Origin of the sequence: Sphingobacterium sp. UBA5996 (assembly GCF_002429765.1) — a bacterium.
Lineage (GTDB): Bacteria > Bacteroidota > Bacteroidia > Sphingobacteriales > Sphingobacteriaceae > Sphingobacterium.
This window is the reverse complement of the sequence record NZ_DJAS01000019.1, coordinates 1-42,247: the sequence shown is the minus strand read 5'-3', so window position 1 is coordinate 42,247 and position 42,247 is coordinate 1. Positions and strand designations below refer to the sequence as shown.

34 protein-coding genes and 1 other RNA gene are annotated in these 42,247 nt (G+C 38.3%); 15 read left to right on the top strand and 20 right to left on the bottom strand.

The window, feature by feature from the left end; genetic code table 11:
* Positions 1-64: 64 nt before the first annotated feature.
* The 6 genes from B3E00_RS14820 to B3E00_RS14795 all read right to left on the bottom strand — a co-directional run bounded on the left by B3E00_RS14820 (position 65) and on the right by B3E00_RS14795 (position 6,938).
* Positions 65-634, bottom strand: coding sequence for an OmpH family outer membrane protein (locus tag B3E00_RS14820; protein ID WP_209576020.1), 570 nt, complete (start codon positions 632-634; stop codon positions 65-67).
* A gap of 103 nt (positions 635-737) precedes the next feature.
* The gene (locus B3E00_RS14815) at positions 738-1,271 is read right to left on the bottom strand and encodes an OmpH family outer membrane protein (protein ID WP_209576018.1); all 534 of its coding nucleotides are present in this window, start codon (positions 1,269-1,271) and stop codon (positions 738-740) included.
* A 347-nt stretch (positions 1,272-1,618) separates the two neighbouring features.
* Positions 1,619-4,183 (bottom strand): outer membrane protein assembly factor BamA, encoded by a 2,565-nt coding sequence (bamA, locus tag B3E00_RS14810; protein ID WP_209576016.1) that lies wholly within the window; start codon positions 4,181-4,183, stop codon positions 1,619-1,621.
* A 113-nt stretch (positions 4,184-4,296) separates the two neighbouring features.
* On the bottom strand, positions 4,297-5,034 hold the full coding sequence (locus B3E00_RS14805) for an isoprenyl transferase (RefSeq protein WP_293881749.1): 738 nt from the start codon (positions 5,032-5,034) through the stop codon (positions 4,297-4,299).
* Between the two features lie 307 nt (positions 5,035-5,341).
* On the bottom strand, positions 5,342-6,226 hold the full coding sequence (locus B3E00_RS14800) for an NAD kinase (RefSeq protein WP_209576012.1): 885 nt from the start codon (positions 6,224-6,226) through the stop codon (positions 5,342-5,344).
* Between the two features lie 49 nt (positions 6,227-6,275).
* Positions 6,276-6,938, bottom strand: coding sequence for a CBS domain-containing protein (locus B3E00_RS14795; RefSeq protein WP_293881751.1), 663 nt, complete (start codon positions 6,936-6,938; stop codon positions 6,276-6,278).
* Positions 6,939-7,189: 251 nt separating this feature from the next.
* Between B3E00_RS14795 and B3E00_RS14790 the strand changes: the two genes are divergently transcribed.
* Together B3E00_RS14790 and B3E00_RS14785 are read left to right on the top strand one after the other, a co-directional pair.
* Positions 7,190-8,023 (top strand): 1-acyl-sn-glycerol-3-phosphate acyltransferase, encoded by an 834-nt coding sequence (locus B3E00_RS14790; RefSeq protein WP_293939048.1) that lies wholly within the window; start codon positions 7,190-7,192, stop codon positions 8,021-8,023.
* A 5-nt stretch (positions 8,024-8,028) separates the two neighbouring features.
* The gene (locus tag B3E00_RS14785) at positions 8,029-8,988 is read left to right on the top strand and encodes a GNAT family N-acetyltransferase (protein ID WP_209576006.1); all 960 of its coding nucleotides are present in this window, start codon (positions 8,029-8,031) and stop codon (positions 8,986-8,988) included.
* Between the two features lie 57 nt (positions 8,989-9,045).
* Here the strand turns inward: B3E00_RS14785 and B3E00_RS14780 are convergent, their stop codons facing one another.
* Genes B3E00_RS14780 through B3E00_RS14770 form a run of 3 tightly spaced genes read right to left on the bottom strand, consistent with a single transcriptional unit; the run spans position 9,046 to position 12,899 of the window.
* Entirely contained in the window at positions 9,046-9,786 is a 741-nt protein-coding gene (locus B3E00_RS14780; protein ID WP_293881757.1) for an MIP/aquaporin family protein, read from the bottom strand.
* Between the two features lie 9 nt (positions 9,787-9,795).
* Entirely contained in the window at positions 9,796-11,295 is a 1,500-nt protein-coding gene (gene glpK / locus B3E00_RS14775; protein WP_293881759.1) for a glycerol kinase GlpK, read from the bottom strand.
* A 26-nt stretch (positions 11,296-11,321) separates the two neighbouring features.
* A complete protein-coding gene (locus tag B3E00_RS14770) occupies positions 11,322-12,899 on the bottom strand; it encodes a glycerol-3-phosphate dehydrogenase/oxidase (protein WP_293939046.1) in 1,578 nt (525 codons plus the stop codon).
* A 455-nt stretch (positions 12,900-13,354) separates the two neighbouring features.
* On the opposite strand from B3E00_RS14770, the gene B3E00_RS14765 reads away from it, so the two are divergent.
* Entirely contained in the window at positions 13,355-13,858 is a 504-nt protein-coding gene (locus B3E00_RS14765; protein ID WP_293881763.1) for a thioredoxin family protein, read from the top strand.
* A gap of 501 nt (positions 13,859-14,359) precedes the next feature.
* Here B3E00_RS14765 and B3E00_RS14760 read toward each other — a convergent pair.
* On the bottom strand, positions 14,360-15,751 hold the full coding sequence (locus tag B3E00_RS14760) for an arginine decarboxylase (protein ID WP_121123983.1): 1,392 nt from the start codon (positions 15,749-15,751) through the stop codon (positions 14,360-14,362).
* Between the two features lie 108 nt (positions 15,752-15,859).
* Between B3E00_RS14760 and argS the strand changes: the two genes are divergently transcribed.
* The 3 genes from argS to B3E00_RS14745 are packed head-to-tail and all read left to right on the top strand — an operon-like array spanning position 15,860 to position 19,932.
* The gene (argS, locus tag B3E00_RS14755) at positions 15,860-17,644 is read left to right on the top strand and encodes an arginine--tRNA ligase (RefSeq protein ID WP_293939044.1); all 1,785 of its coding nucleotides are present in this window, start codon (positions 15,860-15,862) and stop codon (positions 17,642-17,644) included.
* A gap of 1 nt (position 17,645) precedes the next feature.
* Positions 17,646-18,725, top strand: a complete 1,080-nt coding sequence (locus B3E00_RS14750; RefSeq protein ID WP_293881771.1) for an oxidoreductase — start codon at positions 17,646-17,648, stop codon at positions 18,723-18,725.
* 16 nt (positions 18,726-18,741) lie between these two features.
* Positions 18,742-19,932: an NAD(P)/FAD-dependent oxidoreductase gene (locus B3E00_RS14745; protein WP_293939050.1), complete on the top strand. Its 1,191-nt coding sequence runs from the start codon at positions 18,742-18,744 to the stop codon at positions 19,930-19,932.
* Positions 19,933-20,038: 106 nt separating this feature from the next.
* Here B3E00_RS14745 and B3E00_RS14740 read toward each other — a convergent pair whose 3' ends face one another.
* The gene (locus tag B3E00_RS14740; RefSeq protein WP_293939042.1) at positions 20,039-21,055 is read right to left on the bottom strand and encodes a helix-turn-helix transcriptional regulator; all 1,017 of its coding nucleotides are present in this window, start codon (positions 21,053-21,055) and stop codon (positions 20,039-20,041) included.
* A gap of 157 nt (positions 21,056-21,212) precedes the next feature.
* Between B3E00_RS14740 and rnpB the strand changes: the two genes are divergently transcribed.
* Positions 21,213-21,591, top strand: an RNA gene (rnpB, locus tag B3E00_RS14735) — RNase P RNA component class A.
* A 67-nt stretch (positions 21,592-21,658) separates the two neighbouring features.
* A complete protein-coding gene (locus B3E00_RS14730) occupies positions 21,659-23,050 on the top strand; it encodes a sigma-54-dependent transcriptional regulator (protein ID WP_293881775.1) in 1,392 nt (463 codons plus the stop codon).
* Between the two features lie 146 nt (positions 23,051-23,196).
* Here the strand turns inward: B3E00_RS14730 and B3E00_RS14725 are convergent, their stop codons facing one another.
* The 4 genes from B3E00_RS14725 to B3E00_RS14710 form a co-directional block, all read right to left on the bottom strand.
* Positions 23,197-23,862 carry an HAD family hydrolase gene (locus B3E00_RS14725; protein ID WP_293881777.1) on the bottom strand — a complete coding sequence of 222 codons (666 nt, stop codon included), beginning with the start codon at positions 23,860-23,862 and terminating at the stop codon, positions 23,197-23,199.
* A gap of 74 nt (positions 23,863-23,936) precedes the next feature.
* A complete protein-coding gene (locus B3E00_RS14720) occupies positions 23,937-25,838 on the bottom strand; it encodes a DUF3857 domain-containing transglutaminase family protein (protein ID WP_293881779.1) in 1,902 nt (633 codons plus the stop codon).
* Entirely contained in the window at positions 25,835-27,808 is a 1,974-nt protein-coding gene (locus tag B3E00_RS14715; RefSeq protein WP_293939041.1) for a transglutaminase domain-containing protein, read from the bottom strand. The genes B3E00_RS14720 and B3E00_RS14715 overlap by 4 nt, the downstream gene beginning before the upstream one ends.
* A 65-nt stretch (positions 27,809-27,873) precedes the next feature.
* Positions 27,874-28,248, bottom strand: a complete 375-nt coding sequence (locus tag B3E00_RS14710) for a hypothetical protein (protein WP_209575985.1) — start codon at positions 28,246-28,248, stop codon at positions 27,874-27,876.
* Between the two features lie 324 nt (positions 28,249-28,572).
* On the opposite strand from B3E00_RS14710, the gene B3E00_RS14705 reads away from it, so the two are divergent.
* Together B3E00_RS14705 and B3E00_RS14700 are read left to right on the top strand one after the other, a co-directional pair.
* The gene (locus tag B3E00_RS14705) at positions 28,573-29,097 is read left to right on the top strand and encodes a hypothetical protein (RefSeq protein WP_293881783.1); all 525 of its coding nucleotides are present in this window, start codon (positions 28,573-28,575) and stop codon (positions 29,095-29,097) included.
* A 100-nt stretch (positions 29,098-29,197) separates the two neighbouring features.
* Positions 29,198-30,097, top strand: a complete 900-nt coding sequence (locus tag B3E00_RS14700; RefSeq protein WP_293881785.1) for an OmpA family protein — start codon at positions 29,198-29,200, stop codon at positions 30,095-30,097.
* Positions 30,098-30,151: 54 nt separating this feature from the next.
* Here B3E00_RS14700 and B3E00_RS14695 read toward each other — a convergent pair whose 3' ends face one another.
* The 3 genes from B3E00_RS14695 to B3E00_RS14685 form a co-directional block, all read right to left on the bottom strand.
* Complete coding sequence (locus B3E00_RS14695; RefSeq protein WP_293881787.1) at positions 30,152-30,784, bottom strand: gluconate 2-dehydrogenase subunit 3 family protein; 633 nt, start codon at positions 30,782-30,784, stop codon at positions 30,152-30,154.
* Between the two features lie 4 nt (positions 30,785-30,788).
* A complete protein-coding gene (locus B3E00_RS14690; RefSeq protein ID WP_293939039.1) occupies positions 30,789-32,525 on the bottom strand; it encodes a GMC oxidoreductase in 1,737 nt (578 codons plus the stop codon).
* A gap of 286 nt (positions 32,526-32,811) precedes the next feature.
* Entirely contained in the window at positions 32,812-34,407 is a 1,596-nt protein-coding gene (locus B3E00_RS14685; RefSeq protein WP_293939037.1) for an ABC-F family ATP-binding cassette domain-containing protein, read from the bottom strand.
* A gap of 230 nt (positions 34,408-34,637) precedes the next feature.
* Here B3E00_RS14685 and B3E00_RS14680 point away from each other — a divergent pair, with 230 nt between their 5' ends.
* Positions 34,638-35,975, top strand: coding sequence for a sigma-54-dependent transcriptional regulator (locus B3E00_RS14680; RefSeq protein ID WP_293939035.1), 1,338 nt, complete (start codon positions 34,638-34,640; stop codon positions 35,973-35,975).
* Entirely contained in the window at positions 35,972-37,717 is a 1,746-nt protein-coding gene (locus B3E00_RS14675) for an ATP-binding protein (RefSeq protein WP_293939034.1), read from the top strand. The genes B3E00_RS14680 and B3E00_RS14675 overlap by 4 nt, the downstream gene beginning before the upstream one ends.
* 84 nt (positions 37,718-37,801) lie before the next feature.
* On the opposite strand, the gene yiaA is transcribed toward B3E00_RS14675, so the two are convergent.
* Entirely contained in the window at positions 37,802-38,269 is a 468-nt protein-coding gene (gene yiaA, locus B3E00_RS14670) for an inner membrane protein YiaA (protein ID WP_293881796.1), read from the bottom strand.
* A 142-nt stretch (positions 38,270-38,411) separates the two neighbouring features.
* Here yiaA and B3E00_RS14665 point away from each other — a divergent pair, with 142 nt between their 5' ends.
* On the top strand, positions 38,412-39,923 hold the full coding sequence (locus B3E00_RS14665; protein WP_293939032.1) for a hypothetical protein: 1,512 nt from the start codon (positions 38,412-38,414) through the stop codon (positions 39,921-39,923).
* Here the strand turns inward: B3E00_RS14665 and B3E00_RS14660 are convergent.
* Positions 39,905-41,008, bottom strand: a complete 1,104-nt coding sequence (locus B3E00_RS14660) for a DUF695 domain-containing protein (protein ID WP_293939031.1) — start codon at positions 41,006-41,008, stop codon at positions 39,905-39,907. The two genes, B3E00_RS14665 and B3E00_RS14660, sit on opposite strands and share 19 nt — an antisense overlap.
* Positions 41,009-41,241: 233 nt before the next feature.
* Between B3E00_RS14660 and B3E00_RS14655 the strand changes: the two genes are divergently transcribed.
* Together B3E00_RS14655 and B3E00_RS14650 are read left to right on the top strand one after the other, a co-directional pair.
* Positions 41,242-41,748 (top strand): BON domain-containing protein, encoded by a 507-nt coding sequence (locus B3E00_RS14655; RefSeq protein ID WP_293939029.1) that lies wholly within the window; start codon positions 41,242-41,244, stop codon positions 41,746-41,748.
* A gap of 11 nt (positions 41,749-41,759) precedes the next feature.
* Positions 41,760-42,179, top strand: coding sequence for an SH3 domain-containing protein (locus B3E00_RS14650; protein WP_209575965.1), 420 nt, complete (start codon positions 41,760-41,762; stop codon positions 42,177-42,179).
* The last annotated feature ends 68 nt before the right edge of the window (positions 42,180-42,247 follow it).

Sequence of the window (42,247 nt, the reverse complement as noted above, 5' to 3'; positions counted from 1 at the left end):
GGGACTTTTTCAGTGCCCTCCCATACAGATGATCCTTTTTTTATGTATCAAGTTATATACTAACTTATTTTCTTGCTGGAGCAGCAGCAGGAGCTGCCGTTGCTGAAATACCTAATTTAGTCTTTACAGCAGCAGTTAAATCTTCTCCACCTTGGAAGTAAGGTATATTTGTACTTGAAATATCAAATACATAAGCCATACCTTTTTCTTTAGAAACAGCATTTACAGCTTCGCCAACTTTTCTATGGATTGGAGCAATTAATTCTTCTTCTTTTTTATTTAGGTCTTCTTGAGCAGCTTGTTGAGCTGTCTGAATACGAGCTTGAATATCTTGCAATTCTTGACCTATTTTGTTGATTTCTGGATCAACTGTTTCTTTATTTGCTTCACTTCTGTTACGCAATTTATCGTTTGCATCTTTTTGTTTTGTTTGATAGATGGTAACCATATCTTGAATTTCTTTGGTTTTACCATCACTCAATGTTTTCAATTGCCCTTCAGCCGCTTTAAATTCAGATGTAGATTGAATAATTTCTGCAAAGTTGATATGACCAATCTTTTGTTGCGCATTTGCAAATTGAGTTGAGAAAAATACTGCCACTAAAGCAACCGCACCCTTTAATAAATTTTTCATGCTTTTCATTTTAATCTAATGAGCCATCACTATGGCAATCTTTTAGTTTTTTAATTAATTACTATTAATATTATTTGTGTTCACAATGATAATAAACTCCAGCTTAGTTTGCAAGACTAGGATTAGGTTTATACCCTAATTTTGTAATGACATCATTACTTTTATTCAATTTTGGATTAGCATAAAGAAAAGTTGACTCATTACCTTTATCCATAATAAAATCTACACCCTGTGCAGTAGCGACTTCTTGGATAGCTTTTGCTACACGATCTTGAATAGGCTTCATTAATTGTGCCCTTCTTTTAAAGAGGTCGCCTTCAAATCCAAACTTTTGTTTTTGATAGTCTTTTACTTCTTTTTCTCTTGTTACGATTTCATCCTCACGGCGGCGGCGCATGTCTTCATTAAGTAAAACTTGATCTTTTTGATACGCCTGATAGAGCTTTTCGATTTCCGCATACTTCTGATCAACTTCTTCTTGCCATTGTTTAGACAGATCATCCAGCTGCTTTTGCGCGGTTGTATATTCAGGAATATGTTTTAAGATATATTCTGAATCAGCATATGCAATTTGTTGGGCAAATGTCGCTGTAGCACTAACGACTACAAAAGCTATAACTAACAATAATTTTTTCATATTTCCTGTAAGTTTTTATAGACTATACGTTTAATTGTTTAACACTAATTTACCTTATGACTTTTGATAATTCCAAAAGTTTAATTCGATAAAATCGTTCTACGTAAATTTAACGCTCAAAAATAAGAAAAAAGAAGCAATCTAATAGATATTTGTCAGGTTTAACACTATTTAACTTGTTGGCCAATCGACCGATCATTGTTCTCCCAATGTTGGCATGGTTTTCTTTTTAGTGCTAACGCAAGGCATGATTTTGAGGAAAACGTTTTAAAGCAAAAAAGCTATCTACAATTTCTTGCGATAGCTTTTTTAAACTTTATGTCCCAATAGCTTGGAATCAACAAGGACTAGAAACCGCCCATATTTTGCATGATACTAAATGTAAAGTTTTGTTTCCATGTACTGCTCGGCAAACCAGGAATAGGATCGAATGCATGTCCATAGTCTATTCCCAACATACCAAAGATAGGTAAGAAGATTCGAGCACCTACACCCGCAGAGCGGCGTACTTTAAATGGATTATATTCGGTGAACTTGTTCCACGTATTTGCGGCTTCAGCAAATGCCAAGACGTAGACAGTCGCTTGGTCATTTAACATAACTGGATGACGTAACTCCATTTGATATTTTGTATAAATTGGACTACCTGAATTTCGTGCTACATTCACATTTTGTGTCCCTTCAGGAATGATTACGCCATTTGCATAACCACGTAATGCAACAATTTCCGACCCTTGTAAGTAATCAAACCCTTGCATACCGTCGCCACCCACTTTGAAACGCTCGAAAGTTGATATTTCAGTTTTGCTCGAATATTTACCCAAGAAACCAAATTGCGCTTGTGCTTTGAAAACAAGTTTACCAACAATTTTTGCATACCACTGCGAATCAAATTTCCATTTGTGATATTCAGTCCAACGGTAGCGTTCTTGTGCGGAACCATTTTTATAGTCAATGTTATTGAACAATGAATATGGAGGGGTCAATTGCACCGAAAATTTGATGTTCGAGCCCGAAGTAGGATAGATAGGAGCATCGATTGAGTTGCGGCTGAATTCTTGTGTCAAGTTGATATTATAGGCTGTACCATTATCAAACAGGAAGTAATTTCCATAGTTTTGTAGCTTATAGCGCTGGAATGACAAAGAAGTATTTGCCTGGAACCAGTTGTCTGGCCATTGCAAGCGTTTACCTAAAGTAGCCGTAACACCTGTCATCCAGATGCGGTTTAACTCTGAATCTTTTACAATTTGTTCGCCAGTATAGTAGTTAAACCCTCCATACGATGAGCTTGACGTATAGGCACTCAAACCAAAATAAATTGGTTTTTTGCCACCTAGCCAAGGTTCTGAGAACGAGAAGCTATACGATTGATAGCGTTTGCCCGAAGTTTGGCCACGTACACTCAATTTCTGCCCATCCCCACGTGGCAACGGTTTCCATGAACTTTTGTCAAAGAAATTGCTGGTAGAGAAGTTATTGAAGGTTAAACCTAAGGTTCCGATAATCTGACCTGCACCATAACCACCAGAAAGTTCTACCTGATCCGAAGGTTTTTCTGTTACGTTATATACAATGTCCACCGTACCCTCTGCATAGTTTAAATTGGTGGGTACCGGATTGGTTTTTTGTTCATCAAAATTTCCCAGCTGCGCAATTTCGCGCACACTCCGCATAATTTGTTCTTTTGAGAACTTTTGACCTGGTTTTGTGTAAATTGAACGTAATACAACACGGTCATTGGTAACATCATTACCTTTGACAATAACATTGTTGATCGTATATTGAGCCCCCTCATAGACGCGCAAATTCAAATCGATCGTGTCGTTGTAAATACGGGTTTGTTCCGGGTCTACCGAAAAAGTAAGATAACCATCGTTCATATAGATGGAAGAGATGTCATCACTATTTTTTGTGGGGCCCATCAATTTTGCGGTTAATTTTTCTTCTGAAAATACATCGCCACGTTTGATCCCTAAAATTTTGTTAAGTAAGGTATCAGAATATTTAGCGTTACCTGTCCAGACAATATTACCTACATAATATTTAGGACCTTCGTAAATGTCAAAATTCACCAACACATTTTTCTCACCCTCACGAATAACAGTATCTTTTAGGATAGTCGCATCACGATATCCTTTGTCAGCCATTTTTTTGATCAGGTTTTCTTTACCTTCTTTGTATTTTTCTTCCTTGAATTTTCCTGGGCCAAAAATACGGTACCACATTTTTTGTTTGATAGGTTTGGCCATTTTTCTCAACTCTTTCTGAGAGAAATGCTCATTTCCCGTAAAAGTCATTTTTTTGACTCTAACCTTATGTTTTTTATCTACATCGGCAATAAGTATTTCATTATTAGCCTGTGCCGAGTCTTTTACCGTCTTCAACGTAATCTCTGGATATAAATAGGCTTTTTCTTTCAGAAAACGCTGAATGGTAGCACGCGTAGTATTCATCAAATTTTCATTGACAATTTTGCCTGTGTTGCTATTTAAACGTTTGCGGACTTCTTCGGTTTGACTTTTACTTAAGCCATTGATGTCAATTCGAGTTAAACGGGGACGTTCTACTACACGAATGGTTAAAAATATATTTTCACCTTCAATTTTATCTGCCCATAATTCGACATCATCAAAGAGGCCTTGAGCCATCATATCCTTCACTACTTTTGCAGTTGCCTCACTTGGAACTTCCAAATATTGACCTACCGACAATTTAGATATGGTAATTAATACATTTTTATCTAAAAATTGTGTTCCAGTTATATCAATTGCACTAATTACATAGTTTTTAGGATTGAGATAGCTGATTTTTTCTGGGTCATTTAAATTGAACGCACCTTTGTCCTGTCCGTAGACGAGTTGCATTGATGAGAGACCAAAAAATAGTATTACGGGTAGTATACGCTTCATTTATCTATAATTATTGGCGCTAAAGTACACCAATCGTTTGTTAATTTTTGTTAATTAAGAAAATTTAACCAGCTTGTTTTCTTCAAATCAGTGGACAAATTTAATAAAATCATTTATAACTGCTCACTTGTTTTTCCAAACCTTCTTTCGCGTTGTTGGTAGTCTACAATCGATTTGTATAAATCCTCTTTAGTAAACTCAGGCCACATCTTATCTAAGAAGCACAGTTCTGAGTAAGCAATTTGCCAAAGTAAAAAGTTGCTAATTCTCAATTCTCCACTTGTGCGTATGAGCAGATCAGGGTCTGGAAGGTTTTGCGTATAGAGGTTTGAAGTAAATAAGTCATCGTCAATTTCATCTATAGTGAGTAGTCCATCTTTTACTTGTTGTGCTAGATTTCGAGTAGCATCCACGATCTCTTGGCGGGAACTGTAGCTCAATGCTAGCGTCAACGTACAGTGTTTATTTTCTTTTGTCGCTGCTATGGTCTCTTGAAGCTTTTTTTGTGCATGTGAAGGTAGTTTGCTAATGTCGCCAATGACATTCAAGCGAACCCCATTTTCCTGAAAAGTTTTGATTTCTTTTTTGAGTGAAGAAACCAATAGCTCCATAAGAGCCATTACTTCAAGTTTAGGTCTATTCCAGTTTTCTGCAGAAAATGCATAAAGTGTCAGAAATTTAATATTGGCTTGTACACATCCCTCTAAAGCTTCTCTCACTGCTTTTACGCCATTTTGGTGCCCAAAAACACGAAGTTTTCCTTTCTGTTTTGCCCAGCGGCCATTTCCATCCATGATGATGGCGATATGCTGTGGCAACTTAATATTATCTATCTGATCTAAAAAACTCATTTTTGCTGTTTTCAATAAAATTAACACCTTAGCCGGTCATGCTGTTTCGGCGTCTTAAAACCTATTCTCGGTTTTCTGTATTCCTATCAATGATTAGTGTTTATTAAACTTTTCATCGAATGAATGATTTCATGCGGATTTCTCATCGGAATTTGATCATTCTACCGTCCTTTATTTCTTCCAAATATCGATTTTTAATTGGAAATTCAGAAGTACAATATATATAAAGATTAATTGAAATATCTTGGGCAATCAGTTTTGGTGCTTTTTTTCAACTAGCGCAAGCTAGTTTGAACCTAGCAATAGCTTAGTAGTTCCTGACATCAATCCCCCAAAGTAATTTTTCTCGCAATGTGCTGAAAAAGCTTTCATGGGGAAGTCTAATAAGATTAATCGTAAATGGAGCCTGCTTAATCGTTAATTTTACGGATGTATCAATAGACTCATTTTTCGAATCACAGCTCAGAATATATTGATTGCTACGGCTTTCTATTTCTAACTCTAGGGTAAACTGATTGGAAATGACAATCGGTCTAACATTGAGATTGTGAGGTGAAATAGGGGTAATCACGAAATTACCGCTTTCGGGCATAATAATAGGCCCGCCACAACTCAGAGAATACGCCGTGGAGCCGGTAGGTGTAGCGATAATCAGTCCATCCGCCCAATATGAATTAAGCCATTCACCGTTAATGCGGGCATTTACGGTAATCATAGCCGAGCTATCGTAACGAAATACCGTAATATCGTTCAGTGCGTAGTGATTACCTTGGAACAAATTTGTCTGCTCGGATTCGACAGAAAGCAATACGCGCTTTTGTACACTATAACGCTGGTTAAGAATGTCATCCAAAGAGTCTTCAAAATCGTTTTTATTGATTGAAGCTAAGAAACCAAGTCGACCAAAATTCATTCCAGCGATTGGAATTCCAGAATCTTTTATTAGTGAAACGGCAGACAACATTGTTCCATCACCACCCAAACTCAGCATAATGTCGATACAGCCTTTAATTTCTTGGTACGTAGTGTATGTGGAGAAGTTAAAATCACATTCAAACTGTGTGATGAGAAATTTATGAAATGGTTCATACACCCAAATTTCAATATTTTTATCAACAAGATATTCAAATAAGTGTTTCACATGTGTTATAACAGAGGGTTGAAACTCTCTTCCATATATTGCGATTCTCATATTGTTTTCAATTTTAATGGGAGCAAAGATGAGAAAAAAATAATTCTAATTATATGTTGATGTAATTCATGAGCTGCTGATAGCGGTCGGCAGTGTCATCGAAGGCTGCAATCGTATTGTGAGTTTCCAAAATTAAGTAGTTATGCCGCAGAAATGAATTGAGCAAGGTGCCAATATTTGATTTGTCTATTTTTAGCGTAACTTCAATATTATCGTTGTCCAAATTTATTTTGGTAGCACAATTGAGAATTCTGCAATTATCACTTTCCACGAGATGCGCAATTTGAGACAATGAAAAATCATGTAGTCCGATTGCTAAGACAATAATTGCGCCCGATTCATTTTGTGATTGAATCAAACTGATTGCTTTTAAAATATCTAACTGCGTACAAACTCCAATATATTTGTTGTCCTGGTCCAAAATAGGAATAATTGTGCTATTGTACACAGTCATCATCACCAGGGCATCATAAGGATGTTGATTAAACTTTAACTGTATTGGAACTGTATTTATGGGGATGGAAGAAAGCAATGCCTCCTCGTCTTCGGCTTCCAATAAAATGGTTTCATTGACTAAGCCAATATATTCGTCTCCATTTAAAACAATTAATTCTTTACAAAGCATATCCTGGAGCTTTTCGAGCGCCTGTTGTATTGAATCAGCATTTTGAATACTGAAATCTGCGTTTGAAAGAAATTGACCTATTAGCATATCCAAACTTAATAAAAAAACTAGGTCAAAAGAAATTTTCAGGATGAGATTTCTGCTTAATTCTTTGAGTCGCTCTAGCACTTCAAAAACTCAGGCAAAAGGACAGATTGCATAATTGCAAATAAGTACATTTTTAAAGTTTAAAATTGTACTTTTATTACCGTTCTGTTATTATTTTTGTCAGCGAATTGAGAAAGGCTTGGTTAGAAGCCTTTCTAAGGATGTAATTTCTAATCAGAAAAATAGGATTGATGACCACAAGCGAGAATAAAAAATTTATTGATATACGTGAAGTTATTCACAAAAAGAACGCGGGGCTTGCTAAATGGATTCCGTCTTTTTTAATGAATTATTTAAAAAGGACAATTCATGAAGATGAGATAAATGATATTATGACGCGCTTTGCAGATCTTCAGGGATTGGATTTTGTTGATGCTCTGATCAATGATCTGGATGTAAAGGTCAATTTATACGGTGCGGAAAATATTCCAGCATCGGATCCTGTAATTTTTGCATCCAATCATCCTTTGGGAGGATTGGACGGTATCGCATTTATGCATGCTATTGGTAAGCAGCGGCGTGACGTCAAATTTTTAGTGAATGATATTCTGCTAAATATAGGCAATTTGAGACCTCTTTTTGTGGGTGTAAACAAGCTCGGAGGACAGGGAAAACAGGCTATTACAGCGATTGAAGAGGCATATGGTGCAGATGACGCGCTACTGGTATTTCCGGCTGGTTTAGTTTCCAGAAAACAAAAAGATGGGCATATTGAGGATCTTGAATGGAAGAAAAGTTTCATCAGTAAAGCAAAAAAATATAAAAAAGATGTCATTCCAGTGTTAATAGACGGTAAAAACTCTAAGTTTTTTTATAATTTTGCAAGGCTTAGACAGAAAATAGGTCTTAAGGTAAACATTGAAATGTTATATTTACCTGATGAAATGTTTGCTCAACGTGGACATACCGTCAATATTATAGTAGGAGAAAGAATCCCTTATACAGCGTTTGATCAATCAAAAAACGAAAAAACTTGGGCTGAGGAAGTGAAAAGAAGGGTTTATGGATTGGCTCAAGAAAAATAGAATTTATGCAAGAAATTATACCTCCAGTTGATAAAGCATTATTGAAGACCGAATTGAATAAAGACGTTTTCTTACGATATACCAACAATGGAAATAACGAGATATATTTAATCAACTATCATAATTCGCCAAATGTCATGCGGGAAATTGGGCGTCTACGGGAGTTGACTTTTCGTGGGGCAGGCGGAGGTACAGGACTTTCAATTGACATTGATGAAAATGATACCTGCGAAGATTGCTACGATCAGTTGATCGCGTGGAATCCCGAAGATGAGGAAGTAGTTGCTGGTTATCGTGTCATCAAATGTGCTGACGCAGGAGAGGTAGATGGTGTGCCCAATTTGTCAACAGCGCATTATTTTCAGTTTTCTGATTTGTTCGCACGTGAGTATTTGCCCTACACCATAGAATTGGGGCGCTCTTTTGTTCAACCTAAATATCAACCCGCCATAGATAATCGAAAAGGAATTTTTTCATTAGATAACTTGTGGGACGGCTTAGGAGCCTTGGTTATGCTTAATCCGGAAATAAAATATCTCTTCGGTAAGGTAACAATGTATCCGCATTACAATAAAGATGCACGTGATATGCTGCTTTACTTTATGGATTATTATTTCCCGGATCACGATAACTTGGTGCTACCCCTTCCTGCATTGGAAATAAAGAACGATTACGATCGTTTTATCGGTATTTTTGATGGATTGGATTATAGGGAGGGATATAAAGTGCTCAACAGTCGTGTAAGGGCATTGGGAGAGAATATTCCACCGCTCATCAATACGTATATGAACCTTTCGCCAACCATGAAATCTTTTGGTACAGCACGTAATAACGAATTTGGTACAGTGGAGGAAAAAGGTATCTTAATTGTAATAGACGATGTATATCCTGGCAAGAAGGAACGTCATATGAATACGTTTGAGCGGGACCGTGAATACGGTCATCGAAAGCCTAAACGCGGATAAAAAGCAAAAGGGGATTCATAAATTGAATCCCCTTTTAGCTGTTATAAAATACGCTGACTAGGCAGGTTTTATACAGATATAGAGCCCAAAAGCTAAAATAGCGCCTAAGATGGGGCCCACGATAGGAATCCATGCATATGACCAGTCCGAGCTGCCTTTTCCTTTAATTGGCCAAAGCGCATGAAATAGACGCGGACCGAGATCACGGGCAGGATTTATGGCATACCCTGTAGTACCACCTAATGATAGACCGATGGCCCAAACGACAAAAGCGACAGGAATAGCACCAAGGGAACCCATACCGATGGGCTCAGTTTTTTCATTGATGGTAATCTCTTGGCCTGTAATGAAGAAAATTGCAAAAATTAACACAAAGGTTCCGATGATTTCACTCACCAGGTTTGTTGAAGTATTTCGTATGTTCGGTATAGTGGCAAAAACACCGAGTTTGGTGGTGGCATCTGCCGTAGCATCGAAGTGATCTTTGTGCATGGCGTAGGTTAACATGGCGCCACAGAAGCCGCCGGCAATTTGGGCGAGAATATAGCCAGGTACTTCGATCCATGGGAGCCCATGATTGAGAGCGACAGCAATTGTTACTGCAGGGTTGAGATGCGCACCGGTATAGGGTCCGGCAAATACTACCCCCACGTAAACTGCAAGCGCCCATGCCGTGGTGATTACAATCCATCCTCCATTTTCCCCTTTTGTACCTTTCAATATAACGTTGGCGACAACTCCGTTCCCTAAAAGTACTAGGAGTGTTGTGCCGATAAATTCTGCTAAATAATGGTTCATGCTTGTGGGTTAGTGTTCGGTCCAGTACTGTAATGCTTTAACTCCCTTGGTCCAGAGTTTAATGATCTTGTTTGTCTGCTCTTCCTGCTCTGTTTCGGGTTCAAATATACGATCCTGTGCCCAAAACTTTGATATTTCCTGCGCGTCTTTCCAATAGCCCACAGCTAGTCCCGCCAAGTATGCCGCGCCCAAAGCCGTTGTTTCCGTAATTTTAGGGCGTACCACGTTGCTATTGAGTATATTGGCCTGGATTTGCATGAGTAGATTATTTGCTGTTGCACCGCCATCTACACGTAATTCTTTGATTGGTATGCCGCTATCGGCTTCCATTGCCCGGAGGACATCACGAGTCTGTAGGGAGATCGCTTCTAGTGAGGCGCGTGCGATATGGCCGTTGGTCGTTGCGCGCGTAAGTCCAAATAAAGTGCCTTGTGCACGGGCGTTCCAGTATGGAGCTCCCAATCCTGCAAAGGTGGGAATAAAGGTGACGCCACCATTATCTTTTTCTGTAAGTGCCAGTTGTTCAACGTCGGCTGATTTATAGATAATGTTAAGATTGTCGCGTAACCATTGAACCAGCGCGCCGCCGATAAATATGCTTCCTTCCAAGGCATATTCTGTTTTTCCGTTAATTTTCCAGGCAACGGTTGTTAAAAGGTTATTCTTTGAACGAATTGGTTTATCGCCAATATTCATTAACATAAAGCATCCCGTTCCGTACGTATTTTTGACCATTCCTTTCTCGATACATTGCTGACCAAATAGTGCAGCCTGCTGATCGCCGGCAATTCCAGCTATCTTGACTTTATGAGCAAAAATGGTTGTCCGGGATTCGCCATATATTTCGCTGCTTTCTTTTACTTTGGGAAGCATGGCGGGGGGGATGTCAAATAGTTCGAGCAGTTCCTTGTCCCATTCCATGCTATGGATGTTGAAGAGTAAGGTACGGGAAGCATTCGTTACGTCAGTGATGTGGACATCACCGCGAGTCAGGTTCCATACGAGCCAAGTGTCGATCGTTCCACAGATTAATTCCCCTTTTTGCGCTTTATCACGGGCACCTTCGACGTGATCCAGAATCCATTTTATTTTGGTCGCAGAAAAGTATGGATCCAATATCAGACCGGTTTTTTCCTGAATTATTTCATGTTTTTTGGACTTGCGCAATTCGTCACAATAATCCGTTGTTCGTTTATCTTGCCAAACGATGGCATTATAAATTGGTTTTCCGGTCTCTTTATCCCAAACGACCACAGTTTCGCGTTGGTTGGTAATGCCAATGGCTGCAATATTTTTGCCATTTAATCCTGCCTTAGTGGTTGCCTCTGCGGTAACGCCTGCTTGTGTTGACCAGATCTCATGAGGGTCGTGTTCGACCCATCCTGGTTGTGGGAATATTTGCGTGAATTCCTTCTGCGCAATGGATACGATATTTCTGTCCTTATCAAAAATGATGGCTCTGGAGCTCGTAGTACCTTGATCCATTGCCAAGATGTATTGCTGTTCCATAATTAAGTGTTGGTGGTTATTTTTTATTATTTTAAGATATAATTCTGTGCAACTTTACGAAAACTTTCTACTTGATGGTTTTGCCAATCTTCATCCTTTTCCAGCTCCTGAGCTAGTATTTTAGCAACTTCGGGAGCCGCTTCCATGGCGGCTTTAGCGTCAAGAAACAGCATGCGGACACGTCGGGATAGCACATCTTCCACAGTTCTGGCAAGTTCATTGCGTGCCGCCCAAACAACCTCTGCTTTTTTGAATTCAAGCTGTGTTATTAATTTTTCGTTCCATTCAGGTTTTTCTTGTGCCAATGCATTGATGGCTTCTTGGTCGGCGCCATAAATATATAGGTGATTGCTTCTGTCTGATGTCGGAATGGCGCTATAAATCTTTTGTGTGGCCGACCGGCTTTCCTTTTGCGGTAGGCAGCCAATTTTTATCGCTTTGTCGATTGTATCTTGCCCCATTCGCCGGAATGTTGTCCACTTTCCGCCTGTTAACGTGAGTAATTTGGAGTCGCTGACGATAACCTTATGGCTTCGTGATATTTCTTTGGTTTTATTGGAATTACCAGTAGGTGCGGCAAGCGGCCTAAGACCAGCGAATACAGCCAAAGCATCTGCTCTTGTGGGCTGTTTTATTAAGTAGCGACCTGCAGTTTTTAAAATAAAATCAATCTCCTGTTCCAATGCTATAGGTTCAAGGCTATGTTCATCGATCGGCGTATCTGTTGTTCCTACGATAATGCGGTTGTGCCAGGGTACAAGGAAAAGCACGCGTCCGTCATCTGTTTTTGGAATCATAATAGCGTCATCTCCAGGGAGGAAAGATTTGTCAAAAACAAGGTGGACACCTTGGCTGGGACGTACCATTTGCTTAGCCTCGGGCCTGTCCATTTTTAAGATATCATCGACAAATATGCCGGTAGCATTAATAATCGCCTTCCCTTGTATGGTAAACACTTCGCCGGTTTCGGTATCATTGGCGATAACACCGTTTATTCGTCCGTTCTTATCCTTAGTGAGATTATTCACCCTCACATAATTTAGGGCAACACCACCCATTTGTATACAAGTCTGTGCTACATTGAGAGCAAGTCTTGAATCATCAAATTGTCCATCTTGATAAACTACTCCGCCATATAAACCTTTAGGTCTAACCGTACTTATGCGATGCAGTGTTTCTTTTTTATTAATATGAATGGATTTTCCTAAACTTAATTTACCGGCAAGAAGATCATATATTTTCATTCCAATGGTATAAAATGGACCTTCAAACCAATTGTAGTTGGGTATAATAAATGATTGGTTTTTCACCAGATGAGGAGCGTTTTTTTGTAGTAGACCTCTTTCGTGAAGTGCTTCTTTAACCAGACTAATATCACCTTGAGCTAAATAGCGTACACCGCCATGAACGAGTTTGGTCGCTTTGCTCGAAGTGCCTTTTGCAAAATCAACCTGTTCCAGCAAAATTGTTTTGAATCCGCGGCTTAAAGCATCCAATGCAACACCTAATCCACTCGCTCCACCACCTATTACGATAACATCCCATGTGCTCGTATCTCTTATTTTTTCTATCAGTTTTGACCTTTTGAATTCTTGGTGTTTCATTTTGTTTCGTTTTGGAGTTTTATGGTGAACTTTGTTGCTGCTTTGTTTTCCCTTCCTCAATACTAAGTTATGGTATATTCATCAAATTTTAAAAGAAATTACATAATATTTATGTTAAGATATGATGTTTGTTTTTATTTTGTTTTGTTTTTTATTGTTTTGATTTTAATTAAGAAAGCTTTTCCCTTTCCGCCAAAAGTTCGATAGGCAACATCAATAAGCTTTTTTTATTCGTTCCTATTCGATGGTTTGATCATGACCGAATTTGATTACTTAAGGCAGCAGCTGTACTGCGTTGATCATGTTTGACGATGCTGTCAACATGCAGGCTTGTGTGATTCAAAATGTTTTTCTGCATGGTCAATAGTTATATAATGTTTAACCATTATAGGTCTTGTATGTTTTGGTTTGGGTAAATGATTTTGTAATTTTAGTTTACTATTTAATTTATTACGATGAGGAAGATAAGATTAATACTTTGTGGGGCTGTTGTATTTATCGGAACCCTAGTGTTGCAGTTTAATGCATCTGCACAACAAGATGTGGCAACAGACCAGCTTTCAAAGCCTTACAATCCAGATGCTGATGCGCAAGATGATATTAATCGGTTATTAGTTCAGGCCAAGCAAGAAAGGAAAAATATTATTATCCAAGCTGGGGGAAATTGGTGTGTCTGGTGTTTGAGGTTTAATGATTATATTCACAAAACGCAAAGTGTAGATAAGTTGCTGAAGAATAGCTTTCTCTATTATCACTTGAATTATTCGAAGGAAAATAAAAATGAGACTGTTTTTCAGAAGTATGCTCCCGAGGGAAGTAAACTCGGTTATCCATTTTTTATTGTTTTAGATAGCAATGGAAAAACTTTGCATGTGCAGGAAAGTGGTAGCCTGGAAAAGGGAAAATGGTATGATGAAGAAAAAGTACTTAATTTCTTGACAGCTTGGGTGGCGGAATAAATTTTTGATACCATATCTATACGGAAAGAGGCTTTTCTTTACGCAATAAACTACCGAGTCGAACACAAAGATTGCGTCCTAAAACTTGTCATTCCTGTGCAGGGAAAGATCGAAATGAAGAAGTCGTTCGGATATTTGATTCGTACCTGCTTCGAAGGATCAATAGTGGTCGCGATACTGTTCATGGGGCGAAGGTGGTGCGAACACAGTACGAAGACAACCCAAAACAACGATAGCGCTAAGGCCATCATCAGACTCTCTTTTATGCTGAAATTGGTTTACCGCTCTTGTATCCGCTTACTGAATATTTCCATTAATAGACATTGTGTTTGTCGGGTGTATTGATTTTGGCATGTCTGACGGTGAATACTTTGGCAGGCTAAAAATAAAAAAGTCTCTTTCCTAAGATTGAGACCTTTTTTTTGTGCTTTAAAACACGCTTTCTCTGCACGATATTTGTCATCCGGCAATTAAAAGAGCGCGTATTCTGGGTTTAACATCTTATTGATAGCCTAATAACTTCATGACTTGTTTGGAGTTTTGTTCCTCACCAAACACCTCGTAGTTGAATGTTTCGTCTCTATTGCGGCGTACGAGCACATGTTTAGGCGAAGGCAATAAGCAGTGATGAATTCCTCCATACCCACTTAACACATCTTGATAGGCCCCTGTATGAAAGAATCCAAGGTATTGTACTTTGCGTGTCTTTGGCATAAATACCGAATTCATATGTGCTTCCTGATTATAATAATCCTGACCATCGCAGGTAATACCACCTAGATTGACACGTTCATATTCCGAATCCCAGTTGTTGATCGGCAAGAGGATGTATTTTTGATTCAATGCCCATACATCCGGTAAATTCGTAATAAATGAGCCATCAATCATAAACCAGCGTTCACGGTCGTTTTGTTGCTTGCGGCCGAGTACCTTGTAAAGAATCCCTGAAGCTTCAGCAACGGTGTATTTACCGAATTCGGTAATAATATCGGGTTCCATTACCTCGTGGTGCGCGCAGATTTGTTTGATTCGGTTCACAATTTCATTGACCATGTATTCGTAGTCAAAGTCGTGCACCAGTGAATCCTTAAACGGCATACCGCCACCGATATCCAACGTATCTAAGTCTGGGTTTACTTTTTTGAATTTGCAATACAATGTGACGTATTTTTCCAGTTCATTCCAGTAGTATGGAGTGTCCGAAATACCTGAATTGATGAAAAAGTGAAGCAGCTTGACTTTAAAGTTTGGATTGTCAACGATTTTGTTATTATAGAAATCGATAACATCTTCCTGACGGATTCCTAAACGAGAGGTATAAAATTGAGAGTCTGGTTGCTCTTCGGATGCAACGCGGATTCCTAAAGCACAAGGCTCGTCCAGTTCGATTTCATCGTCGTAAAGGTTAAACTCTTCTTTGTTATCTAGTACAGGTATAATGTTCGTATATCCATCATGGATCATATCCACAATATACTGTTTATACTGATACGTTTTGAATCCATTACAGATGACTGTAATGTCCTTTGTTACGGTACCTTGTCTTTCCAATGAATCGATCATCGGCATATCAAATGCAGACGAAGTTTCTAGGTGGATATCATTTTTCAAGGCTTCTTCTACAATGTGCTTGAAATGGGATGATTTGGTACAATAACAATATTTGTAAGATCCGCGATAGTTATGTTTCAGAATTGCGGTCTGAAAAAGGATTTTCGCTTGCTGAATTTTTTTGCTGACGATCGGCAAATAAGTAAAACGTAGCGGCGTACCGTACGTTTCTATCATTTCCATTAAATTCAAATCGTGGAAATACAATTCGTCGTCGATGATTTCGAATCCGTCTTGGGGAAAACCAACACTTAAGTCAAGAAATTCCTGATAGCTCTGCATTTTTTATTATTTTTGCAAAGATATACTTTAATGGTGAATACCTAAATAAGGAATGTTATTTATTTCCAATTCACTATCAGGAAGTTGTAAAATTTACAAAATCATTAAATGGCAAATTCTATTCAAAAGCGACTTGTTGAAGTCACTGTACAGGCAGTAAAAGAGCTTTACAATGCAGATATTTTAGAAAATCAAATTGCTTTACAAGCGACTCGAAAGGAGTTTGAAGGACAAATTACAATCGTAACTTTTCCAGTAACACGCTTTTCGAAATCTTCTCCGGAACAAACTGGAAAAGAAATTGGAGCCTATTTGCAACAACATATTGCTGAAATATCGGATTTCAATGTGATCAAAGGGTTTTTGAATATTGTCCTTTCTGATGCTTACTGGATAACGTTGTTGAACCAGACCATCACCGCGAAAGACTTTGGCGTATTTCCTGCAAATGGAAAAAAACTGATGGTGGAGTACTCTTCTCCCAATACGAATAAACCGCTGCACTTAGGCCACATTCGGAATAATTTATTAGGATACTCCGTAGCCGAAATTCTGAAAGCCTATGGTTATGAGGTGATCAAAGCGAATTTGGTGAATGACCGTGGTATCCATATCTGTAAATCGATGTTGGCCTGGCAGAAATTTGGTGCCGGTGAAACGCCTGAATCTACCGGGATGAAGGGAGACCACCTCGTCGGAAAATATTACGTTGTGTTTGACAAAGAATATAAAAAGGAGATCGAGGTATTGAAGGCTGAAGGGCAAACCGAAGATGAAGCAAAGAAAAATGCACCTCTAATGAAGGAAGCACAAGCGATGTTACAACAATGGGAGGGCGGTAATGAAGAGGTAATCTCACTTTGGAAAACCATGAACAGCTGGGTGTATGCTGGATTTGAAAAGACCTACAAACATTTGGGCGTCGATTTCGACAAATATTATTATGAATCCAATACCTACTTGTTAGGTAAAGATATTATCCAAGAAGGTTTGGACAAAGGTGTTTTCTTCAAGAAAGAAGATAACTCCGTTTGGATTGATCTAACAGACGAAGGATTGGATCAGAAGCTGGTGCTTCGTGGCGACGGTACTTCTGTCTATATCACGCAAGATTTGGGGACAGCTCAATTAAAGTATGATGAGTTCAAAATGAGTGAATCTATATATGTTGTTGGTAACGAACAGGATTATCACTTCAAGGTATTGTTCTTAATCTTAAAAAAACTTGGTAAAGCTTGGGCCGAAGGTTTGTTCCACTTGTCTTATGGAATGGTCGATCTTCCATCCGGTAAAATGAAATCAAGGGAAGGAACAGTTGTTGATGCGGATGATTTGATGGCTGAGATGCTTAAAACTGCGCGGGAGCGGACTGAGGAGCTTGGAAAGACGGAAGGATTGGACGAAGCATCAAAAGCCGTTCTTTATGATACGATTGGAATGGGCGCACTTAAATATTTTCTATTAAAGGTAGATCCCAAAAAACGACTCTTATTTGATCCCAATGAGTCTGTCGATTTTCAAGGGCATACAGGGCCGTTTATTCAATATACACATGCACGTATCAAATCTGTTTTAAGTAAAGCTGAATTCGATTTTGACAGTGCGGTTTCTGTACCGGCAACGATCTCTTCTTACGAACGTGATTTGATTCAGCAACTTGGAGCATTTCCGGAGACTATTGAAGCCTCTGCACAAGAATTCAGTCCTGCCCAATTGGCAAATTATATTTATGAAGTAGCCAAGGTTTACAATAAGTTTTATCATGAAGAAACCATCTTGAAAGCGGAAGATTATGATGTCAAAAACTTTAGATTGCACTTATCTGCTTCCGCAGCGAAGGTTATTGCAAAAGGAATGAATTTATTGGGTATCCAAGTGCCTGAAAGAATGTAATATGATGAAGAAAATTCGCGTAGGACTTATTGGTTTTGGAATTTCAGGCCAAGTTTTTCATGCCCCCGTGATGCGTTCGATTGTGGAACTGGATCTTGTCAAGGTGACAGCGCGCAAAGCTGATCAGCAGAGTTTGCTTAAGGAACGCTATCCGCAGGCGGAAATTGCCTTGTCTGCAAATGATATCTTCGATGATCCAACAATTGATCTAGTCGTAATCGCAACCTCCAATGAAATGCATTATCCTTTTGCTAAGCGTGCATTGGAAGCAGGAAAACATGTCGTAGTTGAAAAGCCGTTTACAAATAGCGTAGATCAGGCAGATGAGCTGATTGCGTTGGCAAAGCAGAACAATCTGACCTTGGCTCCCTACCATAATTTAAGGTTCAACTCAGACTATCGCACAGTTGAAAAACTAATCAAAAGTGGAAGATTGGGACGGATTGTAAATCTTGAATCTCGCTTTGATCGTTTTCGAAACTACCTGCGACCTAATGCTTGGCGCGAGGAAAATTTGCCAGGTTCCGGAATATTTTATGACCTAGGACCTCATCTCATCGACCAGGCTTTACAGTTATTTGGAAAGCCGAATGCTGTTTTTGCAGATTTGGCCATCCAACGAGATCACGCGAAGACTATCGATAATTTCGATTGCCTATTGTACTATGATCAGTTAAGGGTGTCTCTAAAAGGTTCTATGCTTGCAAAGGAACCTACTCCGCGTTATCGTATATTCGGTATGAATGGAAATTTTGTAAAGCATGGGATTGATCCACAGGAAGCCTTACTGCGTGAAGGTAAATTCCCAGATGAAGATCCCGATTGGGGAAGAGAGGATCCAAGCCTATATGGTAAATTGAATATTGTAGAAGCAGGTAAAGATATTGAAGAAATTATTCCTTCAGAAGTTGGTTCTTACCCCGATTTTTATCAAAATGTTGTCGATAATATATTAGGGAAAACATCCTTAATTGCATCGCCGGAACAAGCCCGAGACGTTATTAAAATTATTGAATTAGCATATCAGAGTCAATTGGAGCGGAGGGTGATTTCTGTTGACGACACATTGATTGCTTATTAGATCTGTTACTGTGAGTATAACCTACGATGCGATCATTATTGGGGCTGGGGCCTGTGGTTTGATGTGCGCTGCGCAAGCAGGGCTAATCGGAAAGAAGACTTTAGTTATTGAACGAAACGATAAAGTTGGTGCGAAGATATTGATTTCAGGAGGTGGGCGCTGTAATTATACCAATACGGGTACCAGCCCCGCCAATTTTATTTCTGAAAATCCAGATTTTTTATACAGTGTATTCAAACAATGGAGCGTGGAGGATACCATTACTTTTTTTGAAGGTTATGGTATTATTGGCCAGGAGAAGACTTTGGGGCAGTTGTTTCCAGTAACAAATAAAGCAAAAGATATCGTCGCTGTATTTTCTGAAATTTTACAGCACACAGGTCAGAATGTCGCATTAAATACATTGGTGAAGGCCGTAGAAAAAAAGGACAATGGTTTTGAGGTTGCGGCAGAAAATACAAGAGGTGATGTACGGTATTATGCACATAAATTGATTATTGCTTCTGGGGGTTTACCGGTGCAAAAGCTTGGTGCTTCAGATTTCGGATTACGTGTAGCGAAACAGTTTGGTCTGAATGTAGTTGGAACCGCTCCAGCATTGGTACCTTTAACCATAACAGGAAAAGATGCTGATTGGTATAGTTCTTTGGCTGGAAATGCGGTATTCTCAAAGGTATCTGTTGACGGAATGTCTTTTGAAGAAAACATTCTCTTTACGCACTGGGGATTAAGCGGACCCGCAATTCTTCAAATTTCAAGTTATTGGAGACCTGGAATGGAGATTACAATTGATTTGTTACCTAATTTTAATTTGGAAAATTTGATTAAACAGGAGCGCCAATACGGTGGAAAAAGACTTGTCTCCCAATTGTTAAACGATCACTTCACTAGGAAATTGGTTGATGCGCTTGGAAAATTCCTGGTATTGGATACCAAAATTGCCTCCCTTAGTAAAGCTGATGCGAAATTGATTGTTGATACAATTCATCACTTTAAGGTAAAACCTGCGGGAGATAAGGGTTATGATAAAGCTGAGGTCATGCGAGGCGGAGTATCGACAGCGGAACTTCATCCCAAGACGCTCATGTCAAAAAAAGTTAATGGTCTTTATTTCGGAGGAGAAACTGTGGATATTACCGGATGGCTGGGCGGTTATAACTTCCAATGGGCTTGGGCTAGTGGTTATGCCATCGCTCAAGATATTTAGCCTTTGTGAAGGTGGCAATTGTTCCCATCTATTCTGGAAAAATCGCCTAACCGGGAGAATGGACTGAAATACTATACATTTTTTAATGCAAATGCCTGTCTACAGATTATTGGGTATAGTGTTGTATGGCAGCTCCCAAGCGCTGCTTTATTCGAGTTTGAAGACTTTTTGGTGAGAGCACCTTAACGGATTCGCCAAAACCTAAAATTTCTCTTTCCAGCTCAAAATTAAGTACAACATCGAGGCGAATCAAAATCGATCCGTCTTCCTTTTTATTCAAAATTTGCTGGGAAGAATGTATGGGTTTTGTTGTCACATAAGGCGCATTTTTTGCATTGACAAGTAATATTACGCGATGTCCACGGTCTTTGTGTGATTTAGTAACGCCAATGGTATCCGAAAAATAGCGTTCAAAATCTACACCGTTATATTCTTTATATGAATTTTTGCCCATTTCTTCTACAGAATTTATGCGATCAAGTGCTAGCGTCATCAACCCTTCATTCTTTTTATGATGACCAATTATAAACCACCGATTACGATACTCTTTTAGAAGATAGGGGGAGAAGACAAGGTCTTGCTGTTGTTTCGCTTTGAACGACTGGTAGCTTATGAGTAGCGGGATTTTCTCCCGAATGGCTTGATGCAATGGATTGATAAAGGAAAGACCCTTCAGCAGATTGTTGCTTTCCATTTGTATAATCGATGGTGAGTTGTCCTTTTTGGTATGGATACTATCTTCGAGCCGTGCAACGATATCGCTCATTTCATCAAAGCTTGAGAAACCGCTCACATGCTTCAATACTTCCACAGCCTCCTTCATTTTTTGCATATCTCCGACAGAAATAGGAGAATTACTAATGCTGTAATTAGGATCTTCATAGGTATAAAATTTGCGATGCAAAACCACAATAGGTGCATTGTAGCCGAGCTTATTGCTCCGCATGAGTTGAATGTCGCCTTGTATCGTTCGTTTACTTATTCCATTTTTGATTCCTTCAAATTCATAGAGTGCATCTGCGACTTTTTCCATAAGGTCTTCTAACGTCCATTTTCGATGTCGCAAACGGAGACATTGATCAATTGTTCTATAGCGTATAAGCGCAAGTTTATTAAGTGCCATGTTCGATTTCCTTTGGTCAGCTGAAAATACGAAAACTTTCTTTTATCTACGCAATATGGCTGCGTAGATTTTGCAACACAAGTTAAATAATTTGTGGTCTTTTCGAAATTGAAAAGAATTTCAGTTTTATCCGAGTAAAATAGCTACTTTTGCGCAGAAGCAAACTGGTTCTATCGCTGCTCTTTTTGAGAGGAGAGGAAAGTCCGGGCAACATAGAGCGACACGCTTCCTAACGGGAAGGCTGCTATGGAAATAGTAGACAGAAAGTGCCACAGAAAATATACCGCTTTTCGGAGTAAGGGTGAAAACGTAAGGTAAGAGCTTACGGTCTTGTATGGTGACATGCATTACGGTAAACCTCGTGTGTTGAAAGACCAAATAGGTTGCGAAAATCGAAGGCTGCTCGTCTTCTTTCAATGTATTGGAATTCGTAATGGGTAGGTTGATTGAGTTTGTCAGCGATGGCAAATCTAGATAAATGATAGAAATTCCACTTCGGTGGTCTACAGAACCCGGCTTACAAGGTTTGCTTCTTTTTCGCTAATTGCCAAAAAAAACTTATATTGATTTTCATAATTGAAAAAATAGCATAATTCTCTATTTATGAGTACGATTTTAATCATTGATGATGAGCGCGCCATCAGAAGTTCGTTGCGTGATATCTTGGAATATGAAGATTATACGATTTTAGATGTCGACAATGGCCGGGATGGATTAGATATTCTAAAAAAGGAAAAAATAGATCTTGTTCTGTGTGATATCAAGATGAATACGATGGATGGGATGGAAGTGTTGGCGGATGCCCACCAAAGCAGTCCCGATATTCCCTTCATAATGATCTCCGGACATGGTACGATTGAAACCGCTGTTGAAGCTGCGAAAAAAGGAGCATTTGACTTTTTAGAAAAGCCACTGGACCTAAATAGGTTATTGATCACGGTTCGAAATGCATTGGATAAAAGTTCCCTAGTCACGGAAACTAAAGTCCTGAAACGAAAAGTTAGCAGTTCGAAAACGAAAGATATATTAGGTGAATCTGGGGCTATCAAACGTATTAAGGAAACAATTGACCGTGTTGCACCAACTGAGGCTCGCGTATTGATTACTGGTGCGAATGGTTCGGGAAAAGAATTGGTTGCGCGTTGGTTACATGAGAAATCAAATCGCGCACAAGGCCCATTAATCGAAGTGAACTGTGCGGCAATCCCTTCTGAATTAATTGAATCAGAGCTATTTGGTCACGAAAAAGGATCTTTCACATCGGCTATTAAGCAACGTATTGGAAAATTTGAACAAGCTAGTGGCGGAACATTGTTTTTAGATGAGATTGGTGATATGAGCCTTTCGGCGCAGGCAAAAGTATTAAGAGCGCTACAGGAACATAAAATTACGAGAGTGGGGGGCGATAAAGAAATTGATGTCAATGTACGTGTGGTTGCTGCGACCAATAAGGACTTATTGAAAGAAATTGAAGATGGTAATTTCAGAATGGACTTATATCACCGTCTTTCTGTTATATTGATCCATGTACCTGCATTAGTTGATCGCGTTGATGATATTCCTTTATTATCTACTAATTTCTGCGAAGAGATCTGTATGGAGTACGGAATTCCCGTTAAGGATATCACTGCTGCAGCCATGAAAGAGTTAAGCCATCTTCCTTGGACGGGCAATATTCGCGAGTTAAGAAATATGATTGAACGTTTAATTATTTTGAGCGACAAGTCTATTACCGACAAAGATGTCATTGCCTTTGCCAATCCTTCGCGCGAACCGGTAAATGGTGTAGCCCATGAAAAAGGTACAACAAATTATGGATTAGATATGGACTCCTTTGATTCATTCCAAGATTACAAGGATCATGCTGAGAAAGAATTTATAAAATATAAGTTGGAAAAAAATAATTGGAACGTCTCCAAGACAGCGGATGATTTAGATATTCAACGTAGTCATCTTTATAGTAAAATAGAAAAGTTCGGTCTGAAAAGAGATTAATAGCCGAATAAAATTTTAGTTATCCATTAGCTGTCCATGATTTTTTAGGGCAAACTGGACAATCGACACAAAAAAAAGAGATTCCTCAAGGAATCTCTTTTTTTATACATCAACAGCAATTTGGGAATTGTGCCGTAAAGTTCTGGCTACTGTGTTTTTAAAATAGCTTCAACATTCGCAACTGATATTTCCGTATAATTATTGATATAATCATTGCTTGCCGGTAATTCTTCTTTTTTATGCGTTGAAAGTACGGCTACAACTTTCATATTAGCATTTTTAGCTGCAGTAATACCGGAAAAAGAATCTTCAAAAACGATACAGCGGTCGGTTGAAATTTGAAGATTTTCTGCCGATTTTAGGTAAACTTCAGGATGAGGTTTATGTAATTTCACGTCTTCGCTGCTTAGTGTGGAAGAGAATAGGTGCCGTATATTCAATTCGTCTAGAATTAAATCCATGTTCTCCCGGGGAGCAGATGTCGCTACAGCAAGCTTAAAACCTTTTTCTTTTAAGGCTGTTAAAAATTCAATTAACCCCTTGATAGGTGCTACATGGTCTTTGTAAATTACCCTAAAAAGCTGCTCTTTTTCAAATTCAAGCGTGCGCAGTTCTTCAGAAGAAATTGGACGTTTAAAGAAATGTTGCATAATATAACTATTGTGCTTACCATACATGTGCTGTTCAAATTCCTCCTCTGTAGCTTGTTGTACATTGTGGTTTTTAAAAAAAGCTCTAAAGGCTTGTGCGTGGAAAGGATTGGTGTGACTTATAACACCGTCCATGTCAAATATCGCTGCGTATTCTGTCATTGGGCTAATATACAATAATTGCCTTGCTCCGGCGGATTACACACATTCATATTCTGGTAAATATTTTCATTTGTTTAGAGAAAGCTAAGGTTAAAACGGCCTCTATCACTACTGCTTACTTCGTTATGAAATTGAAAAAATTCCTCATAATTACTAGCAGGATAGGTGCCTTCAAAAAGCTCCAATTTTCTGTAAGTGAAGAGTTTATTGTCTTTTATTTCTGATCTAAACTCATACTTACCAAACGATTTTTCAATGATTTTCTTTTCAGGGACTACTGTTTTAAGTATATTTTCAGGAAGAATAATGCTAATGCTGTCAACATCGGTAAAACCTCTTTCAATAAAAATATCTTCTGTTCTATTTTTGCTGTCAGGAATATTGGAATACGAGTTGAATAAATTAGGCTGGATCAAAAGTTTATTGCCATTTTTCACAGCATAATTTTTAATGAAAATATCCAGGTGCTCTTCAATAAATGGATTATCTTCTTTGTGTTCAATATAATTTATCCGGTTGAAATTGATATTGTCTATATTGTAATATTCAGTTAGAAGTTTATTCTTGTCATTATTGCTAGCCAAAAGTACATCCATATGGTTTGCATATTGAGTTCCGTAGAACTTGGTGTTTAGCGAACCTTGTATATTCCCGTCTTCTGAAAGTTTTAGATCGGCGTAGCGAAGCTGAAGATTTGTTGAATTTACGTATTTAGGAGTATGCATAATAACTCCACCATTTTCAGTGCAGGCAACGACATCTCTATCGTCGGTAAAATCGCTGAGAAAACCAAATGGAAGGTTTTGGCTTGTACATTCTAGCCAAGTTGTATCATTTTTAAACGGAATACATAATATGACGTGATTTCCGTCTTGAGCGTTCGCAAAGGTTTTATTGAAACTTTCTTTGCGTCTTCCGGCTTCGACGATGCAATAATAGGATGGGATATTGACGGCCGACAGCATACTTTGCATGTAGTTGACTAGCGCTTTACAATCGCCATACCCCAGACGGTCTACTTCTGAAGCAGGAAAGGGCTCTAAGCCTCCAATGCCTATCTGAATACTGATATAGCGTGTGTTTTTTTGTAAGTAATCGTATAGAATTTTTGCTTTATCCTTGTCTGAACTGGCATTTTTGGTCAATGCAATAAATTTTTGTTTGGAGGCTTCGGTTAGGTCTTGTTTCTTATTTAGCAAACTGTTGGATACCCAGTTACCGAATTCTTTCCAGTCTGAGAAATTTCCTTCTTTCCCGTAGTAAATGAAATTTTTGGGAACAATGAGTACATTCGTTTTTTTAAGACTGGAGTTGGGACGATATGATTCTTCCTTTCTTGCCGCTATCTGTTCCACATTCCACGTCTTGCTCTCGGTCTTTTCATTTTTTTCTTGTTTTGCAGTTCCACTGTAATTCTTTGTTTCTATTCGATAGTCTGTGCCAATTGGTGCGATAAATTGGAAACTGCTTTTTTCTACGGACACATTGTTGGAGACCTCCGGAGTCCAAGATGGAATGATCAAGTTTTGCTTGCTTCTGACCTCGTATTGATATTCGATGGTATAGGGATAGCTGTGGTAGTTTGGGACATATAATTTTACTCGGGAATCGGCAAACATCGTACTGTTGTCAACAGCGCTAATATCCTTAAAATCTTTCGTTGAAATTTTCTTTTGCAATATGCCCATTTCGTTATAGATCGCTCCCTTGATGCTTCTGATCTCAGTGGATTTATCATAATACACCGGAAGCGTGGCATAACGGTCTCCGTTTTTATTGTACACGGTAATGGCACAAGTTGTCGTGGTGACAACTTGTTCGGGAGATTTTATTTCTACCACAGTTTTATCATTGCGTACAGTCGCTACTGCTCTGCTTTTTAATGTACTGGGAATATTAGCAACGTCATAGTTTTCTTGCGCAATCGCAAGGATCGGAAGCAGGATGTATAGTAAGTTGACGAATAGAATTTTCATTTTTTACTAATTAATTTTAGATCTACTTTTTGTTGTTGAATGATACGGGAATATAATTCTTTGAGTGAAAAATATTCATCGACCGAAAATAGGGGTTTGTTGAACGTGAGGCTCTGTAGGATTTCGATTTGGTTGCCATCAGTTTGGCTGACATATTTATATTTTGCAGTGGACTCAGGCAGCGCTAAGGACACATTTTGAGGCTTTTCAACAATTTCATACTGATCTGGGATTGTTAACCTGACTGCGTACAATGTTTTGGATTTAAAGCCCATGTCGACGGGGTAGGTTCTTTCCTGCGCCTTAAATGGGTTGTGGGAGATCCTGTCAATAATAGTTGGAGCCAAAACGATCTCACCTTGTCCCGTCTGTTTGGAAACATCCGCGACGACATCGAATTCTTCTATCAACGTTTGGTCAATATCCTCAAGGTTTTGGATACTCGACTTTATCAGTGTAATGTTGGGCATTTCTTCGTCCATTTTTTCCCAATATTCTTCCAAAGAATTAAATTTAGCAATATGTTGACGCTTTAAGAATGCTTTGTTGCCGCTACTGCTTATGGTTAATTTTCCCTTAATTTTTGATTGTTCATCTAAAGCTCCTTCCAAGACATAGTTTACTTCGGAAAATTCTGTCGCTACAAGTGGGAACCAATTTGAGCTTTTTTTAGAATAGATGATTCTTCCCCGTTCATTTAAACATTGTAAAGGCAATTCTCCAAAAGGCAAATAAGCATTAGTGGCATCTAATGTATATTTTACGCCATCGATATCCACGCAAGCGATGACGTAGTCAAAGTCAGATAATACAGGAAAAAGCGCATTAGGCGTACCGTTTCGGCGAGTCGAGAGAATGACGGGGTATGCCTCCAGGTCTGCAGCCATCAAAGCGGTTACTAACGCTAAATTAATATCCCCAATATTCCCATTCCTTTTTTCTAGTGCTTTTTCAACGCCTGTTTCTGCATATTTGCCTAAATGATTATTCCATTTTATTTGTTTGTTGATATAGTTATATACCTTTTTTGCTTTTTCAAGTTTGCTATCATTAGACGATATAATTGTTGCTAAACTGGTTTTGAATACATCTGTTTTTTTTAATTGACCACCAAAGGTCTTTTCATTCATCAGGTCTATATCGACGTCTTTCCAAGTTTTGCTAAATGTCTTCTTACTACCCGTGCTCGGATAAAAAATCGATTCAAGTTCATAATAAATTGCAGATTTAAAATTGGTGGGGGAAGTCATGTAATCCTCTTCGATAAATGCCGGAATGTTCTTCATTGTATAGGTCAATTTTGAACAATCCATTCTTAGACCATCTAGAAAAATATACTCTCTCAATACTTCACCTTTTTGATCAGTAAGTTTATAAGGTCCACGTAAAGCTACATTGTATGTGAAAGAAGCAGGTATAATTGCAATGTATTGACTTTGTATTTTAGGAAGATCATCTTGAAATTCCCATGTCTTAAAATTAAATAAGTCCTGCTCTAGCGTTCGATAAGATACTTCAATGATAGATCCTTCTTTAATATTCGGAAGCGTGAATTTATTAAGGTCCAGATGTGCTGAATAATTTTCTTTGAAAACTTTTTTATTTTCAAGCGCTGTTGTCTCTATTTTACCGTTTTCTAAGTTATATGTAACAGCCTTTAATTCATCAAAGTAGTCGCGTATATAATTTCCACGTTTATAAGATGGAATTTCAAAATTAGCTTTTTTAAATCCTTCTTTGTCTATGATGCGGATTAGTACATGGTATTCATGAAGAAGTTTGATACGGTTATCATAATCATCCACGAAAACAGAGCTTTGACCAAACTCATTCAGAACGATAGCATGGGCATTGCTATCCAAATCTGTACGTGAGAAATCCGAAATAGAAACTTTACCAAAATCGAAATTTTGGGCTACACTATTTGTATAAATAGAAAATATTAAAAATAGCGTTAAAAACTGGCGCATAACTATAGGTGTAATAATTCACAAATATAAGTTTTTAGCCAAAATTAAACGATAATTCAGGATAATTATTTATCTAACTGCAAAAGATTGTTTATAATTTCAGTGATATTATCGATATCCTCACCATCTTCCAGCATCGAGAATGCTAAATAGGTGGCATATATTTCTGGGCTGAATTTCACGTGCTTATCAGCGATAAATCTATCGATCTGTTCTTCATTGCATTCAAAATGAATGTTTTGTAATTCATTGAAAAGATTAGTCGAAATTGTCTGATGATTTTCACCACAGGCAAAACCTGCAATAATATGGAATAGAAACTTATCGGTTATTTCGTCATCTTCCTTTTTAAACATAGCACGAATATGCTTATAATCGAATTTAGTTTTTGCACTATTCACAATAGTATCCCAAATCTGATATTCTGCTTTTGTCTCCATAGCTCGTTTTAAATTTATAATGGTATACCTAATATAGTAAAAATAATTTGACTTTTGGCAAGGAACATGAAACTTATGAGCTTTCCTGACTTGATGAGATAGGCTGATTATTCGTAGATTAACTATTGGGGATGTGAATTGAAGCCAAATCGCTTTTAAAATATACCTTAATGAATGTTTTTTCTTTTTTTGCTAGCTGTGGCGATAGAATGTTATGGAAACCTTTGTTTGGTGCGATGATAATTTAAAATTAATAGTTGGATTCGATTTTTTTAGTAATTTAAGCGGGAAAATGAAATGGTTTAGATGACCTAATTTATAATTATGATAACACGAATAGTAATGATCATTGTGCTATTTTGCCTATCAAAGGCTGGACTTGGCCAACAGGTGAATATAGATAAAATTCGAAGGGAATATGCGGGAGCTGTAAAGGATGAGGATCTATGTGAACATAATTTAAAGGTGCTAATTGAGGGAGCCAAATCACCTACTGAGAAAGTATACTTGGCAGCTTATCAGATCCTTTTAGCTAAACATATCGGTAATCCATTTAAAAAAGTTGGACAGTTTAAAGCGGGTAAAAATTATTTGGAAGAAGTGATAAAAGAAAATCCCAATCATATTGAAGCGCGGTTTATACGGTGGAGTGTACAGGTACATGCACCTTCTTTTTTGGGTTATAACAATAATATTCTTGAAGATAAAAACTTCCTTGTTAAAAATCTGTACAAATTACCGAATGAGGAAGCCAAATCTATTATTTATAACTATTTAAAAGGCGCGAATCCTTACCTCAAAGGTGCACAGATATTTAGTTCAACCGAATTAAAAGAGTTAGCTCAATAGACGTTAAAGGTTGTTAATTTGAAACGCCTAAGGTGTTTTGGCTAGAATATTGTGTATCTTGCTATATGAATTAATTCAACATCTACAAAAAGAGTATATCATGAAGAATTTAGTTTTTCCAATGTCAGTATTGACGGCCAGTTTGTTTGTTATCGGATGTGGCGTCAGCAAAAAACAATATGCTGGCTTACAGTCGGACTACAATAAATTACAAACAGAGCATAGTCAGTTAAACAAGCAATATCAAGACGGGCAGCTTCAAATAGCGGAAGGTCGCACGAGAATTAAGAGTTTAGAGGATCAGCTAGCCACCGAAAAACAAAATAATGCTGATCTGCGATCTGCCTATGTTGCTTTGCAGAAGTCGTTAGATAATAGTATTAATCAGAATTCACAGGGAAATATTAATATTTCCAAGTTGGTTGACGAAATTAACGCTTCAAACAAATACATCAAACATCTGGTAGAAACGAAGAATAAATCCGACTCTTTAAATCTAGTATTATCAAACAATTTAACTAGATCGCTTAGCCGTGAAGAGTTGCAGGAAGTTGATGTACAGGTCTTGAAAGGGGTGGTTTATATTTCACTTGCCGATAATATGCTTTACAAATCCGGCAGTTATGAAATTAACGATAGAGCAGATCAGACATTGAGTAAAATTGCAAAGATCATTCAGGACTATAGAGATTATGAAGTATTGATTGAAGGTAATACCGATACCGACCCGATTTCAAAACCTAATATTCGTAATAACTGGGATTTAAGTACCCTAAGAGCTTCTTCTGTGGTACAGGCTTTACAGAATAAATATGGTGTGGATCCAAAACGCTTAACTGCGGGCGGTAGGGGAGAATATAACCCTATAGCGGACAATTCCACAGCGCTCGGTAAGCAACGGAATAGAAGAACACAAATTATTATAACCCCAAAATTGGATCAATTTATGGAATTAATTGATAAAGCTCCAGAAGCTACAGAAGTTCCATCAGCGCAATAATTTGGATTAGATAGAATAAAAAAATCCTTTCCGAACGGAAAGGATTTTTTTATTCTATCCAAAGAATTTAGTCGGGTCAAAACCGTGCTCTTTCAATACATCATCTGGTACACCATTCCAGACGCCAGGTTTATTTCCGGCATAGCCAATATCTTTTATACCCATTTCGCTCGTGTAAAATCCCGAAGAAGTAAGATTACGCATCAAGGAGAAAAATGCAGCACCTTGTTTCATCTCTGGTTTTGCCAACTCGGGATAGGCAATATCGTCTACTAACGCAAGCTGATCCTTTTCACTGCATTTGATGAAAACTGTACCATAGCGCTTTTTGGATTGGAGGTCTAGCCAACGAAGTCCACCGCGCATGGGGATTTTATTGTCGGGCAAATCTTTGACAATAAACTCGATAAAATCGGGTACACCAGCTTCCGATGCACTGCCAGACTTACTGTCTTTGGGTATAATAATATCAGCCAATACAGTTATTGTCGCCATTTCATGTTCATCAAAGAACTTTTCAGCGTATAGTTGTTCTGTGCGTTCGTATTCAAAATCCTGTACTCCAGGTAATTTTTTACTATTGTCTGCCGCAGCATTTTTAGCATCTTTTGAATTGCAAGCTGTGGTTAAAAGACCAGATCCAGCTGCAATTAATCCTAACGCTCGTAAAGATTCTCTTCTATTCATGCGTTTAACCGTTTAATTTTTTCTTTTCTTGAAGTATATATTCTGCTGTTCGCATCGATAAAGCGAGTATTGTCCAGGTCAGATTTTTGTCCCCTTGTTGTACAAATGGCCCAGCATCAACCACATAGAGATTTTTACAATCGTGCGCCTGCCCCCATTTGTTCAAAACAGAAGTCTTAGGGTCGTTACCCATTCTTGTGGTTCCACCTTCATGAATAATTTTTCCTGGAGCTTCCAGTCCATATAAGGTGTCGGCTCCTGGGATTTTTGATGTGATCACAGCGCCCATTTCATGCATAATCGATTGAAATGTCTCTTGCATGTGTTTCGCTTGTGCTATTTCTTCATTTGCCCATTTATAGTTGAAGCGTAGCACCGGAATGCCAAATTTGTCGACTTTATCTGGATCTATCTCACAGTAATTGTCTTTTCTTGCCAATGCCGTTCCCCTTCCGGCCATACCGACATTTGCACCATAATAGGTGCGGAAATCTTCTTTTAGAGCTGTGCCATAACCACCTTTGGCTTTTCCGTTTCCATCTGAATTTTTGGCGATATCGTTTACTTTCGGTACCCAGTTCAAAAATCCGTAAGAAGGCATATGTAAACCGCCTCCATATTCGATGTGATAGCCTCTAGGAAAGTTTAACTTAGCATTATCTTCCCACCAGGGGGAATAGATATGCACACTGCCTACACCATCCTCGTTATAGCGCTTCCGGTCAAGTAACTGTGGCAAAAATCCCGATAAGCTGGCTCCTGTAGAATCGTGGAGATATTTTCCAACTAAACCGCTGCTATTACCAACACCACCAGGATGCGATTTTGATTTGGAATTTAGCATAATTCGCGCACTTTCACAGGCACTCGCACCCAAAATAACGGTTTTACCCTTAACAGTATATTCCTGTAAATCCTTGGTATTTACATAAGAAACACCAACGGCAATCCCTTCATCATTTGTAATGACTTCTCGTACCATCGCATTGTCAATTACTTTTAAATTACCGGTTTTCATTGCTGGAATAACGAGACAAGAAGATGAAGAAAAGTCCCCGTAGACCTTACATGCACGACCGCATTGACCGCAATAGAAACAGGTTCCACGATCCTTAATGTCTTTCGACACTTCTGTCAGTACAGCGCCTCTCCCAGGAATCACTGGAACCCCTGCTTTTTTAGCGCCTTTTGCAATGTACAATTCGTTTAAACGTGGTTTGGGTGGTTTCATAAAAATTCCATCTGGTTCGTTATGAATACCCTCTACCGTTCCATATATACCGATCATGCGGTCTACACGGTCGTAAAACGGCTTAACCTCCTCATAGGTAATAGGCCATTCTTCAGTAACTCCATCTTTGGGCTTAAAATCGTCAGGGCCCATGCGTAATGAAATTCGACCCCAGTGATTCGTTCTTCCGCCAAGCATGCGGGCTCTAAACCATTCAAATTCTGTTCCCGCTACTTTGCTGTAGGGTTCACCGTCGATTTGCCAGCCGCCGAAGGCCGCATCAAAATCCCCGAAAGGTCTAGTAGTACCTGCGCCCCTTCTTGGAGATTCCCAAGGCCAGCGTAGTTGCAATGAATCTTTTGCTGGATCATAAAAAGGACCTGCTTCCAGCATCAATACTTTAAGTCCCGCATGCGCAAGTATATAACCTGCCATGCCACCACCTGCGCCGGAACCAACTACGATGGCGTCAAACAATTCGGGATTTTCTTTAATTTGATAATCTGACATAATTAAATGAAGTAATTAATTGAGGGGCCTATGCGATACGTCTGCCATGAAGCTTAATTCTGTAAATGAAAGGTTCAATTAATTTAATGGTTATTATTTCATGTTTAAAATCATTGTGAATATATTGATAAAAATTTGTTTTTTTTAATTTAATTTATCGATTTAGCAGATTTTAAACAAAGAATATGGGATTGTTACAAAAAACGCGTTGTTTCTTTAAATTTTACAATGGTTAGTAGCATAAGCGAAGCTTAGTGCATTGGAGCAAAATAGAAGCAGCTGCCATTTATAGGTTGGCTAGCTGGACGACTTTGTTTACATAAATTTCTTCTAGAAATACTTCATCATGCGAAATAACAAGCAATGTTCCCTTATAAAGCTGAATTGCTTTTGTCAGAATAAGGATATTTTGAATATCTAAATTATTTGTTGGTTCATCAAGTATAATCAAATCGGGCGATTGTTGTTTAATAGTTAGACTACATAATATCAGCCGCATTTTTTCACCGCCGCTCAATTGTTGACATTTTTTATCCCACTCATCCCTTCCAAATAGAAAGCGATTGAGTCTGATTTTAATTTCATGTTCGGGCAATGCTTGAGTATTATATTGCTGAGCTTGTTCATAGATGCTCAAATGCGGAGATAGGATGGAATATGTCTGGTCTAAGTAGATCGATTCAAACGATTGTTGTTCAATTTTTCCCTGTTCAGGCACTAATTGATTGAGAAAGAGTTTAACCAATGTCGTTTTACCAGACCCATTCTGGCCCTGTAGTGCGATGCGATCTCCACTGAATAATTGAAAGCTTATATTATCTTTCCACAGCTGCTGCGATCCATAGCTGAAATTGATGTTTTCTGCTTTTACCATACTCTTTCCTGTGGGAAAAGTACTGTTTCCTAAATCTATTTTAATTTCATCCAATGCCGATTGCGAGCCCCGGAGCTCGTGCAGATCGGATCTGATACCTCCGATTTTGTACTGATGTACACTCTTTATTTTTGCGGTGCTCTTTTCAGCATTATTTCGTAGCGTATTCATCATTATACGCGCCACACCAGCTTTTTCCTGCTTTTTTTGTCCCCGGTTATTTAATCTATTTTGACGTTCGATTGTTTCCCTTTCTTTCTCCTTCGCAATTTTTATCGCTTTTTCCTTGTGATGGATATCTTGTTGCAAAGCATGACGCTCACCTTCTTTTTGAGCCTTGTAAAAGGAGTAATTACCTCCGTATCGCTTAATGCCATTGGGTGTCATTTCGGCCATATCGTCCAATAGATTAAGCAGCGTTCTGTCATGGCTTACAACGATCAGTGTGCTGTTAGTTGATTGGATCCAATTGTATAGATTTTTTTTGCTATCCATATCCAAGTGGTTGCTTGGTTCGTCTAGGAGAATGAGTTCGGTTTGATGAACCTGGATTCCGGCCAACAAGACTTTTGTTTGTTGTCCGCCACTAAGTGAAGACATTTTTTGTGTCAGTTGGATGTTAGGCAGATTCCATAGCGAGAAGGCCTCTTGGCAACGCTCTTCCAAATTCCAATCATCCTGAAGTGTATTGAAATTTTCTTCAGAGGCGTCGCCCGCTAATATGGCATCAAGTGCAGCTAATTTTTTGTCAATTTTAAGTGCTTCAGCAACTGTCTTTTTCTCAAATTGTCCAACGACTTGGGTGACATAGTAGGAATTGGCGACGGACTGTATGCTCCCGCTGCTTGGAAAGAGTTCTTTGGCAATCAGTCGCAATAAAGTTGATTTGCCCACGCCATTGTGGCCAATCAATGCTATTTTCTCTTGCGCGTTTATGTACAGACTTATGTTCTCAAACAATAAATCTTTATTCGGATGTATATAAGAAAGTTGTTGTAAGGAAAGCATGTTGAAATTCTTTAAATGTTAGAAAAGACCAATTGCAAGGATATTGTCAATGGATGGTATTTATTTCGTTCTAAAGAATTTTAATCTTACATATAGTTTTTGATACTATTGAGGAAGTACAAAGATAGCGTTTATATTTTGATGTCGTAAAAATTTTCGATAAATAGTCAAATTGTTTATTTTTCTACTAATTGCTTCAGACAAATTGTAATTTTGAAAAAACGACACTTGTGAATAAAATTCTTCTTATAGATGACGAAGATAAGCTTCGGAAATTGCTAGCCAAAATTATTAGCCTGGAAGGTTTTGATGTCATTGAGGCTGCTGATATTAAATCCGGATTAAAAAAGCTTGAAGCCAGTGATGTGGATGTGGTGCTTTGTGATGTCAAACTACCTGATGGTAGTGGCGTTGAAACCGCTAAATTAATTAAAGAGCGGTATCCCATTGTAGAGATTATCCTATTGACGGCATATGGAAATATCCCGGACAGCGTGCAGGCAATAAAAAATGGTGCTTTCGATTACATTACGAAAGGAGATGATAATAATCGTATTATACCACTTCTTTATAAAGCCTGTGAAAAGGTTGCGTTGGCTAGAAGAGTGCAGCAGTTGGAAAAAAGATTAGGAGATAAGCTTTCATTCGATAAGATTATTGGAAATTCCACTGCTATAAAGACCGCTATTGGATTAGCACAAAAAGTTGCTATTACAAATACAACGGTCTTACTCACTGGTGAAACGGGCACTGGTAAGGAGGTTTTTGCACAGGCTATCCATCAGGCGAGCGCTAGAAGAGAACGTAGTTTTGTCGCTATCAACTGTGCGGCATTTACAAAGGATTTGCTTGAAAATGAGTTGTTTGGTCATAAATCTGGCGCTTTTACGGGGGCAAATAAAGATCAACGTGGCCTGTTTGAAGAAGCGCACCTCGGTACTATTTTTCTGGATGAAGTGGGTGAGATGGCGTTGGAACTTCAGGCCAAGATTCTCCGTGTTCTGGAAACCGGCGAATTTTTAAAAATCGGCGACTCTAAACCAACTTACGTAGATGTACGAATTATAGCTGCGACTAACAGAAATCTCCACGAGGAAATTGCTTCTGAACATTTTAGAAGTGATCTATTTTACAGGTTGTCTGTTTTTACCGTTGAATTACCACCACTGCGTGAGCGTGTTCAGGATATTGCGCCCCTGGCAAAATATTATGTTGATATCTTTGCTTTAAAATCCAACTTGAAACCTTTGGAGATGACCACAGCATTTGTGCAGGCATTGGAAAGTAATGTATGGCGGGGAAATATCCGCGAACTGAAAAATGTGATTGAACGCAGTGTGATTTTAAATGAGGGGGGCGTACTGGATGTTCAGAGTCTTCCCTTCGTGCAACGTGATTTTAGAGAAGGTGCAGGTATTTTATCAAACTTTTCAATGTCCGATATGGAGAAGCGGCATATAGCGCGGGTTTTGAAACATACAAATGGAAATAAAGCGGAAGCTGCTCGATTGTTAGAAATTGGTATAGCTACCTTGTACCGAAAAATTGAAGAATATAAAATCCAATGAAACTTAAAGCTAAGCTGACTTTTTGGGTAGGTTTTTTATTTTTCATGATTTTGCTGCTTGCGATAGTGAGTGGGTATTATGTTTATCGGTTAAAAAAAGATACAAATAACATTTTAGTCGACAACTATAACACGGTGCATTACTCCAGGAATATGCTGTTGGCGTTGGAAGATTTTCGTACCAGCAACAAGAGTGTTCAGCTATTTGAATATAACTTAAGGCTCCAAAATCGTAATATAACCGAGCGCGGGGAACAGGAGGTAAATGAACGTGTAAATCGTCACTTTTTGAACTTAAAAGAGGATACGAAAAATGTGAGCGTATTGGCTGACTTACGGAAAGATATATTCCATTTAATGTATCTGAATATGCAGGCGATCGAACACAAAAATGATGTCGCCAATGCAACAGCAGAGAAAGCTATATTGGCGATCTCCATTGTTGGCGCAATCTGTTTTATGATTGCGTTTGTATTGTTGATCAATCTCCCCATCGCCATTGCAGGCCCAATGGTACAATTAGCCGATAGTATTAAACAGATTGCTGCTGGGAACTACAAAATGAGACTCCATTTTAAGCGACGGGACGAACTTGGAGCGGTGTCAAAATCATTTAATACAATGGCTCAAAAACTTGAGGAGTATACAGACAGTAATTTGGGTAAGATTTTACAGCATAAAAAGAGAATCGAAGCTCTTATCGATAATATGCATGATGCTGTCATAGGGATCGATCAAGAAAAAACAGTGCTTTTTGCGAATACGCCCGCTTGTTTAATTTCGGGGTTAAAACTTGTTGAACTTGAGGGGGAAAATTTGGAAGAAATTGCATCAGTTAATGATTTGATTAAAAACCTTCTCAACAAAATTAACTCTTTGCATCAAGAGTCTGGTCATCTAGGGATGTTTCAGGTGTGTGTTGCAGGAAAACAAAACTATTTTGATTTAGAGGTCATTGATATTAATATTGTTCCAACAGGAGAGGAGGGGGCTCAATTTATCGGACAATTTATTTTGCTGAAGGATGTAACCCGTTTCAAGGAGCGTGATGTAGCGAAAACGAATTTTATTGGAACGGTCTCCCATGAATTGAAAACACCTATCGCTTCAATACGCATGGGAATCCAATTATTAGAAAATAAAAGGATCGGAGATTTAAATCAAGAACAACAAGATTTGCTCGAAGGCATTGCCGATGATACAGCGCGGCTTCTCAAGATTACGGGGGAACTTTTGGATATTGCACAGGTGGAGAGTGGTGCGATTCAGATGAGACTGACCGAAGCAGCTATCGAATCGATTGTAGACTACGCATTACTAGCCAATCGGTCGATGTTTGAGCAAAAGCAAATCCGGATAGACGTAGAATTGGAAAGGAATTTGCCGATGGTCCTTATCGATAGGGAAAAAGCCGCATGGGTATTAACGAATTTATTGTCCAATGCAATTCGATATTCCGATGTGGGGGGAGTGATCGCCATTGCTGCCAAAAGAATGGGAGCAAGGGTACTTTTACGGGTTGAGGATCATGGGCAAGGAATTCCAGCGCAATATTTAATGAAAATTTTTGATCGCTACTTCCGTGTTCCAGGAAGTACAAAAGAAGGAACAGGTTTAGGATTGAGCATAAGCAAAGAATTTATCGAAAGCATGGGTGGAGAAATTGATGTACAAAGTGTTTTGGGAAGTGGAAGTACATTTTTTGTTTATCTTCCGATTGCTCCGCCTAGGCCATCGGCCTAAAACCATCAACCTATCTTTTTCCTTCCAAAAGCGCATTGAAAGATCTAGCGGCTTGCATTGCAGAGGCCGCAAGATAGGCACCCGCTAAAGTTTTATTTCATTGTCATCAATAAGTTTTGCGTCGCGCGTATTCTTTTGTACTGCGATTGCTGAGAATATACTCAATGAAAAGGACATTGCGTAAAATCCTTTCTCACTCAAAAGCAGTTCTGCATTCCATAGGCCTACAGTCAACAGAACAACGGCTACAATTGTTGCAAACCAGCTTAAACCATAGTACAATTCGGTAACGGCGAGCCCTTCGGCTTTATCTCTGACACTTTTTTGAACAGAGATAACCGCAAACAGGGCAAACAGTAAAATCGTGAAATAATATCCTTTTTCATTCAATGCCATTGTTGCATTCCATAAGCCTACGCAATAGCCAACAGTTCCAACCAATAATGCAGTCCATGACGCACCGATAAATGCCCCTGTTGGTTTAAATGGATTTCTTTTGTTTAAATCTCTTTGAGTTTTTTTTTCGTCAATCATGTTTTTTAGCGGTTCCATAATTTTCTTTTTTTAGTTTTAAAATGTTGTTGTTTTCTTATCCAAATATCTATAGTATTCAATTAGTTTTAAACTTATCTTTATAAGAATACTGACGATATAATTTTGTTTCATATATTTATTTAATGCGAATTTTTAAACGATGATAGATCCAATATCAGACTTACTATTATTGCTTGATAATGATGATAAGAAGAGTTTTAAAGCTTTTCTGAAACGTAAAAACAAGCGAAATGATGTAAAAAATGTCAGATTGCTAGAAATTATAGAAACTGACGATATAAATAAATTAAAAAAATTGTATGATCCTACTAAAAATCGGAATGCTTACCATGCCTTGAGAAAAAGGCTTCATGAGAGTCTGTTGTTTTTTCTTTCCAACAAGGTTTTTGAGCGAGACAATAGCGAGGCGCATGAAGCACTGAAATTGTTTGTTGTTGGCCGTTTCCTATTGGAAGGCCAGTTTACTAAGATTGGGTTTAAATGTCTTCAGCGAGCAGAAGACAAAGCGCTTCATCTTGAACAGTTTAGTTTGTTGAACGAAATCTTACAAACTAGGCTACAATATGCTCATTTAGACGCAACTGTTCATGTGGAACTGCTTGTCGGAAGGCTTGTCGAAAATCAACAAAAATTGCAGCAAGAAGCGAAATTTCAGATTGCTTATGCTTTGTTGCGCGCTGAATTGCAGAATATTCATTTGAGGGCAAAAATAGTTGATCTCAATAAGTTGATTTCAGATACGTTGAGTAAATACCGTATTTCCTTGGATGATCTCTTGTCATTTAAATCACTTTATCAACTCTTGTATATCGCAAATGAGTATGCTGCAATACATCAAAACTATGCGCTGGTTCGTTCTTTCTTAAAAACGGCAGATAATTTTCTGTTTAAGCATCCGGAGCAGGCATTCCTTCAGTTATTTTACTATCTGCATATTTTGTATTATCTGGCAAATTTCAATTTGCGGAATGGTTTTTTTAAGGAAAGTTTGATGTATTTGAAACGGATGGATGTAGTTTTGTCGCAGGGAAGCCCTGCTTTTCGAACGCAGTTTCAGCTACGGTGCCAATTGTTGAAGGCATTGAACTTTCATTACCTTGGCGATGGCGCAGAAGGTCTTGCGCTGTTAAAGAAAGGGATCAACCAATCAATAGCAAAATCAAGTGAGGTTGATCTGGCGGATCTACAATTATGTTTGGTCATGTTTTTAACCCAATTCCGCGATAAAACTGCTTTAGTTGAACTTCAAAAATTGACTCGGACGGATGCCTGGTACGAGAAGAAAATGGGGATGTTATGGACTATTCGGAAGAGGCTGCTCGAAATACTGATCCACATTCAATTTGATCATATCGATTTGGCAACTTCGAAACTAAAAAGCTTTGTTCGCCGGTATAAAAAATACTTGATGACTGTCAATGAAAACAGAGTGATTGATTTTGCTAAATTGATTGAAAAATATCTTTTAAACCCTACCATTATTCACACAAAATCGTATCGTGCAGCTGTTGATGCTATGGTGAATCAAAAAGAAAATAAGGATTTATTCGTTATGGGGTTTGCTGCTTGGTTAAAGGCTCTTGTTACTTCTGGAAGCCCTTATCAGGTTTTGTTGGATTTGATCAAAGAATCTTACTCTATTTGTGTATAAAATCGCTCGAAGGATTTCCAATATTTATCTTTATAGATGCCATAATCGATTTGGAGTTTTTCCTCGTACTGTTCGATTAACTGATCAATGGTCATGGTGATTTTTCGGAATTCTGTACAGGCCAGATAAATTTCCCTTAGGTTATCAGCCGTTTCTCGGCCAATATTAAGAACGCCAATATCATCTGGAAGGCTGTTCATTAGTTCCTCTTCAAAATTATCCATTAAATCATAAGTTTCGCGATTTGGCATTCCTTGAGTTGTCGTTCCATCATAGCTAATTTTTAGCGTAACGATCCAAGGGTGAGATGCTTTTCCATCCCAGTCTAATAGCGTTGTATTGATAATAGCTAATATAGGTAGGTCGTTTTCTAATATACCTTCAAAAGCTGTATAGATGTCATCTGTGGAATGATGTCTTAGATCAGTGTATTTTTCCACAAATTCCTTTTCTCTCCAGATCAAATAGTCTTTTAGCTTGAGCAGTGGAATCAACTCTTCGGTTGCGAGATCTTTTGAAGTCACATTCAAGTTATCAATGGCTATGATAGAATTCAATTCACCCATGTAATTGTCGAGAAATATCTCTATTCCATGGATGATACTAGCCTTGTTCTCTTCCGTATAATCGGGATGGACAATAACGATATCGACTTCATCAGGGAAGTATTTATGCTGAACAGGATAAAAATACATTTCATTAATGTCAAAGGAAAATCCGTACATTTTAATTTTGAATTTTTCCATATCCGCGATAGCAGGTTTTAATGCTGTAAATTTCCAGTGAGGCAGTGATGGAGCAGAAGCGATCAGAAGTTCTACGAAAGCAATATTTTTGATGACTCCATCAGGAGTGATGACAAGTTCTACTGTATCACTATCGTACATCCCAGTTAAGAAATACAGTTCCTTGCGAAGCGAATCGATCTTTGGTAAAAGCTTGCTGAAAAAATGCTGATCAATTTGTTCTCCACTCTTTACGATTTCAAAAAATGTCTGTTCGTTTTTTTTAAACCACTCCCAAAAATCTTGTACGGCGTCGTTTTCACTTTCTTTTTTACCAAAAATATTATTCAAAAATCTCATATTTAATAGCTATTCGATTGAATTATCAACTTTACGTATTTGTTTTTTCATTTATTATTTCATAGCCCAGCGGAGAAAAATGATTTGAATGAAGAATCAAGAATACCGCTGTTCCTAAATTTAATTATATAATTACGGTCCGGCAAGTGAATTCAAGTTTAAAATAATTGAACAAACAATTGTTATAGGAATTTGTTAGGGTATTGTTGGAATTATAAATTAAAATTGGTCTTATGAAATTTAGCAAATTAACATTTTGTCTATTGGCAACTACGTTCGCACTTTCCTTTTCTGCTTGTAAATCGGGTTTATCTGACGATAAATTAGAAGAAAAGATCGAAAATGCCCTTACTGGTCGTAAAACGATAGACGTTGAAGTTGAAAAAGGAAAAGTTATCCTAAGTGGTACAGTTGGTTCGGAAGATGAAAAGCAACAGGTGGAGTCTATAGCTAAAACAGCAGGTGATAAAGACATTAAATCTATTCAAAATGATATTATCGTTAGCGCTCCAGTCTCATCAACACCGGCGCCAATTGAGGTATCCAATAATGATGCGGTACTTGGTGCGGCGGTGATTACGTTTATGAAAGATTTTCCTTCCGTGCAGGCTAGTGTAAAAGATGGTGTGATCTCTGTTACAGGTACATTGGAACAACCAAAGATAATAACCTTAAAACAGGGACTGGATAATTTGAATCCTAAAAAAGTGGATCTAAGCGGTATTGTTGTAAAAAAATAAAATAAGAAACTATGTCATTGCAAGAAAAATATAAAGTTCTTTTAGATACGGCTCAATCTTCAGGTGTAAATGATCTGAATTATGCCGAAATGGATGGTGTATTGCAGATTCGGGGTACTGCACCTACTGCAGCTATAAAAAATAAGCTGTGGGAAATCTACGGCAATATAGATCCAAATTTCCAAACGGGAGATGTGGTCCTCAATGTGGATGTGGCTACAGAAGTGCCGGGAAGTCAGGTTAAAGTCATTACAGAAAATAGCAACTTGAATGTCAGAAAAGGTCCCGGTACAGATCAGCCTATTGTAGGCAAAGCCGCCAAAGGAGAAATTATCACTTTGATTAGTAAAGCGAATGACCAATGGTGGCTAGTCAGAACGAAAGATAACGAAGAGGGATATTGTTATGCACAGTATTTAGAGTCTGTTTAGTGGTTGGAAGTTGTAGGACCATAGGGGGCAAACCCTCTTAGACCTTGAAAAAAGAGGCTGTCTCAAAA

Bases quoted from the DNA above. Each gene is read 5' to 3' on its own strand.
- B3E00_RS14820 (WP_209576020.1), bottom strand. From the start codon at position 634: ATGAAAAATTTATTAAAGGGTGCGGTTGCTTTAGTGGCAGTATTTTTC.
- B3E00_RS14815 (WP_209576018.1), bottom strand. From the start codon at position 1,271: ATGAAAAAATTATTGTTAGTTATAGCTTTTGTAGTCGTTAGTGCTACA.
- bamA (WP_209576016.1), bottom strand. From the start codon at position 4,183: ATGAAGCGTATACTACCCGTAATACTATTTTTTGGTCTCTCATCAATG.
- B3E00_RS14805 (WP_293881749.1), bottom strand. From the start codon at position 5,034: ATGAGTTTTTTAGATCAGATAGATAATATTAAGTTGCCACAGCATATC.
- B3E00_RS14800 (WP_209576012.1), bottom strand. From the start codon at position 6,226: ATGAGAATCGCAATATATGGAAGAGAGTTTCAACCCTCTGTTATAACA.
- B3E00_RS14795 (WP_293881751.1), bottom strand. From the start codon at position 6,938: ATGCTAATAGGTCAATTTCTTTCAAACGCAGATTTCAGTATTCAAAAT.
- B3E00_RS14790 (WP_293939048.1), top strand. From the start codon at position 7,190: ATGACCACAAGCGAGAATAAAAAATTTATTGATATACGTGAAGTTATT.
- B3E00_RS14785 (WP_209576006.1), top strand. From the start codon at position 8,029: ATGCAAGAAATTATACCTCCAGTTGATAAAGCATTATTGAAGACCGAA.
- B3E00_RS14780 (WP_293881757.1), bottom strand. From the start codon at position 9,786: ATGAACCATTATTTAGCAGAATTTATCGGCACAACACTCCTAGTACTT.
- glpK (WP_293881759.1), bottom strand. From the start codon at position 11,295: ATGGAACAGCAATACATCTTGGCAATGGATCAAGGTACTACGAGCTCC.
- B3E00_RS14770 (WP_293939046.1), bottom strand. From the start codon at position 12,899: ATGAAACACCAAGAATTCAAAAGGTCAAAACTGATAGAAAAAATAAGA.
- B3E00_RS14765 (WP_293881763.1), top strand. From the start codon at position 13,355: ATGAGGAAGATAAGATTAATACTTTGTGGGGCTGTTGTATTTATCGGA.
- B3E00_RS14760 (WP_121123983.1), bottom strand. From the start codon at position 15,751: ATGCAGAGCTATCAGGAATTTCTTGACTTAAGTGTTGGTTTTCCCCAA.
- argS (WP_293939044.1), top strand. From the start codon at position 15,860: ATGGCAAATTCTATTCAAAAGCGACTTGTTGAAGTCACTGTACAGGCA.
- B3E00_RS14750 (WP_293881771.1), top strand. From the start codon at position 17,646: ATGATGAAGAAAATTCGCGTAGGACTTATTGGTTTTGGAATTTCAGGC.
- B3E00_RS14740 (WP_293939042.1), bottom strand. From the start codon at position 21,055: ATGGCACTTAATAAACTTGCGCTTATACGCTATAGAACAATTGATCAA.
- B3E00_RS14730 (WP_293881775.1), top strand. From the start codon at position 21,659: ATGAGTACGATTTTAATCATTGATGATGAGCGCGCCATCAGAAGTTCG.
- B3E00_RS14725 (WP_293881777.1), bottom strand. From the start codon at position 23,862: ATGACAGAATACGCAGCGATATTTGACATGGACGGTGTTATAAGTCAC.
- B3E00_RS14720 (WP_293881779.1), bottom strand. From the start codon at position 25,838: ATGAAAATTCTATTCGTCAACTTACTATACATCCTGCTTCCGATCCTT.
- B3E00_RS14715 (WP_293939041.1), bottom strand. From the start codon at position 27,808: ATGCGCCAGTTTTTAACGCTATTTTTAATATTTTCTATTTATACAAAT.
- B3E00_RS14710 (WP_209575985.1), bottom strand. From the start codon at position 28,248: ATGGAGACAAAAGCAGAATATCAGATTTGGGATACTATTGTGAATAGT.
- B3E00_RS14705 (WP_293881783.1), top strand. From the start codon at position 28,573: ATGATAACACGAATAGTAATGATCATTGTGCTATTTTGCCTATCAAAG.
- B3E00_RS14700 (WP_293881785.1), top strand. From the start codon at position 29,198: ATGAAGAATTTAGTTTTTCCAATGTCAGTATTGACGGCCAGTTTGTTT.
- B3E00_RS14695 (WP_293881787.1), bottom strand. From the start codon at position 30,784: ATGAATAGAAGAGAATCTTTACGAGCGTTAGGATTAATTGCAGCTGGA.
- B3E00_RS14690 (WP_293939039.1), bottom strand. From the start codon at position 32,525: ATGTCAGATTATCAAATTAAAGAAAATCCCGAATTGTTTGACGCCATC.
- B3E00_RS14685 (WP_293939037.1), bottom strand. From the start codon at position 34,407: ATGCTTTCCTTACAACAACTTTCTTATATACATCCGAATAAAGATTTA.
- B3E00_RS14675 (WP_293939034.1), top strand. From the start codon at position 35,972: ATGAAACTTAAAGCTAAGCTGACTTTTTGGGTAGGTTTTTTATTTTTC.
- yiaA (WP_293881796.1), bottom strand. From the start codon at position 38,269: ATGGAACCGCTAAAAAACATGATTGACGAAAAAAAAACTCAAAGAGAT.
- B3E00_RS14665 (WP_293939032.1), top strand. From the start codon at position 38,412: ATGATAGATCCAATATCAGACTTACTATTATTGCTTGATAATGATGAT.
- B3E00_RS14660 (WP_293939031.1), bottom strand. From the start codon at position 41,008: ATGAGATTTTTGAATAATATTTTTGGTAAAAAAGAAAGTGAAAACGAC.
- B3E00_RS14655 (WP_293939029.1), top strand. From the start codon at position 41,242: ATGAAATTTAGCAAATTAACATTTTGTCTATTGGCAACTACGTTCGCA.
- B3E00_RS14650 (WP_209575965.1), top strand. From the start codon at position 41,760: ATGTCATTGCAAGAAAAATATAAAGTTCTTTTAGATACGGCTCAATCT.